Origin of the sequence: Pseudoalteromonas sp. bablab_jr011, assembly GCF_016464045.1 — a bacterium.
In the GTDB taxonomy this organism is placed as follows: domain Bacteria; phylum Pseudomonadota; class Gammaproteobacteria; order Enterobacterales; family Alteromonadaceae; genus Pseudoalteromonas; species Pseudoalteromonas lipolytica.
On the sequence record NZ_JACDWU010000085.1, the window covers coordinates 1 to 40715 of the forward strand.

The window sequence follows — 40715 nt, forward strand, 5'->3', positions numbered from 1 at the left end:
GAAGAAATAATAAGGCGGTATGTCAGGCACCAAGAAAAGGAAGAGGTGCAAGAGCAGGCGCAGTTAACACTTCAGTAAACAACGCCCCCTTCTAGGGGGCTAATGCAAAGCCACCTTCTTTAGAAGGTGGATCTTTTACATGCAAATCACGGGTCGTTGTCACTGTGGTGAGGTAACTTACCAAGCACAAGTTGATGAAAGTAAAGTATTTAACTGTCATTGTACCGACTGTCAAATAATTTCAGGGGCACCATTTCGTACCGTTGTTATGTCAATGCCCGATGCTGTTACATTCACGGGTGCTACACCAAAAGAATATATAAAAATCGCTGAAAGCGGTAATCAAAGAGCACAGGGGTTTTGTGCTAATTGTGGTACTGCTTTGTACGCGACCTCAGTCGGTGAAGGCGAGCGCATTTATGGCTTACGTTTAGGGGCTGTTGAGCAAGCCGCTGAGCTTATCCCAAACACACATATTTGGTATCGTTCTCATAAACCATGGCTTGATAACTTAGCGGATATGAGCACATTTGAAATCACAGCAGCCAGTCAATAAGGGGCTGTACTATTTATTGTTGATAGTTACGTCATTGTTGATAGTCACGTTTCGGCCACTCAAGTAACCAAATAGCGCGCATAACAGGCTTGATACAATACATAGCCATAGCGCGCCAGCCCAATTATTAAAAAAGCTATGTAATGTACCGGCCAAGATTGGCCCTGTTGCGGCCAGTAAATAGCCGATACATTGCGCCATACCTGATAAAGCAGCAGCTTGCTGCGCATTATGAGTACGTAAACTCACAAACGATAAACCTAAAATAAAACAAGCACCTGAGCAAAATCCTAAGGTGACAGACCAAAGCATAGCGAAGCTTGGCGCGTACAATAATCCAAATGAACATAGCGCACCTAATAAGGCCAAGCTAAAAGTGAGTATTCGCTGATCATTTAGTTTTGCTAATAAGGGAATAAGCACGATACCGGGTAATGCTGAGGCAACTTGAAACGCACCTTGCAAGGCTCCAGCGTGTTCAGCTGTATGACCAAACTCAATCAAAATACTCGGCAGCCAACCAAGCATAATGTAAGTAAAAAATGAGTTAAAACCGAGTAATAGTGTTATTTGCCATGCTAAAGGTGAATGCCAAACTTTCGCCTGAGTGGTGTGCGATACCTGTGCTTTGCCAGGCATCGTATGCTGTTTTAACTGAGGGAGCCAAACAACAATGGCCAGTAACACCAGTAATGAATAACTGGCTAAAGCCACTTGCCAGCCTATTTCTTTGTATTCTGCAAGGGGAGTGATCAGTGCTGAATAACTCCCGCCAAATATGCCCATTGCAAGTACGTAGCTTGACGTCATTACCGCCACTTTATGCGAAAAATCACGCTTAATAAGACTTGGCAATAATACATTACCAATCGCAATACCAACGCCAATCACGGCGGTGCCAATAAATAAAACACTTGCAGAATCAATCAGGCGAGACAAAACACCCACGCCAATCAGGAGCAGAGCGATAAACAACGACAGTTCCAGACCATATTTTTTAGCCAAGCTTGCTGCTATGGGGGAGGCAATGGCAAAGGCTATCAGGGGTAAAGTGGTCAACATACCGGCTTGCGATGCTGTGAGCTTAAATTGCTCAATAATCTGTTCTAGTACTGGCGCAATGCCTGTGATGGGCGCGCGTAAGCTGGCTGCAATAAGAAAAATGCCAAGCACTAATAAAAGGGTGCGAATTGCGTTTTGAGAAGATGGCACGCTGTTTAGACACTTAAGTAAGAGATAAAACTATCATACCTAAATACTAAACAGCGTGGGTGAACTATGAGATAGCTGACCAAATAATGCGGTCACTTAAAACTGATAACGTGCTGATAACATTGCGTTACGGGGTCTTCCTGGAAAATAGCGATCGCCGTTAAAGCTCGTGTAGTCTGCTCGTTCAGCATAGTGCTCATCGGTTAAGTTGTTTACGCGCAGAGTGACAGCAAACGTAGGGGTAAGCTGCCAAGCTGCTGTTAAATTAACCAGCGAGTGGCCTTCGTAACGATGAAGATTTTCAGGGTCGGTAAAATAGCCGCTGGTGTTGTAGAGCTCAAGCGCTACCCGAGTCATATCATTAGCCTGCCAAAGTAATTGTAAGTTAGCGATATTACGCGGGGCGGTATCGACCTCATTGCCATTGATATTAACCTCACCTAATAGTTGGTCATAGCTGTAGGTATGCTTAGCGTGCGTTGCAGCTAATTGCATTGAGATAGTGGGCGTAATGGCGTAGGCGAGTTCAAGCTCAATGCCGCGATGCTGGGTTTGCCCGTCATTGACATAGAAAAAGTCACTGTCGCGGAAAATCGTATTTTCTTTATTCATAGCATAAGCACTTATCACGTAATGGAGTTGTGCTTGCTGACCTTTGAAGCCAAATTCCAGATTTTTTGCAATTTCTGATTTTAACTCAGCAACGCTTTGTTCACGCTGAAGCTGATAAAGCTCAGCCGCTTGCGGCGCTCGAAAGCCTTCAGACGCATTGGCATAAATAAAGTGATTATTGGTAAATTGGTAGCTTATGCCAAGTTTAGGTGAGAAATTAGCAAAGCTATTAATACCGCTTTCTGGGCGAGAATAGCGACAGCCACCCATTCCGCACGGGGTGCCATCTTCTTTCGTGCGACCTGCGAGCATATGGTTCGTGTAATCATAACGCATGTCTTCGTATCGGCCCCCTACAGTGACTAATAGTTCATCATATTGCCAGTCTAGGTTTATAAATGGTGCCAGTAAGCGACTCGTAACCTGATAGTCATAATGTTTACCCTGAGGGACTGTTGCGACCAAAAAAGCAGAACCCTCTGTTGGCTTATCTTGGTATTGTAAAAAATCGGCATCGGTAAGCTCACCATCAAAGCCCACGGTAAGCGTACTTGCGTTTGCAAATTGGTGCTGCCACATTGATTGTATACCTACGCCTTGTTGCGCGTTTTCTTCCAAAGGCGTGCCGGGTAAAAAGTGTTTAAAAAAGGTCATGCTTTGGTCGCGCAGGTAAGGGGTTAGCGTGAAACTATTGTTGTCGTCTTTTGTCCAATTTAACTTGGACCACACACGCATCGATTGTGCTTTTCTAAAGGCATCGGGGTTTGGATTTGACTGTGCAATGTCTTCATCTTTGTAGCTTTCAAAGCCTTCAATATAGCCTGCGGTTTGTTGATCTAAATGCGTATAAGTAAGGCCGCTATTGAGCGTGAAATTGTCAGCATCATAACGATGGCGCATGGTCACTTTTTCTTGGTCAACCCCTTCATCATCACGGTAGCCTGTGTCGCGAGTGATACTCACATTAATACCAAGGCCTTGTTTGCCAAAGTCGTGACCTTGCCCCAATTTATAGCGGCTATAGCCAAAAGAACCGTAGTCTAAACCAAGTGTGGTGTGATCATAGGTTGTATCGGGCGTAATAACGTTAATAACCCCATGGACTGCATTGGAACCATAAAGAGCTGAGCCTGGGCCTTTTAATACCTCAATGCGCTCAGCCATTTCTGTGTGCGCTTCAAATAATTCGTTGATATTACAAAAACCAGCGGCACGCAGGGGAATACCATCTTCTGCTGTGAGTATCCCACCGCAGGCCCCAGCGCCCGATAGCACTGGCGAGCGAAGGGCGGGTAAGTACTCTTGTCCATTACCATGTTGTAAGTTTGCACCTGCAACCTGTTTAAGGGCTTGTTGAATATGCGTGGGCGCAATGAGTGATAATTGTTGTTTAGAAATACTGCTTACAACCACAGGAAGTGGATCAGCAAGCACTTCGGTACGAGAGGCGGTGGTGGTGATATGCTCAAGTTCATTTGTTGCGGCAAATGTATGGCAGCTAATTGAAAGAGAGCCAATAAGCGCTGAGATTAATGACAACTTCATGAAAACCCTTTGATTAAACAACGACAACGAGAATCAAAGGGTAACTGCTTTTAACGGTGTGTAAAAGCTTTCGCGATTAATGAATTGCTTTTCGTCGCAGACACACAGCCCCCAAAAGTAAAGCGATAAGCCAAAATAGGCTACTGCCACTGTGCCCCTTTTTATGGCTGACATTGGCAATTTTCTCGTCTTTAACGCGAATTTTAAATTGACCTAATTCGGTATCTAGATTTCCTATCATGTCGTCAACAGCAGCATTAAAACTTGCTAGCGATTGCTGTTTCGCGACCTCATCGATACCAATTGCTGTACTTCGTTTCTCTGCTTTATGGATACCTGGCGCACGGAACAACATTTTTCGGCTTTTAATATCAAATACCGCGGTATCGACGAATGTTTGCACCGTGTTTTCATTACCCGGAATGACATAGAGACCAACAATGGTGAGGTATAAGAAGGCTGCATTATTTTCTAAACTTTGTGACACTTGGTCATACGACACCAGCGCCATAATGTCCACATCGTATAAACGTGATACCTGCTCTAAAGTAGTAAACCCCTCGCCTCCCTTTAAGTAGGTACTTGGGATGACTTCGATACGGTCAATATAGTCATACTGCATAAATTGTTTTTTTACTTTGTTGAGTAGTGCTATTTCGTCACTATGATGGAGGCCGTTGTTGTATTTGTTAGGAATAAAGGCAATACCCACTGTGGCGGGTAAGTTTAGAGTGGGCACACTGATTTGTTCGGCTGCTCGTTGTTGTTGATCTGGGTATAAATAGTCAACCAATGAGCTAGATTGAGTTTGTTGATTACCGTGTTGACTCAACATGGTACTGCAGCCAGTTAGCGTAAATATCACAATGATCAAACACCACTTTAATGAATTCATAAACGATCCTTTTTTATAACGTGTTCGAAAACAATGGGTGTAATTTTGGTTTTTTAATCACAGTCATTGTTCCTAATTGAAGCTTTCATTCAGACAAAGAAAGTCATGAAAAGTGCCAAAGAAGATTAAAGAAATGTAAAGATTGTTTTTATAACGTATTGTTATTTATGATCTTGTTATTTTTAATTGTAACCCTTCATCTATGATTCAGGCTTGCTTGATAGGCTTTTCAACAAGAGCAAATGCAGAGGGTCTCTATTATGAATAAAATAATTACTATCTCGTTAGCCGTGCTAGGTTTGAGTTTGGTGCCTATAGAAGCGAGTGCTAAACATGATCGTGACCATGACAGATACGAGTACAAACACGAACGTAAAAAGCACCATAAACATAAAAAGCATCATAAGCATCATCGCCATGACCGTGATTGTCATCACGATAGGTATGACCGCTATAGCTACCGTGATTTACCACCCGGTTTATACAAAAAAGTAGGTTATGGCGGTGGATTACCGCCAGGTTGGTACAAACGGTATCATCATGGTGATATTCTCGACAGAGATATTTATCGCCACGGCCGAGTAATAAAGCGTCGCGATAGAAATGGCATTATTGCCATTGAAATTGATGATCGCTTAATACACTTAGTACATGACACACGAGAAATTTTATCCATCGTGTCGCGTCATCGTTAATCCTGTTTAAAGCCGCTTTGCGGATTTTTTATACTCTTTCATTCCCAGTTCAGAAATAGTTGCTACGCTTAGTAGAATACATAAAAAGGAAAGTTCGTATGAAAACATTTTTAACAGTGGCTGTTTTAGGGCTTAGTATTGTTGCGACAGGCGCTTTAGCAAAGGACAAAGATAAGGACAAAGACAAAGGAAAAAGCTTACCGCCTGGTCTAGAGAAAAAACTTGAAAACGGTGGAGATCTTCCGCCTGGTTGGCAAAAGAAATACCGAAAAGGTGACATACTTGACCGCGATATTTATCGTCGAGGTAAGGTGATTAAATCGCGTAATAACGACGGATTAATTTCAATTCAGGTTGATGGCACCATTGTTCGTTTGGTAGAAGATACCCGCGAAATAGTCTCGATTCTGAGCCGATAAATTGTGCCAATGAGTTATATGAGCCATGCATTGAGTGTACTGTCTGTACTTTTGCTTATTGTCTCACTATTGCCATTTTCGTACTCCCAGCATTATTTAATTCGAAGTTGTGATTTTGTGCGGCTGCAAGTAGCGTATCTTGCAGGAGCATGTTTGCTGGGAGCAAGCGTGTTATTTTACCTCTCCAACAGCTATTATTTACTCGGTTGTATTGTTATAAGCTTTGTGGTTTTGCTACTGCAAGCGAACTGGATTTACCCCTACACATGGTTCGCTAAGAAAGAAGTTGTCTCAAGTAGTAAAGATGATGCTCACAGTATTCGCATAATGTCTGCGAATGTGCTGATGTCGAATACGCACTACGGCAAACTTATTAAACTGGTAAAAAACCACCAACCAGATTTACTCATCACGCTTGAATCTAATGAAACGTGGCAACAGCAGCTCAGTTGTCTAGAAGCAGATTACCCATATCGTATCTATTGCCCTAAAGATAATCGTTACGGTATGCATTTATACAGTAAGTTTGAAATTAAACACCAACAGGTATGTGAATTAATCGAAGCGGATATTCCTTCGATTCATATCGTATTTGAAGATGCCAATAATACAGAAGTTGAGGCGCACTTTATTCACCCAGCTCCTCCAAGTCCCACCGAAAAAGACACCTCGCGTCCTCGTGATACCGAGCTTATTATTCTGGCCAAAGCCCTTAAAAATAGAACGCGCCCTTGCATCGTTGCAGGCGATCTGAATGATGTTGCTTGGTCACGGAGCACGCGTTTGTTTATGCGAGTTTCTAAGTTGTTAGACCCGCGTAAAGGACGCGGCTTTTTTAATACATTTCATGCGGGTTACTTTTTTATGCGTTGGCCGCTTGATCATTTATTCCACAGTGATGAATTCAGTGTAAAACGAATTGAACGCCTTGCTAAGTATGGCTCTGATCATTTTGCACTATTAACCGAATTGACTTATGACCCCGCTGCTTCAAATCAAAAACAACATGAGGATATTGATAAAGATAAAGCGATTAAAGAGTTAAAAATGCCTATGGCATCTAAGCAGCAAGTTCCGACCTTTGATGAATGAGAAAGGGCTCAATGAGCCCTTTCAGTGAGTATTATTGGTTGATCATAATGGTTTTAATATTTACAAATTCGCGTAAGCCAAAACCACCATGCTCTCGGCCATAGCCGCTGTCTTTCACTCCACCAAACGGCAAGTTTGGCTGAGCGAGTCCATAGCCATTTATATTTACCATTCCTGTATCAAAATGCAGCCTAGCCAGTTCAACAGCCTGTTTCTCGTTGCTAGAAAAAATACCTCCTCCTAATCCATAACGCGAGTCGTTGGCTATACGCATCGCGTCGTCATTATCTTTGGCGCGGATCAGAGAGGCCACGGGGCCAAATAGCTCATCATCGTAGGCTGGCATTCCTGGTTTTACATTTTCAAGTAAGGTCGCTGGGTAGTAAAAACCAGTGCCTGTTGGCATGCTGCCACCGACAATCGCCTTCGCTCCAGCATCAATAGAGTCACTTACTTGTTGGTGAAGCTGTGCGCGTAAATCTTCACGTGCCATTGGCCCAAGCCCTGTGTTTTCATCATTAGGGTCACCCAGTTTTACTTGCTCAAACTGTTCTTTAATACGTGCTTTAAAGTCATTATATACTGCGTCAACCACCACAAAGCGTTTCGCCGCGACACATGTTTGGCCATTATTGATAAGACGACCTTGGGTACATGCCTCAATGGCGGTATTAAGGTCGGCATCATCAAGGACAACGTAAGCATCATTACTGCCAAGCTCAAGCACGGTTTTCTTGACATGCTTACCGGCACGCTCTGCCACTTTTTTACCCGTGCTGTCACTGCCAGTAAATGTGACCCCGCGAATAGCGGTATGCTCAATTAATTCGCTGGCTGTTTTACCGTCGATTAATAAGTTTTTAAAGCAATGGGTTGGAAAACCAGCTTCATTAAATAACTGCTCAATTTTTTCAGCCATTCCAAATACGTTACCGGCGTGTTTTAGCACGGTCGTGTTACCAGCCATAACATTAGCACAGGCATAACGAATAACCTGATAAAGAGGGAAGTTCCAAGGTTGAATACCTAAGATAACACCGATAGGTTGGTAGCTAATGATGGCGCGGCCACCTTGCATATCGCGTTTTTCTTCGGCGAGGACCTCAGGGCCTTGGTCGGCTGTGTAGCGACATATAGCAGCACAAAGTTCCGTTTCTTGTAAGCCTTGTTGATAAAGCTTGCCCATTTCGTCAGTCATTAACTGTGCTAATTCATGTTTATTATCGTCAATCAATTTTGCAAGTTGATTAAGGTATTTAGCTCGCTCTAATAAAGATGTCTCGCGCCATGATAAAAAGGTTTTATGGCATTTATCTATTTCAGCCTTAGCTTCTTGTAAAGACAAGAGAGTGTAGGTATTTAAAGTTTGCTCGTTTGTTGGATTGATTGTAGTTACTGTATCAGTCATCATTATCTCCTTACAAAATGTACATGACCTTGTGCAAAGCTAACACCAGCTTTTCAAATGTTTTTTAGATTTTTGTTTTTATTGGCTTTTATTTGTTTTTATCTGGTTTCTGTGTGTGTGGAAATATGTAAAAACTGCAAGAGGCTGCAAAACTTACAAGGATAGGCTATGAGTAATACATTGTTTAATACAGAGCTTGCGATTATCCAAGCGCCCATGGCAGGGGTGCAAAATGCACAACTGGCGGTTGCTGTGTGTGAAGCGGGAGGTTTGGGGTCGTTACCTTGTGCCATGCTCTCGAAAGAGCAACTGATTAACGAGTTGGACTATTTAACACACCATACTAATAAGCCATATAATTTAAACTTCTTTTGTCATCAAGTCAGCCCGTACAGCGAAGCTGAGCAACAGCAGTGGCATGAACTATTAAGCCCATATTTTGCTGAGTTTGAAATAGATGCATCGCAATTCAGTCGCAAAGCCTCACGACAGCCTGTTGATCAGCAGGTAATTGATACAATTGCGACTTATAAACCTCCCGTGGTTAGTTTTCATTTTGGCTTACCTAATCAAGAAATTATCGCGCAAATCAAAGCATGGGGTGGCAAGGTTTTGTCATCAGCAACGACTTTAGACGAAGCTCGTTGGTTAAAAGAGCGTGGTGTTGATGCAATCATTGCACAGGGCAAAGAAGCGGGTGGACATCGAGGATGCTTTCTATCGATGGATTTATCGTCACAGCCCAGCACAGAACAGCTCGTTCATGATTGTTTATGTTTGGATATACCGATAATTGCGGCTGGGGGCATTAGTACGCCAGAACAGGTAAAAATGTTTAAAGAGCTCAACGTGGCGGCAGTACAAGTTGGCAGTGCCTACTTGTTATGTGAAGAAGCAACGACAAGCGCATTACACCGTGAAGCATTAAAAACGACAGCGGCAAATAATACTGAGCTCACCACTCTTTTCTCGGGTCGTCCTGCGCGCGGGATACGAAACAGAATTATGCAAGAGCTTGGCGCAATGCCAACGCAAGCGCCTGCTTTTCCTTATGCCTCGATAGCCTTAACAGCACTGCGCTCGAGAGCAGAAGCACAAGGAAGCAGTGGTTTTTCACCGCTGTGGTGTGGTGAGTGTTTCAAAGCCAGAGAAGGCATTAACGCCAAACAAATAACCGCGCTATTAATGCAAGGGTGGCAATCTTGACGGATACTCAGTTACTGCCCTTGGGTGATAGTTACCATCACCTTGCTAATGAGTTTCGTAATAAGCTTGCGGGCATGATTGCACTCAAGCGATACGCTAAAGAGCATGTGCTGCTACAGCAAGGTGAGCAACAACAAGCGGGGTATTTAATTGTATCTGGAGTACTTGGCGCATTACATGTATCAGAGCAGGGCGCTCAAAAGTGCAAAGAGTTTTACTTTCAGGATGAGTTTGCACTGCTTTATGGCAACTGGCTAACCGAAACTAATGCGTTTTACCAACTTAAAGTAATGCGGGACGCTGAGCTTATCAAGGTGCCACTGACTTTATTTGATAACCCAGATTGGCAAGCAATGAAGCATAAATTAATCACTCAACAGCTATTATTTAAAGAGGCAAAAGAAGCCTTTTTATTACTGAATACGCCAGAGCAAAGGTATAAATATTTGCTGGATAACAAACCGCATTGGCTCGCACAATTGAGTTTAAATGAGGTCGCAATGTATTTAGGTATTTCAGCTATTTCATTATCGCGAATTCGAGGGCGTCTTAACTTAAGTTAATGTGCGCGATTTTAAGGAACATTACACTGCTGATTTTTCAGGAGTTGGTATGTTTATTTTATCGCAATGCTTGGTCGCTATTGCCACATTACTCGATTTAGCGTCATTTCAATTTAAGCAAAGGCAGTTTATTTTAGCCTGTTTGTTTAGTTCTGTGTTGCTCACTTCTGTGCACTTTTTTCTACTTGATAACTTAAGTGCCGCAAGCTTAATGCTCATAGCCGCAGTGCGCTACGTATATTGTATTTTTGCCCGTAAAACCAGGATGATGGTTATTTTCATGTTGCTGAGTATCACTGCTGTAAGCCTGACTTGGTATAACTGGGTGAGTGTTATAGCCCTCGCCGCAACCTTAATTCAGACTTATGCTTCGTTCCAAAGTAAAGACTTATCATTACGGCTGATGATGGTGGTAGGTACGCTATGTTGGATAACACATAACGCGCTCTTGTTTTCGCCAGTCGCAGTGGTGATGGAAACGGTATTTTTATTGAGTAATTTAGTCGGAATATGGCGCTATTATGCGCCGCCTAAAGCTGTATGAGTATCAGTAAGGTATTAGCACGGCATTATAAGCATACCGTGCTTTTCCATCGAAAAACCCTCAAAGCGTGTTAGCAATCAGCTTGAGTAAGTAGGTTTCTCGTTGAATAGATAAACCTTGTTTTTCGCTCATAGCCAAGGTTGTCTCGTTATGAGCGATGGCGTCATAAATATTAATCCACTTTGGTTGCATGCCATTTTGTACTTCGTAGTGCTCCATTTTGGGCGCGGCTAGCTCACCGTTGATCTCGCAAAAGTAGCAGTAAGATTTAATATGCACACAATCAAAATCATCTTTATACCACGGCCTAATTTCTTCGTATAAGCCTAGTGGGTGCGTTATGTTTATCTGTTGTGCACCGGTTTCTTCTGAAAGCTCTCTGTACAGGCCTTGTTCAATACTTTCACCGTTATCGACTCCACCACCCGGTAGACTATAGTCATCATAACGTGCGGTGTATAAAAGCAGTATGTGTTCACCTTTTAGCACGATTGCACGCGCGGTGTTGCGAATAAATACCGAACCATAATCATTACTTAGGCTTGGATGAATAACTTTTCTTAATAATTTCATTTAATTACAACGTAGCAACTTCGCTAAAGTACAGCTTAGCTTAATATTTGGTGAGTTATGATAACGTGTTATGAATATTTAATTCATTATAATTACCCCAAATTGAAACTTAATGCGATAATATAGTTGTAATTAATAACAACTTAGCTACCTAACGCTCGTTGTTTTATTTTCGGAAAAACTGTGCGTAGAATGGTAAAAAAAGGCTTAGGGAAAGAATATGTTAAATGTGCTTTTAGTTGATGATGACAGTGAGTTTAGTGATGTCGTGTGTCACATTGTAGAATTCCTCGGGCATAATATAAATACAGCTGCAAACCTTGCAGAAGCAGAGCAATGGTTCGAAAACAATACATTCGACCACGTCTTTTTAGATTTTATGTTACCAGATGGCAGTGGTCTGCACCTACTTGAACACCTTAAAAAAATTGGTCAATCCCCGCGAGTGACACTCATTTCTGGCCACCCTTCGGTGAAGGGGAAATTAGCAGAAATGTGTGAGGCGAATGTAGGGCACTTAGTTAAACCCCTTCAGCGCGAAGACATCGAAAGGGTTCTCAACCCTAAAAAAGCAAATACAAAGAAAAAGTCAGCACCGAGTATTAAACGTCATTTTGGCACGCTCATTGGTGAATCTGATGTTATGCATAAGCTTTACACCATGATTGAACGTGTCGCAGCAACCTCTGCCAATGTCATGCTCATGGGGGAAAGTGGTGCCGGTAAAGAAGTCGTCGCACAAGCGATTCACAATGCGACAGCCTGCGATGGCCCACTTGTTGCCACAAACTGCGGTGCATTTTCTAAAGAGTTGATTGGCAGCGAATTATTTGGCCACGAAAAAGGCGCTTTCACAGGGGCTGTTGCACGCAAAGAAGGGGTGTTTGAGCAAGCTGCTGGTGGTACGTTATTTTTAGACGAAGTCACCGAAATGCCCATTGATATGCAACCAAATTTATTGCGTGTCCTCGAAAATAAACGAGTGACCCGTGTCGGGGGGACAAAAGAGCAAGCGGTGAACTGCCGTGTTATTTCAGCAACCAACAGAACGTTGGATGACCTTGCGCAGAACAACGTGATCCGTGAAGATATCTATTTTCGCTTAGCTGTTTTTCCGATTGATATTCCTGCGCTACGTGAGCGTAAAGAAGATATCCCGCTACTTGCGAACGCATTTTTAGAGCAACTAAACGAAGAAAATGGCACAGACTTTAAATGGCAAGCAAGTCAGCTAAAAGAACTTGAAAGTCATGATTGGCCCGGTAATGTGCGAGAGCTTCGCCATGCTATTCACCGTGCTTTTATAATGAGCGACCCTAAAGGCAGTGCTATTACTTTACCTGAATCGCTCGAATCACCATTTTCTCGCGTCAATAAAGAAACACAGACCAGCCAGGTTATGGCTGGACAAACCATAGAAGAAGTCGAAAAAGAGCTGATCCACGCAACCTTGGATAAAGTACAAGGTAATAAAACCATCGCAGCACAAATGCTGGGGATCAGTACTAAAACACTCTATAACCGTTTAAATGCTTATGGCGGCATCGGAGAATACAAATAAAAAAAGGATAAAAAATGAATAATCACGAGTCTTTACGTCAGTTGGTACACGATGCTCGCGCACCACTTAACCGTATTTCAATGAATGCAGAGTTAGTTAAGCTCGTATTAGAAAACGATATGCCTAAAGAAAAAGCATTGGCCGCGCTTGATAAGATTATCGCCAATTGCCAGCAATGTAGTGAGCAACTTCAGCAAATTAGTGACACGCATACCAGCGATTAACGAATAAGCCATTGGGAAGAAAATGCATAAACAAAAGGGAAAAATCACATTAAATTGGGCAGGCTTTATAGCGATTGTTCTGTGTATTGTGATAGCCAATGCCATTTTGGCAGTAAACACGATTCGCTCACTGACAGAGACACAAAATAGTCTTGATAACACCAATTCGCTAAATACTGCCATTGAACGATTACATTTATCGGTGGTGCAAGCTGAGTCGGGTCAACGAGGTTATTTACTGACAGACCGTGAAGATTATTTGCTGCCATACAATGATGCGATTGCGTCTATGCAAGCGCAAATTATGCTGGTTAAAAGTTTACATTCAGAGATACCCGGTCAGGCTGAGCGTATTGCGCGGTTTATTTTTTTAGTGAATGACAAAATCGCAATAATGAGCCAAATTACGGATCTTGCTTTGGCCGATAAAAACGTGAAAGCTCGGCGTTTGCTTTTAACAGATAAAGGGCGCGAACTTTACAAAGACATTCGCGCTGCTGTTGATGAAATTCATATGCGCGAACTTAATTTTAAAGTCGAACAGTTTGCTAAATTATCGCAAATCAAAAACGACGCAAAACTGACTTTTGTGATCACTGCGGTGACCAGTACGCTATTGATCATTGGCATGTTTATTTTGACGCGGATCAACTCACTTAATGCAGCAAAATACCGTGCAGATTTAGAAGTGCAAAATGAAACATTGGCCGCTAAAGTGTCAGAACGTACCCAAGAGTTAACCATTTATTCAGACGAATTAAGTCGCTCGAACCGAGAGCTAGAAGAGTTTGCGTTTGTCGCCAGCCATGATTTACAAGAGCCTCTGAGGAAAATTCAGGCGTTTAGTGATCGGCTCGAAAGTATGTTCAAAGACGATTTGGGTGAAAAAGGCCTCGATTATATTAATCGTATGAAAAATGCGGCGCAGCGCATGTCTAATTTGATTAATGACTTATTAGAGTTTTCGCGAGTTACAACCCGTGGCAAAGACTTTATTGATACAGACCTTAACGAGGTCGTTCATGAAGTGTTAGATGACCTTGAGATTGCCATTAAAGAGTCAGAGGCAACGGTAAACTTAGATACGTTACCGCATATTCAAGCTGATCCGAGTCAGATGCTGCAACTGTTTTTAAATATTCTTTCTAATGCCGTTAAATTTAGACGTGAAAATGTGCCACCTATCATTACCATTTCCTATCAACGGACTGAAGAGTTTAGCCCTGCACACAACAGCGATGTTGCGTGGGAAATTATTACTATTTCAGATAACGGTATTGGCTTCTCTGAAGAGTACTTAGAAAAAATATTTGTTCCATTTCAGCGCCTTCATGGTCGTTCGCAATACAAAGGCACTGGAATTGGCTTGTCTGTATGCCGACGAATCGTAGAACGCCACGGTGGTGAAATTACAGCAACCAGTCAAGTGGGTGAGGGTGCAAGCTTCACTATTAAACTACCTGTGGAAACATCACTTTTCACATTGCAAGGAGAGGCTTAGATGCCACTTAATAAAGTAAAACCCATAACCATTTTAATGGCAGATGACGATGAAGACGATCGTTTATTAACCCAAGACGCTTTAGCTGAAAGTCGCGTACTCAATGAGCTGTTTTTTGTTGAAGATGGTGTTGAGCTACTTGAATACCTTGAACGAAAAGGCAAGTTCAGTGAGAAAGAAAACTCGCCGCGTCCAGGGCTAATATTGCTTGATTTAAATATGCCTCGCATGGATGGACGTGAAGCGTTACAAGCGATTAAGTCTAACCCTAATTTAAAAGGGATTCCGGTTGTTATTCTTACTACATCAAAGCAAGAGGAAGATATGATCAAAGGCTACGACTTAGGTGCAGCCTCTTATATCACCAAACCGGTTACTTTTGATGGATTAGTCGAGCTCATGAAAACCTTAGGAAAATACTGGGTCGAGTTTGTTGAACTACCGCCATCAAATAATGATTAAAGGATAAGCAATGTTAGATAAGGTAACCCGATTACTGTTAGTAGAAGACGATGAAGATGATTATATTCTGACCTGTGATTACTTAGAGCAACTGGGTTCCCATACATTTGATGTTGAATGGTTAAGCTGCCCTGAGCAGGCGATTGGTGTACTGAGTGAGAACAAACATGATATTTGTTTGTTAGATTATCGCTTAGGGGCATCGGACGGATTAGAAGTGCTAAAACGGGCTGTTGCGAATGGTTTTCGCGGCCCGATAATCATGCTTACGGGGCAGTCTGACGAAATGCTTGATTCCGCCGCGCTCGATGCGGGAGCTGTTGACTACTTAGTCAAAAGCGAAATGAGCTCAGGGCGTTTTGCGCGCGCGATACGTTACGCACTAGCGCGACGAGAAGTCGAAGATGAACGTGTTGAGCGTTTAAAAGCCGAAGCTGAAAACCGCTCGAAAGACCGTTTTTTAGCGCACTTAAGTCATGAGTTACGCACCCCTTTGTCGTCAATTCTTGGCTACACTGAGCTATTAATGCAAAGTGAAAAAAACCAGCATGCGCAGAATGAGCTCGGGGTGATTTACAGAAACGGTAAGCATCTTTTGAGTTTGTTAAACGATGTACTTGATTTGTCTAAAATTGCTGCAGATAAACTTGAGTTGAACTGCAGTGATGTAAACCTTGATAGCTTGATGGCTGATGTGTACACGCTGATGCGGGTATCTGCGATTGATAAGGGGTTATCATTGCGATTTGAATCGCAGCAAGCCCTGCCTTTGATCATTAATTCAGACGCCACGCGCTTACGACAGATTTTAATTAATATTATTAATAACGCGATTAAGTTTACGAACCACGGTGAAATTGTCGTGCGCGCATGGACTGCGTGGGTTAATGAGCGCGAAATGCTGTTTTTTAGTATTAAAGATACAGGGCTGGGTATTGCACCAGAAAAGCAAGCTATTATCTTTAAACCGTTTGAACAAATTGCCGATGTTGAATCACGCGATGTGGGCGGAGCAGGCCTAGGCCTTGCTATTTGTTCTGAGCTGTTAACGCGTATGCAGGGGTCAATCAGTTTGGAGTCAACTCAGGGAGTCGGGTCTGAGTTCACCTTGTCGATTTACCCTGGCAATATTCGCGATGTTGAACGCCAACGACTTCGCTTTGATTCGAATCCAGATTACCAACAAAAGTTAACGACCTTGACCACCCATGGCCGTGTGTTAGTTGTAGATGATTTAAAAGATTTGCGTATTTTAGTGGGCCATATGATCGCCAGCACAGGGGCTGATGTTGAATACGCTGAAAACGGCAAACAAGCGATTGAAAAAGTGGCCGCTGCTGAAAAAAATGGTAAGACGTTTGATATTGTTTTTATCGATTTGCACATGCCTGTTATGGGCGGCAAAGAAGCAACCATAGAGCTCAGAAAAATGGGTTACCAAGGTCCTATTATTGCGTTAACGGCCGCCACAATGAAAGGCGTAAAAAGCGAACTTACCGCGCTTGGCTTTAATGACATGATAGCGAAACCCCTTGATTCAGGTCTACTTTACCATGTGCTTAACCATTATATTTGCCAAGGAAAAACCGACCCCGTCGTGGCACGTGATGATTGCCCCGCCATAACACAACAAAGTACGCGCTACTTGCTGGTGGAAGATGATAGTGATGCCGCGCAAATTACGCAGCTATTGTTAGAAAGCTTGGGTGTCGAAACGGTGATTGCAGCCAGTTATAAGGCGTGCCTACAAACCTTACACACGGACCAACACTTCGATAAAGTGTTACTTGATATGCACCTGCCTGATGGTGAAGGACTTGATTTAGCACGCGAAGTTAAACAGCTTTACCCCAACTTAACGTTAGTTATTGTCAGTGGGGCCGAGCCAGAACCAGAAAAAATTGAACAGTTAGATATTGATCAAGTGCTGTTAAAGCCGATTAACTTAGGCTTGTTAACCCAGCTTATTGAGGGTTAGTGGTTATCGACTGCCTTACAACCAGCTCAGGTTCAAATACGGTTTGCAAAGGAGCCGTTTGCTTTTGATAAACGTGGCTCAACACCCAATCTGCCGCCATTTTGCCCATTTCGTTAATAGGGTAGTTTATGGTACTGAGAGGGGGGTAAACATGGCGTGTAAAAAACACATTATCGTAACCCATTATAGAAAGTTGATCAGGGAGTGTGAGACCGAGCTCTCTGGCGCTCGCCATAGCACCGGTTGCCATCTCGTCATTGGCACAAATAACCGCACTAAACGGCTTAGCGTGTTGATAAAGCGTTTTTAGGCCTGTAAACCCGCTGGCTTCCATAAAGTCACCTTGATAAAGTAATTGTTCATCAAAGGGTAACCCATACTCTGCGAGTGCTTTTTTATGGCCTTCAAGACGGTCTTGCGCGTCTTTTTTCCAAAGTGGACCACTAATATATGCAATCTGTTTATGGCCTTGTTCAAGCACATGTTTCGTTGCAAGGTAGCCACCTTTAATATTGTTTAAAATAATGCACCGATCGCTTAATTCACTAATAAAGCGATTGATTAGCACAAAGGGCACTTGGCTTTTACTGAGTTTTATAAGGTAGTCATCACTTACGGCTTCAACATGTAAAATAAGCCCGTCACAATTACGACTAATAAGGAATTCAATACCTTGTTTTTCACGCTCTTCATTACTGTGGCCTGCGGCGATAATTAAGTGCTTTTTTTGATTGCGAAAAGTATTTTCTATACCGCTCATCATCGGTCCATAAAAGGGACCATGTAATTCAGATACCAAAAGGCCAACACTGTTTGAGCAATTCGACGCTAATGATTGAGCGATTGAGTTAGGTCTATAACCAAGTTCATCCATCGCTGCGGTGACTTTTTTGCGAGTGGCATCACTAACATTAGCGTTGTTATTCATTACTCTTGAAACAGTCGCAAGTGATACACCCGCTAGTTTCGACACCTCGTAAATGGTGGCCATGTTATTCCTTTTTAAAATCCAAATTATGGATGATTTTTCAGTGACAAGTCAGCACTGATCTGCTCAACTGTTTTATTATCGAGAATATACCTTTTCATGATTAAGGCGACAAGCACGCTGCCAATTGCAGGGTATAGCGTAAATGAAATCAAAATTCCCGACAGTGTTTGATTACTCAGCGTTGTGTTTGCTTCGTAACCGTAAAATGCGAGTAACCAGCCAGCAATAGCCCCACCCAAAGCAAGGCCAAGCTTAATGAAAAACACCACACTGGCATACACTAGGCCGGTTAATCGCTCACCGGTTTTCCATTGACCATAGTCAATCGTGTCGGCCATTTTGGCCCACAGTAACGGGGTGGCCATTTGGGTGAAAAAGCACCATAAAAAGTAAATAATAAAGGCAAGTGCTAACTGTTCGCTCGGTAACCAAAATGCCACGCAACTAATGATGGCCGAGATGTATTGTAAGCGAATATAGGCCGTTTTTTTATCGACACGTTTACTGAGTGGTTGCGCACAGGCACAGCCTAAAATATTACCTATCATGCCTATTGTAATAAAGTAAGTGACCAGTTCAGCTTCGCCAAGAACATACTTGACGTAATAAATTGCCAAGGTGGTGCGAAGTACCATACTGGTTAAAAGCATAACGGCGGCAAAACAAAGTACCTTAAACGGGCCGTTTTGCAATAAGGTGCTCATGCGGCTTTTCCAGCTCAGAGAGCTGTTATGCTCGGCTATAACACGCTCTTTGGTAAAGCGAAAACAGATTAAAAATAACACCACACCCAAGCCACTCATCAGTGCCATAGTAAGCTGATAACCTAGGGCGTTATCACCTTTACCTAACCAATTTACCAGCGGTAAAGTACAGGCACTGACAATCAATCCTCCTAACATACCGAATACAAAGCGATAAGACTGTATAGATACGCGTTGCTTAGGGTCTGGGCTTAATACGCCCCCTAAAGCAGAGTAAGGGATATTGATAGCGGTATACACAAGCATAAGGAGTGTGTAGGTGATAAAGGCATAAATGACCTTGCCCGACTCGGGTAAATCGGGGGTTGTGAAGGTGATCATACTAATCACCCCAAATGGCACAGCCAGCCACAGCAAATAAGGCCGGTAACTGCCATATTTAGTGCGTGTCGAGTCGGTTAATGCGCCCATAAGTGGATCGGTAATCGCATCAACGACTCTTACCACTAAGAACAAGGTGCCGACAACTGCTGGCGAGATACCAAAAATATCGGTATAGAAAAAAGTTAAAAATAACATCACCGTTTGAAAGATAATGTTACTCGCTGTATCTCCTAAGCCATAAGCTATCTTTTCTTTTGTTGTCAGCATGTGTGTTCTCGTTTGTTATTATTTTTTTCGCTGCTTTAACAGTGCGCGATACTGCTTTGCACTTTCTTTTAAAATGCGTTGTTGGCTTTGATAGTCGATATAAACTAACCCAAAACGTTTTTCATAACCATACGCCCATTCAAAGTTATCCATTAAGCTCCATGCAAAATAGCCTTGAATATTAACGCCTTGGCGAATTGCATTACACACAGCATTTAAATGAGTGTGATAATAATCAACGCGTTCAATATCGTATACTTCACCATCTACTAAACTATCAGCCATAGCTGCACCATTTTCGGTGATATACATTTTGGGTAAATTATAGTGCTGATGTAATGAAACAAGCAGCTCAGTCAGGCCTTCTGGGTATACTTCCCAGCCCATATCTGTGACACGCACATCGGTCAGCGGGGCTTCTTCAAACCAGCCATCAGGCGTGTTTTTGTAGTGTATGCGGGTATAGTAATTAACGCCAATAAAGTCGACAGATTGACTAATAATTGCCATATCATCGGCTTCGATAATGGGTTTTACATCCGCCGCTAAGTCATCAAAAAGCGGGGGATAGCATCCCTCTAAAACCGCTTTAATGTACCACTGATTATGGTATTGGTCAGCAAGCTTTGCTGCGTTGCAATCATTCTTTGTCAGTGGGTAGGTTGGACTGAAGTTTAATACGATACCTGCCTCGGTATTAGGGCAGTTTTTGCGTAATACTTGCATAGCCAAACCATGAGCCAGTAATAGATGATGAGCCGCTTGACGACCTGCTTGCTGGCTTTTTATGCCCGGAGCATGAACACCAATTTCGTAGCCTAAATACGCACTACAAAACGGTTCGTTCAACGTGGCAAAAGAGTCAACCAAGTCACCTAAGTGACGACTGACTTTGTCGGCATAGTCTTGGAACTTGTAGGCTGTTTCGCGATTCAGCCAGCCCCCTTTGTTTTCAAGGTGCTGGGGTAAATCCCAGTGGTATAAGGTGACATATGTTTTGATATTGCGTGCTTTAAGTGCGCTGAGTAACTCAGTATAAAATGCCATGCCTTGTGAGTTTACAGAGCCATCCTCGTTGATTACCCGAGGCCATGAAATAGATAAACGATAGGCATCAACGGCTAAATCAGCAATCATCTCAATATCGTGTCGCCAATGTGTAACATGATCGCACGCTATATCACCGTTACTGTTATCGGCAATGGCGGAAGGTTTTTCGCAAAAAGTGTCCCAAATACACGCTAAGCGTGTATCCCGTGCGCCTTCAATTTGAAATGAGGCAGTAGCAACACCAAAGGTAAACTCGGGCTTGAGTAAATACGAGTCGGGCAAAAGAGAAATAGTTTTAAACACAGTGGATAGTCTTCCTTCGCATTGATTGTGTAAGGCGGCTGGCATACAGCATAGTAGTCAGTTGTAAGCGCTTACAGTTTTTCTGCAAATAAATTGCTTAATATGATTTATATGTTATAAATGTAAGCGCTTACATTTTATGTTGCAACACTTTTTTGTTTTTTCTTTAACCATGAAAAAGCACTATATTTGCTGTAACAAACTGATAAATATAAATAACTAGAGAATAAAATTATGGCTCATGTTTCAACGCCTGTTGCGGCAACATCAAGTCAAGTGGCGATGCCCAAGCAAACTTTTGCACTGGCATCATTAACCACTTTGTTTTTTATGTGGGGATTCATCACGTGTTTAAACGACATTCTGATCCCGTATCTAAAAGGCATGTTTTCACTTAACTACACGCAAGCGATGCTGATTCAGTTTTGCTTTTTTGGCGCGTACTTTGTGATGTCTATTCCCGCCGGTAAGCTTGTAAGTCGTATTGGTTATCAGTTTGGTATTGTTGTAGGGCTGGTTGTAGCAGCAATTGGATGCGCACTGTTTTACCCTGCGGCTGTCGCACATGTGTATGAGTTGTTTTTACTTGCCTTGTTTGTGCTTGCATCAGGCATCACTATTTTACAAGTCTCTGCTAATCCGTATGTCAGTGTACTTGGACCACAAAAAACCGCGTCTTCACGTTTAACAATGACCCAGGCATTTAACTCGCTAGGCACCACGGTTGCACCTATTTTTGGTGGGTGGTTAATTTTAACGGAAGTGAGTCATGCGACTGCGGAACAAGTGAAGTTTCCTTATTTAATGTTATCTGCCAGTTTGCTGGTTCTTGCCCTCATTTTTGCATTCTTAAAATTACCTAAGTTAGGCAGAGAAGCTGATAACGAAGCGGAGCATCAAGACCTTGAAGACTTTGTTGATTTAGGCAGCGTTTGGCAGTATCGCCATTTGATTCTTGGTGCTGTGGGTATTTTTGTTTATGTCGGTGCTGAAGTCGCCATTGGTAGCTTTTTAGTCGGCTTTTTAACCCTTGATAACATTGCAGGCTTAACTGATAAAGAAGCCGCTCATTACATTAGCTACTATTTTGCTGGCGCCATGATCGGCCGCTTTATCGGCGCGCTGGTAATGCAAAAGTTCAATGCAGGTAAAGTGCTTGCGTGTCATGGATTACTGGCTGTTGTATTGATTATTGTTGCAATGACCGGCGAGGGCAGCCTTGCAATGTGGGCGATTTTACTGGTTGGGTTATGTAATTCAATTATGTTCCCAACCATTTTTAGCTTGGCACTGCATGGTCTGGGTAAATACACCTCAAAGGGGTCAGGTATTTTATGTTTAGCGATTGTTGGCGGCGCCATTATACCGCTTATGCAAGGTATGCTGGCTGATTCAATCGGTGTACAGCTCGCGTTACTACTGCCAATCGCTTGTTATTTATATATTACTTACTTTGCGCTTTCTGGCTCAAAAGTAGTGTCTCAGAACCGTCATTCTTAAAGGTGCAGACTATGACAATAAAAAAACCATTAACGCTGTGTTCGATAATGATTGCCAGCATCAGCATTCTTGGCTGTACAGGGCAAGATAAGGTGGCAAAAATGAACGCTGAGAATGAAATCTGGCCTCGTATCGAAACGGGCATTAACGCAGACCCAGAAATGGAAGCGCAAATAGCAGCTCTTTTGGCAGACATGACGCTTGAGCAAAAAGTGGCGCAGATGATTCAACCTGAAATTCGAGATATCACGGTTGAAGATATGCGTAAATACGGGTTTGGTTCTTACCTAAATGGTGGAGGCGCATTCCCTAATAATGATAAACATGCCAGCGCCGCTGATTGGATAGACTTAGCTGAAAAAATGTATCAAGCATCAATTGACGATTCACTTGATGGCAGCAAAATCCCTACTATGTGGGGCACCGATGCTGTGCATGGTCACAATAACGTAATTGGGGCGACCTTATTCCCACACAACATTGGCTTAGGGGCGACAAACAACCCCGCCTTAATTGAGAAAATTGCAGCGGCAACCGCACAAGAAGTGATGGTAACGGGTATCGACTGGGTGTTTGCACCGACCGTTGCCGTGGTTCGTGATGATCGCTGGGGACGTACATATGAAGGCTATTCTGAAGACCCTGAAATCGTTAAAGCTTACTCAGCAGCAATTGTAAAAGGGTTACAAGGCGCAGTTGATGAAGACTTTTTATCGGATAAGCGCGTGATCAGTACCGTTAAGCACTTTTTAGGTGATGGAGGGACTGAAGGGGGTGACGATCAAGGTAATAACACGGCATCTGAGCAAGAGTTATTTGATATTCATGCCCAAGGCTACGTTGGTGGACTAGGTGCCGGCGCACAAACGGTGATGGCATCGTTTAATAGCTGGCATGGAGAGAAAATTCACGGCAGTAAGTACCTACTTACCGATGTGTTAAAAGGTAAAATGGGCTTTGATGGCTTCGTTGTTGGAGACTGGAATGGTCACGGTCAAATTCCGGGTTGTACAAATGGAAATTGTGCGCAAGCTGCGAATGCGGGTCTTGATGTTTACATGGTACCAACAGATGCGTGGAAGCCATTGTATGAAAATTTAATCAAACAAGTTAACAGTGGCGACATTGCCCAAAGCCGAATTGATGATGCAGTAACGCGTATTCTGCGCGTTAAAATGCGTGCTGGTTTATTCGATAAACCAAGCCCGGCAAACCGTCCGCTTTCAGGCAAAACAGACATCATTGGCAGTGCAGAGCATCGTGCAATTGCCAAGCAAGCGGTGCGTGAATCGTTAGTGTTATTAAAGAATAAGCAACAGCTGTTGCCATTATCGTCTAAAGCAAATGTACTTGTCGCGGGTCTGGGTGCTGACAACATTGGTATGCAGTCGGGTGGCTGGACAATTACGTGGCAAGGCACTGGTAATGAAAACAGTGATTTTCCGGGTGGATCATCAATTTACGATGGTATTAAACACACGGTTGAGCAAGCCGGTGGACAGGTTCAATACGATTTAAATGGTGAATATACAACAAAACCTGATGTGGCCATTGTGGTGTTTGGTGAACAACCATATGCAGAAGGCAATGGTGACCTAGATAACCTTGAATATCAGCGTGGTAATAAATCAGATTTAGCCTTACTTAAAAAGTTGAAACAAGCCGGAATTCCAGTGGTATCTCTGTTTATTAGTGGTCGCCCAATGTGGGTGAATGCTGAGCTTAATGCCAGTGATGCGTTTGTAGCAACTTGGCTTGTAGGCAGTGAAGGTGATGCCATTAGCGATGTTATCTTTAAACAGGCTGACGGTTCAATTAATCATGATTTTAAAGGGAAATTATCGTTCTCTTGGCCAAATAATCCGGTAGAAAATTATAATCGTGGCGATAAAAACTACGCACCTCTGCTGCCGTATGGCTTTGGCTTAACCTACCAAGATGCCAATACCTTAACTGATGAACTAAACGAGGTATCTGACGTGGCCACTAAATTAGAAGATTTAGTGTTATTTGAACGCGCAGTAAAAGCCCCTTGGTCATTGCAACTGCAAAGTGGTAATGAGCAACAAACAATGACAAGTAGCCGTGCATCACTCAATGCGGTAAGCGTAAAAACCTTTGATAAAGACGTACAAGAAGACGCGCGTGCGATTACCTTTAATGGTAAAGAGCCTGCAGCGGTACGTTTAATGGCTGCGTTCCCGTCAGATTTGCGTTCATATGTTGAAAAAGCGGGTCAGCTTGAAATGCAAATTAAGATAGACCAAGCAGCAGATGCACCATTGATGTTAGGGATGCAGTGTGGTGAAAATTGTGACGGTCAATTTGATATTAGCAAACAGCTAACACGCACGTCTGAGTGGCAAACACTCACGGTTGATTTGAACTGTTTTGTTGAGCAAGGCGTTAACCTTGGACAAATATTCTCACCATGGCAGCTTGCAACTGACGGTGCGTGGCATGTATCTGTTGCTAAACTTAGTGTGAGCAGTTCACACGCACAGGACTCAACAATTTCATGTCAGTAAAAACCTATGCTGTTATTTTGCTAACAGGCGCATTGAGTGCCTGTCAGCAAACAGCAGAACCCATTAAAGCCAGCCTAGGTGAAGGCTGGCAGCTTGTTTGGCACGATGAGTTTGAACAAAACACCATTGACCCAACTAAGTGGCAGCACGAAGTTAATTGCCGTGGTGGTGGTAATGATGAGCAGCAATGCTATACCGCCCGAAGCGAAAACAGCTTTGTTGAATCTGGCTTGTTGCATATTGTTGCGCGTAAAGAGCAATACACTGGGCCTTTACATAACGCAGATGGAGTTACTCGCGATGCTGAAAGAGCGTTGGTGGCTACTCAGCCTTTTACGTCGGCACGGCTTCGTACTAAGCACTTAGGTGATTGGCGTTATGGACGCTTTGAAGTTCGCGCTAAATTGCCAGTAGGGCAAGGGGCGTGGCCTGCTATTTGGATGCTGCCTACGGATTGGCACTATGGTCGCTGGGCGTCATCAGGCGAAATTGACATTATGGAAGCGGTTAATTTAAACACTCAAACTGATGATAAAACAGCCCCAGCTGGTAGCTTAGAAACACGCGTGCATGGCACCTTGCATTACGGTGGACCTGCTCCTGAAAATGTTTACAGTGGCACGCCTTATCGTTTTAGTGATGCAGATAACCCCGCTGATAATTTTCATGTTTATGCGCTTGAATGGCAGCAAGATGAAATTCGTTGGTATGTTGATAATGTGCACTATGCAACGTTTCGCCATGACCAGTGGTATTCAACATCACAGCAAGCCGATGGCTCATTTGTAGAAAATAGCGGTTTTGCCCCTTTTGATCAGCGTTTTCATTTATTACTCAACTTTGCAGTTGGGGGTAATTGGCCCGCCAATGTCAATGACAAAGGGGTTGACATGAGTGGTTATCCAAAGCAAATGCTAGTGGATTATGTGCGTGTTTTTCAGTGTAGTCAAAACAGTGAAACGGGCAAGGGGTGCGCTTCTGTGCAGCCATCAGCAGTGCACATAAAAGGCAAACGTCAGTGAATTATGAGCCAAGAGCCTGCAGGTGTTTCGCCGAACTCGTTGCATCTGCTGGCTTTTGGCTCATTCTATCGGTTGAGTTTTTGCAGTAATAATTGTCTTATTTTTCTTGCGGTTAATTCATCAATATCAGCCAAAATACCGTGTGCAGGCTGTGCAATATGGCTGGTTAAATCGAGCTCATCAGCAAATACATAGTGATTAAACAATTGCTGCCATTTTGGTTTATGCTCTTTTGGTAAGTCCTTTATCGCCAACATGCTATGCAACATAGCATCAAAGGGGTTGGCCAAATACTCCGGAGCTTGTCGCCACCAAAAATTAACTAACACATTAAATGGCTGTGTTGCACTGACTTGGTGCCACCAAAGTGCAGGAATATAAATGGCATCCCCAGGTGTTAATGTCGCTGTTTGCGCCTTTTCTGCTGCCTCTTTGAAACGTGGAAAACGCGTGAAATCAGGGTTATTAAAATCGACTAAGCTAATAGCCTGCCCCGCGGGTGTAAACTCAAGAGGCCCAACATATAAATTATTTACCTGCTCAGTGGGTAGTAGGGTAAAGGTGCGCTTACCCGCAGCAACACACGCCAAGTTATCGGCATTGTCGTAATGAGCCGCAATATGACTGTGATTTCCCACCCAGAGACTTGTTAGGCAGTTATAATCGGTCACCTCTAATGGGTTGTCGAGGCTAAAGCCCGGCGCGCAGTATTCCACAGCGGTTGACCCCATATACAACGAGTCAGCCTGTGTGTGCGCTAATTTATCTAGCACGCTTTTAAGTGAGTCGGCGTGTTGTGAAAAATTAAGTCCCGATAAATCAGCATTATAAAAATAGCGGCCTTGATGCATAGCATCGGCACTAAAACTGCGAACAGGCGCATTATTGGCCAGCTCTAAAAGGTAGCTCAATGCCTGTTTTTCGCCTTTTTTGGCTGCTGCAACCTGAGGCCAGTGAGCACACAGCTCTCTTATCACCAAAGGCTCAGTTAAGTCGGCTAAAAACGCTTTGAGGTTGGTAATTTCTGAGGCATTGCACTCATTAATTGGCGCTGCGCTAAACATTACTGCTGCGCCCACTTCTTATTCAGTAAGTGTGGGATCTGTTCCATTGATGCAAGTACCATATAAATGGCTTGTAAGTCGCCTTGCTGTTGCAACTGCTTTAACTGTTGCGGTGTTAAATCATTTAGTGCGTGTTGATTAATGGTATAAAAACCTGTCACTGTGACTTTTTCGCCATTCTTTTGGGCATATTCGATACTGAATGCTTCCAGTAGGTTGGCGGCAAGTAGGCGCTCAAAAAAACCATTAATTGTTTGATGCTCTTGATGTAGGGTATTCAGTACTTGAGCAATGTGATTTAAGTAATCACTGTTACCGCCATGCTCAAGGAAAATGGCTTCCCCCTGACTTGTACTAACACGAGGGCTGTCTAAATCAATATGCACCACTAATGATTGCTCAGGAATTCCATTGTTATATTGCGTCTGTTGGCCTATTAAAAACGGTTGGCGCAGCATGCTAAGCGGTAAGTAACTTAGTTTTAATTCGCCTTTTTCATCAAGCAGTAGGTTTTCACCATTTTCAAAACCAAATAATGCCAATGCTTCAAACTGACCTGTTTGTGGTTGCTTACGAAATACGATAGGTTGGTTTGCTTGTACTTTTGCAAACTCGCTTGGGAAAATAGTGGCGCAGCTAATTTGATCGCCCCAGTCGGCACCGCGTGCGGTGATCACTTTCAGGTCTTTATGGCTAATATTATCAAGTAAAACGTGATTGGCCATTGGGCCTCCTAATGCTGATATTAAATAGGTTGAATACCAAATTGCTGAATATGGTTTAGCAGCTCACGATTTGTTGGTAGCTGCTGTAAAGCATGTTTGGCATGTTGTTGATTAGCAGTAAAGTGCTCAACAATTGCAGCAGGCATTGCCATGCTTGGAAATTTAGGCAGCTGTTTCATGCCATAGAGCACATACTGATAACTGGCCGCAGAGAATACCTCTTGGGCACGATCAAAATCGTTGAGCCATGGACTTTGATACTGCCACAGCGCTAAATTCTCTTGCAGTTGCGCCGGTACACTTGCGGCTTCTTTATGTGCTTGCCAGTATGGACTGGTCCGTTTTGATAACACGTAATGCAGTTTTAAAAATTCGATTATGCGCTGCCAGCGATAATGGCATTGGTCATCAAAGCGTTTGGCAAGCGTAGGCATCGCTGCACGGTGTGTGGGGAAATTAGCCAGTAAATTATTAAGACCAAGCTCCACCATCACGAGTGCAGAGGCTTCTAGCGGTTCAATAAAGCCTGCTGACATTCCGATTGCTAAACAGTTTTTATGCCAAAAAGTGCGCCTGTAGCCGGGTGTAAAACGAATCTCGCGAAATGTTAATTGGCTTTGGTCTGTGCCTGGCTGGGTGCTTTCAATGTAGCGGCCAAGCGCTTGTTTGGCATCATCACTGTTGGCAAAACGACTTGAGTAAACCATACCAAGCCCACGACGACTTTGTAGGCCAATATCCCAAATCCAGCCCGCATCTTGAGCGGTGCCTTTGGTATAAGACAAAATGTCTTGTTGTGGACTTGCATAAGGTACTTGCACTGCCACTGCGCGGTCGTTAAATAGCACATCTTGTTGCTCGATTAATTCAACGCCGTAATGTTGATGTAAGAGCTTTGCGTGTGTCCCCGAGCAGTCAATAAACAAGTCGCCGGTAATTATTCCATGATCGCGTGTTTCTAATGAGCTGATGTAGCCTTCATCATCGTTATTAATGCTTTCAACATGGCTTACAATATGCTCGACATTAAGTTGAGTGGTGCAGTGAGTTTGCAATAACATCGCAAACTTTCCAGCATCTAAATGATAACCATAGTTTGCTTCGCCTTGGTAGGCGCTGTGTAGGTGGTTTTTTGGGGCTTTGTGGTGATCGCATAAGTAGGTTTGACTTGCGACGGCATGGCTAAAACTTACGGCCTCTTTATTGGCGAACCAATAGGGAGCAATGTTTAGCTGCTGATAGGCAACAGGCAAACTAAACGGGTGGTAATAATGGGTGCTGCCATCATCTTCGCACCAGCCATCAAAGCGTGAACCTTGTTTAAATGAAGCATCGCAGGTTTGAATAAAGTCACTTTCACTAATGCCGATGGTTTTCAGTGTTTGGCGCATTGTCGGCCAGGTACCTTCACCAACACCAATGGTGGCAATATCAGGGGATTCAATGAGGGTGATCTGTGCGTTATGGGTTAAATGTGGCTGTGCGGCAATTAAACCCGCGGTTAACCAACCGGCAGTTCCCCCTCCTAAAATGACCACTTTTTTTACATTATTCTGTTGCATGTTCAAAGCTACCTTAAACGCTATAAAGACAAACTAGCATATTTGTGAAAAAAAAAGCCGCTGTTGAGCGGCTTTTTTGACAACAAAATGCTAGAACGAGTAGCGGAAGCCGATGTTGTAGCGCGCACCGTACTGGTTTGCACGTAACAGCTGCTCAGAGTAACGAACGTAGGTACGTTGCGTTTCATCTGTCAGGTTTAGACCTTCAACAAACACCGTTAGCTTTTCGTTCACGGCGTAGTTCACGTTGATATCCCACTGGCCATAAGACTCAGTAAAAACAGGTGATGAGTGTTGATCAAAGCCTGTTAAGAATTCATCGCGCCAGTTATATGAAATACGCGCCGATAAGCCGTTTAAATCATAAATAGCTGAGAAGTTTGCTGAATCACTTAAGCCCGGTAAGGCAAATTGATAACCGATAGCATCTCTGTCTGCTTCAACATCACCAAATACAAACGTTGCGTTGGCTGCGATACCAAATCCAGTTTCACCAAACATGTGCTGTGCAGCAAGCTCCCAACCCCAAAGGTTAGCGGTCTCAACGTTGTTATCGCGAGATACAAAGAAGTTTGCCAGTGGGTCAGTGCTATTGCCCACAATCGGTGTGCCTTCTTCAGTGCCTTGGTTTTCGTTGATTTTATCGTGAATTGCTTGGTCAGACGGTTGCTCACCTGCTGCAGCTAGGTCTTCACGCGCTTGCTCAGCACGGTCACCAATGAATGGGTCTGTGATGCCGTCAATTGTTTCTTCTGTGGTGATGTTCACTAAGAAGTTATCAACTTGCTTACGGTAGTAACCAGCAGAAACATAGCTGCCTTCACCGTAGTAGTACTCAAGTGATAAGTCGATGTTATCGGCTGTATAAGGTTTTAAGTTCGGGTTACCTACCGCAACTTTACGTTGACCCACTTTGGGGTTACCCAAGAAAGACGTTGTTGAACGCAGTGCGCCAACAGGTGGGCGAGCTAGGGTACGACTATATGAGAAACGAGCAATCACATCTTCAACCACTTCGATGTTCATATCGATATTTGGTAAAAATTCTTTCGTGCTGCCTTCACCGTTTGAGAAGGTACGCTCATCAGCATAAATGTATGACCATTCGTTGCCGTTTACCCATTCCATTGCAACAGCAGGGCGCTCTAGGCTGTTTGCTGTAACATCTGTTGATTCGTAGCGTAAGCCTGCGGTAATGTTAATTGGCATGCCGTTGAATTCTGTTTCGAAGTTAGCTCGTGCATAAAATGCCGTCGTTTCTTCGCTAACACGGTGGTCATCATCAATTGGACCCGCTTGCACCTTGCCGTTTACTTCCGCTGGCCAACTACATGCACCAATGCCGCCATCTGGGTGGTCACAGTCAATGCTTTCGGCGATTGCAACGATTTCATCAAAGTCAGCATCGTAGTAGTAGTTTAATAGCTTGTCGCTACCGCCACCAGAGAAGCCATCAAGTAAACCAGAGCTGTCAACGCGCGTAAACATGCTGTCATCATACCAATCAGCAGAATTTAGCCACCAACCAGCCGCTAACTGACCTGAATAAGCCGTGGTAGTACGGAAATCAACTTTTGTATGTGATACACCAAAGTTAATGCTTGAAAGCGCGCCTGTGTTTTCATTGTACCAAGTACCTTTTAACTGGTACTGGTCTAGATCGTTAGTGTTCGTGTCTTTATTAACACCGGCGAATAAGGTTCCCATATCGCTTGGTAATAGCTCTGCTTGACCGTTGGTCAATGTCATATCGATCAGTGGGATTTCGCCTTGGCTGAAGTCAGCCATTTTCTCATCAATATTCACTGTTGGGTTTTCACACCATGAACACGATGTATTACCAATGATCATAAATGCATCATGGCCAAGACCAACCCCAGCACTTTCTGCTGATGAGTTGTGAGCATCAAACTCGATGTTTAAGTTATCAGTTACTTGCCAATCAATGTTTAAACCCAGTGATTTGTTTTCGTTTTCTGTGGCACCACGGTTAAGGTTTGTCGAATAATCACCACCAATTTCAGTAACTTTTGTGTAAGTGCCATTTTCGTTGATGTTTGCTGAACTTACGTTACCACCATTATTGAACCACACACCGAAACTACGACCGTCTTTTTCAAATTCAAGTTTTGAGTAGGTGTAATCGAGTGTTGCTGTAATACGGTCTGTTGGCGCGTATTGCAATACAAGTTGACCGTTAGTACGTTTACGTGTGTTGTCCGAGAAGGCATAACCGGCATTTTGTGGATACCATGTTGCCCCATCGGCACGTTGATTGTTGTCTGTTAATGCTAAATCTGGAGATGACGAAATATCAACATTCGGGATCCAGTTATCAACCGCCATTGCTTGCTCGCGGTTGTTACGCTCTTGCACTGAACCTGAAATTAAAACACCAAAACGGTCATCATTGAAAGTGTTGCTGTAAATGCCAGAAACTTCAGGTGTAATATTATCGCCAGTTTCGTTTGATGTATCATGAACCGCTTTTGCACCAATTGATGCCTTAAGGCCAGGGTTCGATAATGGTTTTGCTGTAGTGATATTAACGGTTGCACCGATACCACCACTAGGTATGTCTGAACGAGCTGTTTTGTATACTTCAACACCGCTGACGCTTTCAGTCGCGATATCACCAAAATCAAATGAGCGGCCGCCCGTTGTTGGCATTTGGCGGTTGTTTAACGTGACTAAGTTAAACTCAGGACCAAAGCCACGTACAGTGATTTTACTGCCTTCACCGTTACTGCGGTCTATAGACACACCTGTAATACGTTGCAGAGATTCTGCTAAGTTTGTGTCTGGAAACTTACCGATATCTTCTGACGTGATTGCATCAACAACACCTGCAGATTGACGTTTGATATCCATTGATTTTACAAGGCTACCGCGGATCCCCGATACTTGTATTACTTCAATATCACTCGCTTTCTCGGATTTTTCTTCGGCAGCAGCTGAGTGAGGAACTAGCGCGCTTAATCCCATTGCCATGGAAAGGCTAATGGCAAGCTGCTTTTTCTTGAATAGTGTGTGGTTCATGCAAATCTCCAGATTTGGTTTTATTTTTCGTGTTTGTTGTCTAAATGTAAGCGCTTACATTCTATTGCAAAAAAAATCGCCGAACCCGATTTTTATAAATGTAACCGCTTACAATAAGTTATTAGAAAGTTAAACAATGGTCAATATAAATCACTTTTTAGTTGGCAATTAATATGTATGTTCATGTTATTATAAGGAATAATTAAGTGTAACTTTTTGGCTTTTTAACGGGTTTTGCAGCTGTTTTAGGTAAAATTAGATAATTCAATTAATGTTAATATAGTACAAAAGGTGTTGTAGATTATAAGGAACCCACAATGCACTCAGTCAAATTTGTTAACGAAATAGTGACACCAAGTAAAGTGGTGTGTGTTGGTCGAAACTATGCCGCTCATATCGCAGAGCTCAATAACGAAACACCGACCAGTATGGTGTTATTTGTAAAACCGAACAGCGCATTAACGCAGTCGCTGTATGCTAAGCACGGTTCTGAGCAATTACATTACGAAGCAGAGTTGTGTTTTTTAGTTAAAAATAAACAGCTTGCTGGTGTTGGCCTTGGACTTGACTTAACCAAACGCGATTTACAAACTCAGCTAAAACAAAAAAGCTTACCCTGGGAGCGTGCTAAAGCCTTTGATGGAGCGGCACTTTTTACAGAGTTTGTGCCAGTCAATGAGTCAGGGCAGTATCAATTTAGTCTACACATTGATGGTAAATTAGCCCAGCTTGGCGACACTCAGTTGATGATCCACACTGCTCAGCAGATTTTAGCTGAGATCAATGAATTTATGAGTTTACAGGATGGTGACATCATTATGACAGGCACCCCTGAGGGAGTGGGTAAAGTTATTTCAGGTGCCACTTTTAATGTGGCGCTAAAAGATGGCTCTACTCAAGTTCTAACCCATCAATGGCAGGCGATTTAAGTGGCGCTAAGATAAATCGTTGGTAGTAATTTAAAAAATCAGGAAAACTTTCCTCTAACCAAGCTCGTTGGTTTTGTTGATATTTTTCACTTGGTAATACGGTGTTTTTAAGCGCGTTATTAATGTCGACTAACACGCGTTGTGCATAATTATTGGGGGCGCTGGTTGAGCAGCCAATCGCACCCAGCACAACATGCTGTTCAGGGTCACCGATGGCGAGTTTTTTTATATCTTGCTGGTATTTATTATTGTAATAGTCTGCCACAAATGGGTAATCAATGGTGTAGTCAATATAGCCGTGCTCAAGCTGCGTGAGTAGTGCATAACTTGCTTGACTGCCGGTACTGCTCAGTGCTGCATAGTCATAAAGCTTAATGTTTTTTGCAATGTTATCCAGGGGGTTGCCAAACTTGCGTGCATCATTTTGACCATACATAAAGTGTGCATCCGTTAACAGCGAAATTAATGACACGGGATTACCGTGAGCTTTATAAATTTTTTCAGCTTGCTCGCTATTACTTAAGACAGTAAACGGCGGGTAAACCGTGGTCGGAATAGAGTAAGTAACGCGATGTGTTTTTTGTTCACGATGAATCATACACGCATAACAAGCCATGTGGCCTTCATCTAAATATTTATTTGCTCGCTTTTGTGGGATTGTCACCTTGGTATGTTTTATGTGTGGCAGGGCGGTGATGAGTAAATCGGTTATTTCGTTACATAAACCCGCGTGAGGAGTTGTTTCATTTTTTTCGATATAAAAAGGCCCGCTATCGTTTTCGAGCCATGTAATTGATAGTTGTTCAGAAGCATGCACGTACGAGCCAAGTAATAAGCTAGAAATAACATAGAATGCTTTTTTTAGATGTTTTCTCATCGTTTACCTTACAACTCAATAACGATGATTAACTATACACCAAAGTATTGAAAATAAAATAAACAGCAATTAAAAATGGTTATATAGTATTGGTTTTGGCGGGATTAAAGCCTATCAAACGATAGGCTCTACAGCATTAAAATGGCATTGGGTAGCGATTAAATACCTGTGCTATTTTTTCAAGTGCCTCATCGGTGAGCGTCACTGAGAAAGCATCAATATTTTCTTTTAACTGCGACATTGACGTGGCACCGATGATGGTTGAACTGACACCATCGACCTGATCACACCATGCAAGCGCAAGTTGTGAAGGGGTTAGATTAAAGGCATTCGCTATCTCTACATACTCTGCGATAGCTTGTTGCGACTGAGGCGTGTCTCTAAATAGGCCATTGCGTTGTACCAGTGTCCAGCGGCTACCTTCAGGGCGCGCACCATTAAGGTATTTACCACTTAACATACCACCACCGAGCGGTGACCAAGGTAAATACGCAATATCTTCGTGAATACATTGCTCGATTAAGTAAGGCCAGTCTTTGGCATGCAGTAGACTAAATTCGTTTTGAATAGACACCATGCGCGGCAAATTATGTTGCTCACTTAAACGCAAGTATTGGCTAATACCCCATGGACTATCATCAGAAAGACCACAGTGTTTAATTTTACCAGCTTTAACACAGTCATTCAGGCCTTCAAGAATATCGAGCATACCTGCAATATTTTGCTCGGTGTCGGCATCTGAAAAACGCACAATGCCGGGCCATTGTTTACCAAAATGCGGCGAGGTGCGGTTAGGCCAATGAAGCTGATATAAGTCGATAACATCGGTTTGTAATCGTTTTAATGAGGCATCAACGGCGTTAACCACCGCTTGACGAGTGATATCTTCGCCTTCACGAACCCAAGGTAAACCATTACCGGCAATTTTAGTCGCAATAACGAGGTTTTCACGTTTATCTTTATTACGTGCAAGCCAATGACCAATAATCTCTTCGGTCTTACCATAGGTGTCAGGCGAGGGCGGTACGGCATACATTTCTGCCGTGTCGATAAAATTAACGCCTTTATCTAACGCATAGGCAATTTGTTCATCGGCATCAGCTTGGTTATTTTGCATACCCCATGTCATGCTTCCTAAGCAAACACGGGAGACGTCAATACCACTTCGGCCAAGTGGGCTATAAAGCATATTAGTTCCTTGTTAATCGTTAGAGTGGGCTTTAAGTGCAGCTAAAAGCTCATCGCTTAGCTCTGCTTTTTTACCCGTTGTAAAGTTAAACATGACAACGTGTGATGAGCCAACAGTGGTAACTGCCTTTTGGCTCTCACTGAATACGGTGTAGTGCATCATAAAGCGGTCTTTTTCAATGTCACTTATGGTTACACCAACATGCACGGAATCTGGAAACGTCACGGGGCGTTTATAGCGAGCATTGTTCTCGCTGATCACCGGACCCACGCCTGTTGCTTGTAAATCTTTAAGAAAGCCTAATTGTGTAAAAAAGTCGATACGAGCGGTTTCAAAGTAACGAAAATAGACCACATTATTAACATGCTGAAGGGCGTCCATTTCACCCCATGCTACATTAATTTTTGTTCTGATAGGGTGTTGTTCTATAAACGATTGCATAGCAAATCCAGGTTAATTGTGAGAAAAGCTAGGTTAGCAACATGCTGCTTTTAGCTCAAGAAAATTAGAAAACTAAGTATATTGTGCTAACTTTATAAGTTCACGCTTACGTAAAGTGTGAGTAAATCGAACACACATGAAGGACCTAGTTATGCAGCAACTAACAGCGAAAATGATAAAGTGGGCAGTATTATTCATCTTACTGGCTCTGGCTCTACTGTGCTACAGTATGGGCACAATGTCTGGGTTTATCGTACTAATTTTCTTGGGACTTTTACTCGAAGCCGCCTTTTGGTTATTTGGAGCACGGCTGTTTAATCGCAAAAAAACACGCGAGCAAACACGTCAAACCTCTTAGTATGTTCGCTTGCACTATCAGGTAGATTAAATAATAATAACTGTATAAATGAACAGTTGTTGTATGCCTGATGAAAAAATTCATTCATATTGATATGGATTGCTTTTTTGCTGCAGTAGAGATGCGTGACAATCCTGCACTTGCCAGTGTGCCTCTTGCGATTGGTGGGAACAGTCGCCGTGGTGTGCTTTCTACGGCCAACTATATTGCGCGCCAATATGGCGTTCGTTCAGCTATGTCTAACTACCATGCTAAACAATTGTGTCCTGATTTAGTCATTGTGCCTGGACGAATGCATGTATACAAAGAAGTCTCTCAACAAATCCGTGAAATTTTCGCTAAATACACTGACCTGATTGAACCCTTATCGCTTGATGAAGCTTATTTAGATGTTACCCAAAGCAGTGCATGCAGAGGCAGTGCGACTCTTATGGCTGAGCAAATTCGACAAGAAATTTTTACCACAACAGGCCTAACTGCATCGGCGGGTATCGCACCGATTAAATTTATTGCCAAAATAGCCAGTGATGAGAATAAACCCAATGGTCAGTGCGTGGTACTGCCTGAGCAAGTGGATAGCTTTTTAGCCAAGCTGCCGCTAGGCAAGATCCCAGGTGTAGGGAAGGTGACGCTTGAAAAGTTGCAACTTAAAGGCTTATACACGGGAGCTGATGTACGCGAAAAAGGGGTTAATTGGATGCAGCAACACGTGGGGAACTTTGGTGTTTCGCTTTATCAAAAATGCGCAGGAGAATACGTAGGTAAGGTGTCTACGGAACGCGTACGTAAATCGCTGAGTGTGGAACACACTTATGAATTCAACAAAAATAGCTTAGCTGAATGTTTATCTGAGTTACCCCGTTTAATGACAGAGTTAGTACGCCGTTTAGAAAGGCAGCAACTGAGTAACAGAATCAACAAATTATCAGTTAAAGTGAAGTTCGCAAATTTCACAGTGACCAGTGCCGACCAAAGTCATCATCAGTTAGATGACAGCATTTTTACAGAGTTAATGAGTAAAGCGTATGAACGCGGAAATAATAAACCCGTCAGACTTTTGGGCATTGGTGTGGGAATAAAGAGTGAAGCCCACGAGCATTTTCAGTTAAGTATATTAGACTAAAGGTTAACACCTAGGTTGTTTAAAGTTTGTTAGTGTTCAGTGTGGGGTGTTGAACCATTTGTGTTCACGGCCTCTAGACAACATTATAACTACATAAGAGAGATGACTATGCAATCGGTCGTGATCGTGCTGCTCGGAATAGTCGGTATGTTATTCGGATGGTTTGTTTATTCGAAATTCATCGCCGAAAAAATCTTTAAAATGGATGATAACTTCGTCACACCTGCTCATGAGCTTGAGGATGGTGTGGATTATGTACCCACCAATAAGGTCGTGTTGTGGGGCCACCATTTCACGTCTGTAGCAGGTGCTGCACCGATAGTCGGTCCTGCTATTGCTGTTTATTGGGGCTGGGTGCCTGCCGTGTTATGGGTCGTATTTGGAACAATCTTTTTTGCTGGCGTCCATGATATGGGGGCTCTTTGGGCCAGTGCTCGCAACAAAGGTAAGTCGATGGGGGCTTTGTCTGAAAGCGTCATCGGTAAGCGTACCCGTGCGTTATTTATGATTGTGGTATTTTTAGTGCTACTGATGGTGAATGCGGTGTTTGGGGTTGTTATTGCTAAATCCTTTGTATCCCAGCCAAATGCGGTTTTTCCTGCTTGGTCAGCCATTGTTGTGGCCCTTGTTATAGGCCAGTTACTGCGCCGTAAAGTTTCTTTAATTCCTCTGTGTTTAATTGGTGTCGGTATCCTTTATTACACTATTTATCTTGGCAGTAGTATGCCCATTGCGTTGCCAGATGAGATGTTTGGCTTAAGTGCAAACGCAAACTGGATCATTATCTTGTTCATCTACGCTGCAATTGCTTCTTTACTGCCTGTGTGGATGTTATTACAACCTCGCGATTTTATTAATGGTATGCAGTTGCTGGTTGGTTTAGTGCTTTTATATGGCGCGGTCTTTATTTCAATGCCAGATATCACCGCACCTGCATTTAATACGCAAACGGCAGTGGATACGCCTAGTATTATTCCGCTGTTGTTTGTCACCATAGCCTGTGGTGCAGTATCGGGTTTCCATGGAATCGTGTCATCGGGTACCAGCTCTAAACAGTTAAACAAAGAAACTGACGGTCGCTTTGTTGGGTATTTAGGTGCTGTGGGTGAAGGCATGCTTGCACTTATTACGCTGGTGGCGGTAAGTGGTGTCGCATTGGCTGTATCACCTGAAGAATGGCATGAAATTTACAGCCACTTAGGAGCGGGGAGCGTGAGTGCCTTTATCAATGGGGGTGCAAACTTAATCGAAAGTGGTTGGGGTATTTCACAAGAAGTCGCGTCGACCTTACTTGCGGTAATGGTGGTGCTATTTGCAGGCACGACAATGGACTCTGGCGTTCGTTTACAACGCTACATTATTCAAGAGTGGGGTGATATTTATAATATCAGTATTATTCGCAATGGGATTGTCGCAACGCTTGTCGCTGTACTGTGCTGCTTGCTACTTGCCTTTGGTGCAGGTGGTGCCGATGGCAGCGGCGGAATGATCATTTGGCCGCTGTTTGGCTCTACCAACCAAATCCTTGCAAGTTTAACGTTACTGGTTATTTCGGTAATGTTAATCAAAGCGAATCGTCCTGCGAAGTACACGTTAATACCGATGAGCTTTGTACTGGTAATGGCATTTTTCGCGGGTGTGATTAAGCTAGGTGAATATTACCAACAAGGCAACTGGTTACTTGTAACGCTCGATTTACTGGTACTAGTGATCAGTGTCTTGGTGATGCTAGAAGCATGGTCTGTCATTGTGAAACATCGCAAAGACAACCAATCTGTGTCAGAGCAGTAAACTTTGCTTGCCAGCCGCTCATTTGCACGGCTGGCAATAGCGCGTTAAATCAATGATAATAAGGTCCTATGTTTCTAACAGCAGGACCTTTTTTTATGGCATACCCTCATGCAGTTGTCGCCTCTCAATTAGCTGATGCAGATCACGATGCATTGATTATTATCGGTGATAATTTTTCGTCTTTAGCCGATGCAAGCTTAAGCCACGCTATCAGTGCTCAACAAGCCGTTGATGCACGTATCTCTAAGCAAGTCACATTACTTGTGATTGACTCAAAGCGCGTTATTTTAGCGCCTACAGGTCCGCTTAATCGCGATTATGACGATGTACGTCGTTATTTTGATGCTGCTAAATTAGCCGTGCTAGAAGCAAAAGCTTCGGGCAGCACCAAGCCTGCTATTTTACTTGCGAGTGCACACCACGATGCGCGTTACAAACATGCACTTGAAGTTGCCTTTTTAGGTGCTTGCCAAGCATTATGGCAGCCACTTGAAGCGCGTGAGTTTCATGGCCAAGCGATTGAGCCAATCAGTCAAATTAGCTTAGTGGGTGCTGATGAGGCCATGGTTAAAGCATTGAATGCAATTGCCGCAGGCCAATATGCTGCGCGTGACTTATGCGGTACAGAGCCTGAGCGCATGGCACCGCCACGTTTTGCCGATTATTGTGTTGAGTTATTTGCGGGCAGTAAAGTGTCTGTTGATGTGATCTCAGATATCGACACTATCGATAAAGATTACCCAATGATGAGCACTGTAGCGCGTGCATCATACGCTGTTGAGCGTCATCATCCACGTGTTGTTAAGCTTGAATATGTTCCTGAGGGTGACATTGAGCGTACGTTAATGTTCGTTGGTAAGGGGCTTGTTTATGATACCGGTGGTGCCGACCTTAAAGTGGGTGGCTTTATGGCGGGTATGAGCCGCGATAAAGGTGGCGCAGCATCGGTCGCTGGTTTTATGAAGTCAGTGGCTGATTATGCACCTAAAGGTGTCAAAGTGATTGCTTACTTAGCCGTGGTTCGAAACTCAATTGGTTCTGATTGTTTCGTGCCTGACGAAATCATTACGTGCCGTGAAGGCGTTCGTGTACGCATCGGTAATACCGACGCAGAGGGGCGTTTAGCAATGGGTGATTTACTCAGTGAAATGAAAGACCGCGCATTAAATGAAGTAAATCCAGAGCTATTCACTGTTGCAACGCTAACAGGTCACGCAGCACGTGCGATGGGTCCTTACAGCGCTTATGTTGAAAATGGGCCCGCTCGTCAAGCGCAGGTTTCACGTAAAATTGCTGATTTAGGTGATTTATGGGCTGATGGCGCAGAGGTCTCTCGCAGCCGTCGTGAAGACTACGACTTTGTTAAGCCTCGTACATTAGCCGATGATGTACTTTCGAGTAACAATGCACCGTCAGCTGTGACTGCACGTGGACACCAGTTCCCAATGGCATTCTTAGCGATTGTAGGTGGTTTAGATAAGCATGGCACTGAATCAGCACACCCATTACCGTATGTTCACATGGACATCGCGGGCAGTGGTGTAGAAGGCGGTGATTGGCAACATGGTAAGCCAACAGCAGCAGCTGTCAGCAGTTTATTTGCACGTTATTGCTTGTAATATTTAAGCATTAAAAAAGCCCCGCAAAAATGAAGCGGGGCTTTTTTTCGTTAAAATTTAGCTTATACCAATCCGCAAAAATACTTAATCATTTTGAGTGATCAAACCAGTCGCTACCTGCGTTAAAAATTTCTGATTTACGACTGCATGGATGCAGGAGGTAGAGCCTGTCTCTTATACACATCTCCGAGCCCACGAGACCC

The 40715-nt window shown here is 43.3% G+C and carries 35 protein-coding genes and 1 pseudogene; 21 read left to right on the top strand and 15 right to left on the bottom strand.

Features of this window, described 5'->3' with window-relative positions; genetic code table 11:
* Both JIG41_RS02740 and JIG41_RS02745 read left to right on the top strand, forming a co-directional pair.
* Nucleotides 1–78 (top strand): annotated as a pseudogene (locus tag JIG41_RS02740) (IS200/IS605 family transposase); the annotation flags it as partial.
* 61 nt (nt 79–139) lie between these two features.
* Nucleotides 140–556 carry a GFA family protein gene (locus JIG41_RS02745; protein ID WP_065979704.1) on the top strand — a complete coding sequence of 139 codons (417 nt, stop codon included), beginning with the start codon at nt 140–142 and terminating at the stop codon, nt 554–556.
* A 9-nt stretch (nt 557–565) separates the two neighbouring features.
* Here the strand turns inward: JIG41_RS02745 and JIG41_RS02750 are convergent, their stop codons facing one another.
* From JIG41_RS02750 to rhlP, 3 genes are all read right to left on the bottom strand, one after another.
* Nucleotides 566–1768, bottom strand: coding sequence for an MFS transporter (locus tag JIG41_RS02750; protein ID WP_199524223.1), 1203 nt, complete (start codon nt 1766–1768; stop codon nt 566–568).
* Between the two features lie 96 nt (nt 1769–1864).
* A complete protein-coding gene (locus JIG41_RS02755; protein WP_199524224.1) occupies nt 1865–3925 on the bottom strand; it encodes a TonB-dependent receptor in 2061 nt (686 codons plus the stop codon).
* Between the two features lie 76 nt (nt 3926–4001).
* Nucleotides 4002–4820: a rhombotarget lipoprotein gene (gene rhlP, locus JIG41_RS02760; RefSeq protein WP_118844599.1), complete on the bottom strand. Its 819-nt coding sequence runs from the start codon at nt 4818–4820 to the stop codon at nt 4002–4004.
* Nucleotides 4821–5080: 260 nt separating this feature from the next.
* Here rhlP and JIG41_RS02765 point away from each other — a divergent pair, with 260 nt between their 5' ends.
* The 3 genes from JIG41_RS02765 to JIG41_RS02775 all read left to right on the top strand — a co-directional run bounded on the left by JIG41_RS02765 (nt 5081) and on the right by JIG41_RS02775 (nt 7026).
* Nucleotides 5081–5515, top strand: a complete 435-nt coding sequence (locus tag JIG41_RS02765) for a hypothetical protein (protein ID WP_036966195.1) — start codon at nt 5081–5083, stop codon at nt 5513–5515.
* Nucleotides 5516–5613: 98 nt separating this feature from the next.
* Complete coding sequence (locus JIG41_RS02770) at nt 5614–5934, top strand: hypothetical protein (protein ID WP_036966198.1); 321 nt, start codon at nt 5614–5616, stop codon at nt 5932–5934.
* Between the two features lie 18 nt (nt 5935–5952).
* Nucleotides 5953–7026 carry an endonuclease/exonuclease/phosphatase family protein gene (locus tag JIG41_RS02775; protein WP_199524225.1) on the top strand — a complete coding sequence of 358 codons (1074 nt, stop codon included), beginning with the start codon at nt 5953–5955 and terminating at the stop codon, nt 7024–7026.
* A gap of 31 nt (nt 7027–7057) precedes the next feature.
* Here JIG41_RS02775 and JIG41_RS02780 read toward each other — a convergent pair whose 3' ends face one another.
* The gene (locus JIG41_RS02780; RefSeq protein WP_118844598.1) at nt 7058–8434 is read right to left on the bottom strand and encodes an NAD-dependent succinate-semialdehyde dehydrogenase; all 1377 of its coding nucleotides are present in this window, start codon (nt 8432–8434) and stop codon (nt 7058–7060) included.
* Between the two features lie 168 nt (nt 8435–8602).
* On the opposite strand from JIG41_RS02780, the gene JIG41_RS02785 reads away from it, so the two are divergent.
* The 3 genes from JIG41_RS02785 to JIG41_RS02795 are packed head-to-tail and all read left to right on the top strand — an operon-like array spanning nt 8603 to nt 10747.
* Nucleotides 8603–9640 (top strand): nitronate monooxygenase family protein, encoded by a 1038-nt coding sequence (locus JIG41_RS02785; RefSeq protein WP_118844597.1) that lies wholly within the window; start codon nt 8603–8605, stop codon nt 9638–9640.
* Nucleotides 9628–10203 (top strand): Crp/Fnr family transcriptional regulator, encoded by a 576-nt coding sequence (locus tag JIG41_RS02790; protein WP_231387281.1) that lies wholly within the window; start codon nt 9628–9630, stop codon nt 10201–10203. The genes JIG41_RS02785 and JIG41_RS02790 overlap by 13 nt, the downstream gene beginning before the upstream one ends.
* A gap of 49 nt (nt 10204–10252) precedes the next feature.
* Nucleotides 10253–10747 (top strand): YgjV family protein, encoded by a 495-nt coding sequence (locus tag JIG41_RS02795; protein WP_118844595.1) that lies wholly within the window; start codon nt 10253–10255, stop codon nt 10745–10747.
* A gap of 60 nt (nt 10748–10807) precedes the next feature.
* On the opposite strand, the gene JIG41_RS02800 is transcribed toward JIG41_RS02795, so the two are convergent.
* Nucleotides 10808–11320, bottom strand: coding sequence for an NUDIX hydrolase (locus JIG41_RS02800; RefSeq protein ID WP_036966217.1), 513 nt, complete (start codon nt 11318–11320; stop codon nt 10808–10810).
* Between the two features lie 220 nt (nt 11321–11540).
* Here JIG41_RS02800 and JIG41_RS02805 point away from each other — a divergent pair, with 220 nt between their 5' ends.
* The 5 genes from JIG41_RS02805 to JIG41_RS02825 are packed head-to-tail and all read left to right on the top strand — an operon-like array spanning nt 11541 to nt 17046.
* Entirely contained in the window at nt 11541–12881 is a 1341-nt protein-coding gene (locus tag JIG41_RS02805) for a sigma-54 dependent transcriptional regulator (RefSeq protein WP_036966220.1), read from the top strand.
* Between the two features lie 14 nt (nt 12882–12895).
* Nucleotides 12896–13105 (top strand): histidine kinase, encoded by a 210-nt coding sequence (locus JIG41_RS02810; RefSeq protein ID WP_036966223.1) that lies wholly within the window; start codon nt 12896–12898, stop codon nt 13103–13105.
* A gap of 22 nt (nt 13106–13127) precedes the next feature.
* Nucleotides 13128–14606 carry an ATP-binding protein gene (locus tag JIG41_RS02815; protein WP_036966226.1) on the top strand — a complete coding sequence of 493 codons (1479 nt, stop codon included), beginning with the start codon at nt 13128–13130 and terminating at the stop codon, nt 14604–14606.
* On the top strand, nt 14607–15068 hold the full coding sequence (locus JIG41_RS02820) for a response regulator (RefSeq protein WP_036966232.1): 462 nt from the start codon (nt 14607–14609) through the stop codon (nt 15066–15068). It abuts the gene before it with no gap.
* Between the two features lie 10 nt (nt 15069–15078).
* Nucleotides 15079–17046, top strand: a complete 1968-nt coding sequence (locus JIG41_RS02825) for a response regulator (protein WP_065979714.1) — start codon at nt 15079–15081, stop codon at nt 17044–17046.
* Here the strand turns inward: JIG41_RS02825 and JIG41_RS02830 are convergent.
* From JIG41_RS02830 to JIG41_RS02840, 3 genes are read right to left on the bottom strand one after another with little or no spacing between them, the layout of a single operon-like run.
* Complete coding sequence (locus JIG41_RS02830; RefSeq protein WP_036966238.1) at nt 17033–18037, bottom strand: LacI family DNA-binding transcriptional regulator; 1005 nt, start codon at nt 18035–18037, stop codon at nt 17033–17035. The two genes, JIG41_RS02825 and JIG41_RS02830, sit on opposite strands and share 14 nt — an antisense overlap.
* Before the next feature lie 23 nt (nt 18038–18060).
* Nucleotides 18061–19392, bottom strand: coding sequence for a glycoside-pentoside-hexuronide (GPH):cation symporter (locus JIG41_RS02835; RefSeq protein WP_036966243.1), 1332 nt, complete (start codon nt 19390–19392; stop codon nt 18061–18063).
* Nucleotides 19393–19410: 18 nt separating this feature from the next.
* Nucleotides 19411–20745 carry a GH1 family beta-glucosidase gene (locus JIG41_RS02840; protein ID WP_083633665.1) on the bottom strand — a complete coding sequence of 445 codons (1335 nt, stop codon included), beginning with the start codon at nt 20743–20745 and terminating at the stop codon, nt 19411–19413.
* A 234-nt stretch (nt 20746–20979) separates the two neighbouring features.
* On the opposite strand from JIG41_RS02840, the gene JIG41_RS02845 reads away from it, so the two are divergent.
* Genes JIG41_RS02845 through JIG41_RS02855 form a run of 3 tightly spaced genes read left to right on the top strand, consistent with a single transcriptional unit; the run spans nt 20980 to nt 25795 of the window.
* Nucleotides 20980–22245, top strand: a complete 1266-nt coding sequence (locus JIG41_RS02845; protein ID WP_074988914.1) for a sugar MFS transporter — start codon at nt 20980–20982, stop codon at nt 22243–22245.
* A gap of 11 nt (nt 22246–22256) precedes the next feature.
* Complete coding sequence (locus tag JIG41_RS02850) at nt 22257–24773, top strand: exo 1,3/1,4-beta-D-glucan glucohydrolase (RefSeq protein ID WP_199524226.1); 2517 nt, start codon at nt 22257–22259, stop codon at nt 24771–24773.
* Nucleotides 24764–25795 carry a family 16 glycosylhydrolase gene (locus JIG41_RS02855; RefSeq protein ID WP_199524227.1) on the top strand — a complete coding sequence of 344 codons (1032 nt, stop codon included), beginning with the start codon at nt 24764–24766 and terminating at the stop codon, nt 25793–25795. The genes JIG41_RS02850 and JIG41_RS02855 overlap by 10 nt, the downstream gene beginning before the upstream one ends.
* Nucleotides 25796–25860: 65 nt before the next feature.
* Here the strand turns inward: JIG41_RS02855 and JIG41_RS02860 are convergent, their stop codons facing one another.
* The 4 genes from JIG41_RS02860 to JIG41_RS02875 form a co-directional block, all read right to left on the bottom strand.
* Nucleotides 25861–26859: a cupin-like domain-containing protein gene (locus tag JIG41_RS02860; protein WP_199524228.1), complete on the bottom strand. Its 999-nt coding sequence runs from the start codon at nt 26857–26859 to the stop codon at nt 25861–25863.
* A complete protein-coding gene (locus JIG41_RS02865; RefSeq protein WP_199524229.1) occupies nt 26859–27584 on the bottom strand; it encodes a SapC family protein in 726 nt (241 codons plus the stop codon). The genes JIG41_RS02860 and JIG41_RS02865 overlap by 1 nt, the downstream gene beginning before the upstream one ends.
* Nucleotides 27585–27604: 20 nt before the next feature.
* Nucleotides 27605–29146 carry a tryptophan halogenase family protein gene (locus JIG41_RS02870; RefSeq protein ID WP_199524230.1) on the bottom strand — a complete coding sequence of 514 codons (1542 nt, stop codon included), beginning with the start codon at nt 29144–29146 and terminating at the stop codon, nt 27605–27607.
* 90 nt (nt 29147–29236) lie between these two features.
* Entirely contained in the window at nt 29237–32185 is a 2949-nt protein-coding gene (locus JIG41_RS02875; RefSeq protein ID WP_249406598.1) for a TonB-dependent receptor, read from the bottom strand.
* Between the two features lie 317 nt (nt 32186–32502).
* On the opposite strand from JIG41_RS02875, the gene JIG41_RS02880 reads away from it, so the two are divergent.
* The gene (locus JIG41_RS02880; protein WP_036966270.1) at nt 32503–33114 is read left to right on the top strand and encodes a fumarylacetoacetate hydrolase family protein; all 612 of its coding nucleotides are present in this window, start codon (nt 32503–32505) and stop codon (nt 33112–33114) included.
* Here JIG41_RS02880 and JIG41_RS02885 read toward each other — a convergent pair.
* The 3 genes from JIG41_RS02885 to JIG41_RS02895 form a co-directional block, all read right to left on the bottom strand.
* On the bottom strand, nt 33077–33991 hold the full coding sequence (locus tag JIG41_RS02885; protein WP_199524231.1) for an ABC transporter substrate-binding protein: 915 nt from the start codon (nt 33989–33991) through the stop codon (nt 33077–33079). The two genes, JIG41_RS02880 and JIG41_RS02885, sit on opposite strands and share 38 nt — an antisense overlap.
* A 136-nt stretch (nt 33992–34127) precedes the next feature.
* Nucleotides 34128–35180 (bottom strand): aldo/keto reductase, encoded by a 1053-nt coding sequence (locus tag JIG41_RS02890; RefSeq protein ID WP_065979722.1) that lies wholly within the window; start codon nt 35178–35180, stop codon nt 34128–34130.
* Between the two features lie 12 nt (nt 35181–35192).
* Entirely contained in the window at nt 35193–35621 is a 429-nt protein-coding gene (locus JIG41_RS02895) for a thioesterase family protein (RefSeq protein WP_036966275.1), read from the bottom strand.
* A 151-nt stretch (nt 35622–35772) separates the two neighbouring features.
* Here JIG41_RS02895 and JIG41_RS02900 point away from each other — a divergent pair, with 151 nt between their 5' ends.
* From JIG41_RS02900 to JIG41_RS02915, 4 genes are all read left to right on the top strand, one after another.
* Nucleotides 35773–35979: a hypothetical protein gene (locus JIG41_RS02900; RefSeq protein WP_249406599.1), complete on the top strand. Its 207-nt coding sequence runs from the start codon at nt 35773–35775 to the stop codon at nt 35977–35979.
* A gap of 70 nt (nt 35980–36049) precedes the next feature.
* On the top strand, nt 36050–37102 hold the full coding sequence (dinB, locus tag JIG41_RS02905) for a DNA polymerase IV (protein WP_036966279.1): 1053 nt from the start codon (nt 36050–36052) through the stop codon (nt 37100–37102).
* A 108-nt stretch (nt 37103–37210) separates the two neighbouring features.
* A complete protein-coding gene (locus tag JIG41_RS02910; protein ID WP_036966280.1) occupies nt 37211–38893 on the top strand; it encodes a carbon starvation protein A in 1683 nt (560 codons plus the stop codon).
* Between the two features lie 95 nt (nt 38894–38988).
* Nucleotides 38989–40512 carry a leucyl aminopeptidase family protein gene (locus JIG41_RS02915; protein WP_075594055.1) on the top strand — a complete coding sequence of 508 codons (1524 nt, stop codon included), beginning with the start codon at nt 38989–38991 and terminating at the stop codon, nt 40510–40512.
* Nucleotides 40513–40715: the final 203 nt, after the last annotated feature.

Coding starts and splice junctions, on each gene's coding strand:
- JIG41_RS02745 (WP_065979704.1), top strand. CDS start 140: ATGCAAATCACGGGTCGTTGTCACTGTGGTGAGGTAACTTACCAAGCA.
- JIG41_RS02815 (WP_036966226.1), top strand. CDS start 13,128: ATGCATAAACAAAAGGGAAAAATCACATTAAATTGGGCAGGCTTTATA.
- JIG41_RS02775 (WP_199524225.1), top strand. CDS start 5,953: ATGAGCCATGCATTGAGTGTACTGTCTGTACTTTTGCTTATTGTCTCA.
- JIG41_RS02810 (WP_036966223.1), top strand. CDS start 12,896: ATGAATAATCACGAGTCTTTACGTCAGTTGGTACACGATGCTCGCGCA.
- JIG41_RS02855 (WP_199524227.1), top strand. CDS start 24,764: ATGTCAGTAAAAACCTATGCTGTTATTTTGCTAACAGGCGCATTGAGT.
- dinB (WP_036966279.1), top strand. CDS start 36,050: ATGAAAAAATTCATTCATATTGATATGGATTGCTTTTTTGCTGCAGTA.
- JIG41_RS02890 (WP_065979722.1), bottom strand. CDS start 35,180: ATGCTTTATAGCCCACTTGGCCGAAGTGGTATTGACGTCTCCCGTGTT.
- JIG41_RS02860 (WP_199524228.1), bottom strand. CDS start 26,859: ATGTTTAGCGCAGCGCCAATTAATGAGTGCAATGCCTCAGAAATTACC.
- JIG41_RS02830 (WP_036966238.1), bottom strand. CDS start 18,037: ATGGCCACCATTTACGAGGTGTCGAAACTAGCGGGTGTATCACTTGCG.
- JIG41_RS02845 (WP_074988914.1), top strand. CDS start 20,980: ATGGCTCATGTTTCAACGCCTGTTGCGGCAACATCAAGTCAAGTGGCG.
- JIG41_RS02755 (WP_199524224.1), bottom strand. CDS start 3,925: ATGAAGTTGTCATTAATCTCAGCGCTTATTGGCTCTCTTTCAATTAGC.
- JIG41_RS02885 (WP_199524231.1), bottom strand. CDS start 33,991: ATGAGAAAACATCTAAAAAAAGCATTCTATGTTATTTCTAGCTTATTA.
- JIG41_RS02895 (WP_036966275.1), bottom strand. CDS start 35,621: ATGCAATCGTTTATAGAACAACACCCTATCAGAACAAAAATTAATGTA.
- rhlP (WP_118844599.1), bottom strand. CDS start 4,820: ATGAATTCATTAAAGTGGTGTTTGATCATTGTGATATTTACGCTAACT.
- JIG41_RS02910 (WP_036966280.1), top strand. CDS start 37,211: ATGCAATCGGTCGTGATCGTGCTGCTCGGAATAGTCGGTATGTTATTC.
- JIG41_RS02795 (WP_118844595.1), top strand. CDS start 10,253: ATGTTTATTTTATCGCAATGCTTGGTCGCTATTGCCACATTACTCGAT.
- JIG41_RS02900 (WP_249406599.1), top strand. CDS start 35,773: ATGCAGCAACTAACAGCGAAAATGATAAAGTGGGCAGTATTATTCATC.
- JIG41_RS02770 (WP_036966198.1), top strand. CDS start 5,614: ATGAAAACATTTTTAACAGTGGCTGTTTTAGGGCTTAGTATTGTTGCG.
- JIG41_RS02780 (WP_118844598.1), bottom strand. CDS start 8,434: ATGACTGATACAGTAACTACAATCAATCCAACAAACGAGCAAACTTTA.
- JIG41_RS02880 (WP_036966270.1), top strand. CDS start 32,503: ATGCACTCAGTCAAATTTGTTAACGAAATAGTGACACCAAGTAAAGTG.
- JIG41_RS02805 (WP_036966220.1), top strand. CDS start 11,541: ATGTTAAATGTGCTTTTAGTTGATGATGACAGTGAGTTTAGTGATGTC.
- JIG41_RS02865 (WP_199524229.1), bottom strand. CDS start 27,584: ATGGCCAATCACGTTTTACTTGATAATATTAGCCATAAAGACCTGAAA.
- JIG41_RS02915 (WP_075594055.1), top strand. CDS start 38,989: ATGGCATACCCTCATGCAGTTGTCGCCTCTCAATTAGCTGATGCAGAT.
- JIG41_RS02850 (WP_199524226.1), top strand. CDS start 22,257: ATGACAATAAAAAAACCATTAACGCTGTGTTCGATAATGATTGCCAGC.
- JIG41_RS02825 (WP_065979714.1), top strand. CDS start 15,079: ATGTTAGATAAGGTAACCCGATTACTGTTAGTAGAAGACGATGAAGAT.
- JIG41_RS02785 (WP_118844597.1), top strand. CDS start 8,603: ATGAGTAATACATTGTTTAATACAGAGCTTGCGATTATCCAAGCGCCC.
- JIG41_RS02800 (WP_036966217.1), bottom strand. CDS start 11,320: ATGAAATTATTAAGAAAAGTTATTCATCCAAGCCTAAGTAATGATTAT.
- JIG41_RS02870 (WP_199524230.1), bottom strand. CDS start 29,146: ATGCAACAGAATAATGTAAAAAAAGTGGTCATTTTAGGAGGGGGAACT.
- JIG41_RS02875 (WP_249406598.1), bottom strand. CDS start 32,185: ATGAACCACACACTATTCAAGAAAAAGCAGCTTGCCATTAGCCTTTCC.
- JIG41_RS02765 (WP_036966195.1), top strand. CDS start 5,081: ATGAATAAAATAATTACTATCTCGTTAGCCGTGCTAGGTTTGAGTTTG.
- JIG41_RS02820 (WP_036966232.1), top strand. CDS start 14,607: ATGCCACTTAATAAAGTAAAACCCATAACCATTTTAATGGCAGATGAC.
- JIG41_RS02835 (WP_036966243.1), bottom strand. CDS start 19,392: ATGCTGACAACAAAAGAAAAGATAGCTTATGGCTTAGGAGATACAGCG.